A 57,671-nucleotide genomic window follows, 5' to 3' on the forward strand; every position below is an offset into this window, starting at 1 on the left:
AGGTGAAAACGCCATGTGGCGAAGGAGTAGCCGAAGGTGGTTCGCACCACGAGCGATGTGGTGATCACGGCGGCCAGCACAAGCGCGGTGATCTGGAAGTCACCGGTCAGCTCCAGGGCAAGAAACGTCATGGTCAAAGGGCCACCGATGATAGCGGCAGCAAAGGCGCTCATGCCGATAACGGCGTAGACGACCGGTTGCGTGGCGCCATAGCCGATATATGGTGCGCAGATCGCAAAAATCTTGCCCAGTAGCGAGCCCATGAACAGCGACGCGAAAAACAGGCCGCCACGGAAGCTCGATCCGATGGAGACCGCACTGGCCGTCGCCTTGAGCAGAAACAGCCCCACAAGGCCAAACAGTGTAATATTCGCATCGAGATTGAGATGCAGCGCGCCATGGCCGCTGGACAGCACCTGCGGTGAAATCAGTGCCAATGCGCCAACGACGAGACCACCGAGTGTTGGACGAAGCCAAAGTGGAATGGCGCTTTTGCGCGCGGTCTCCTCGATGAAGGATACTGCCTGCATCAGAACGATGCCGATGCCTGCGCACACGACGCCGAGGAAGATGGCTGGCACATAATCCGTCGGCGTCACCGTACTGGAGCCGACAACATCGATATTGATGCCATGGTGTGAAACGAGACCTGCCACGATATTCGCCACCAGCGCTGAGACGATCAGCGGTGCAAGCGTGACGATGGTATAGGTGCCGATAATCAACTCGATGGCGTAGAACGTACCCGTCAACGGCGCGTTGAAGGCGGCAGCAATGGCGCCGGCGGCGCCGCATCCAACAAGGATGCGCATGTCCCCTCGCCTCAGCTTCAAATTAAGACCGAGTTTCGACGCGACGCCACTGGCGACCTGCGTATAGCCAGCCTCAAGGCCGACAGAGGCGCCAAAGCCGTTGGAGACGATGTTCTGCACGCAGACAATGATACTGTCGGTCAAAGACAGACGCCCGCCATGCAGCGCATTGGCCTCGATCGGGTCGACCATCGGCTTTTTGCGGGTTCGGGAGAGAATGAAGAGAATCAAGCCAAGAACCGCACCACCGACGACTGGCCCGGCCAGCACGGTCCAACCAGTGAGATTGCTGCTGCTCAGCCTCTCGACCCCGAAGACGAAAACGTGAAGCGCCGTGCTCAGCGCGCCAATCAAAGCAACGAGAAGCCCTGCGGCGGCACCAACGAGGATCGCGAGAATGACGAGCGCAAGTTCGCCGCGACGGAACAGAGCACGCAGTCGACCGCTGCGGATATTGTCGAAAAAGCTCGCCATGCTGGGGGCGCGGAAGGGCTTGGTCGACATTGCATTCCTCTGTTGCAGCTACAGGCGCTCGTCCGCCAATTCCACCTCGAAACGCATCTGATCATAGCCGGGTTCGACATGGTCCGGCGTTTCCCGCAAGACGGTTTCATAATCCAGTGGCGTGTGCATATGCGTCAGTATCGCGTGCTTGGCGCCAAGCTTCTCGATCCAGGCGAGCGACTGCTCAAGCGAAAGATGGCTGGGGTGATAGCGATACTGCAACGTGTCGATGACAATCGTGTCGAGATTTTGAAGTTTCGCTACGGATTCTGGTGGAAAATCACTGACATCTGTGCAGTAGGCCACATCCCCGATGCGAAATCCAAGCGAGATGATATCGCCATGTTGCTGCAGGTGCGGCGTGATCCGCAGACGACCACCCTCGCCGTCGATGACGATGTCCTGATCCAGATCCTCGATCAGATGGGGTTCGATGATCGGCGGATAGTTGCTGCCGACGGGCGTCTCAAGACAGTAAGGAAAACCGTCGCGAATGCGTTGCATCGTGTCCGGCTCGGCATAGATCGGTATCCGGCTTCCAGAGGTGATGAAGTAGCCGCGCAGATCGTCGATTCCGTGCAGATGATCCGCATGATGATGGGTGTAAATCACGGCATCGATCGTCTTGACCCCGGCAGCAATCATTTGCTCGCGAAAATCCGGACCGGTATCGACAACGACCGTCGTTACACCGCCGTCTGGCGCGATCTGCTCGATCAGGAACGCGGCACGGGTGCGTCTGTTTTTCGGGTTGGTCGGGTCGCAGGCACCCCAGTCTCCATTGATGCGCGGAACGCCAGGAGAAGACGAACAGCCAAGAATGGTGAAGCGACGCCGGTATAATGCCAAGGATCAGACCTTTGTCATTTTCGAAAAACAGCGAAAAGCATTGTCCGTGGTGATCTCGGCCATTTTCTCGTAGGAGAGGCCGTGAACCTCGGCCAGTACCTCAGCCGTGTTGACGACGTAGGATGGCTCGTTGCGCTTCCCACGCCAGCGCTTCGGCGCAAGATACGGCGCATCCGTTTCCACCAGTAGCCGGTCCAGGGGAACTGTCGCGGCGATATCGCGGATGTCCTGCGACTTCGGAAAGGTCAGAATGCCGGAAAAGGACACGTAGCCGCCAAGCTCGACACCAGCCTTTGCAAGATCGGGACCTGCTGAGAAGCAATGGAGAATGAAGGGGAAGGCCCCCTTCCCGCTTTCCTCGCGCAAGATTGCGATCATGTCATCATCGGCGCTGCGGCTGTGAATGACGAGCGGGAGCTTGGTGATGCGTGCCGCTTCGATATGGCGCCGCAGGCCGGTTTTCTGGTCTTCCGGCTTCTGCGTATCATAGAAGTGATCCAGACCCGCCTCACCGATCGCCACGATCTTGTCATGGCTGTTGGCAAGCCGCACGAGGTCGTCCGTTGAAATATCCAACTCTTCGTCGGCATTGTTCGGATGCGTACCGACCGAACAGAAAACGGACGGATATGCGTCTACGATCTTAAGCAGTTCCGGCAGACGCCGAACACGGGTCGAGATCGTCACCATCTGGGCAACGCCCGACGCATGGGCGCGCGCGATGATGTCGTCGCGCTCCGCATCAAAATCGGCAAAGTCCAGATGGCAATGGGTATCGATCAGCATGCTGTGCTTCACGCCTCCGGCGCCACATAACGCGGGAAGACCGGCTTTGGCGCCTCAAGCGGCGTACCGGGCACCAGACGACCAGCTTCTCCAAGCGCCGCAAAATCCCGCTTGTCGGCAGGTGAAGCCACGAGATCGAGAAGCTTCTCGCAGGAGGCCGGCATGAAGGGCTGCAGCAAAATGCCGATCTGGCGCACGACTTCCGCCGTCACATAAAGCACGGTGCCCATCCGCTCCGGATCGGTCTTCTTTAGCGCCCATGGTTCCTGGCTGGCGAAATAGCGGTCCGTTTCGGAAACGACAGCGATGATCGAGGCCAGCGCCTTGTGGATCATCTGCTTGTTCATCTCGTCGCGGCAGCTCGCCAAAAGCGCATCGGCCGCAGCAAGCATGGCCTTGTCTTCATCGGTGTAGGGACCGGGTGTAGGGATTTGCCCATCGCAGTTCTTGACGATCATGGAGAGCGAACGGCTGGCGAGGTTGCCAATACCGTTGGCGAGATCGGCGTTGATACGGGTCGCAATACCCTCCTCGCTGTAGCTGCCATCCTGGCCGAATGAGACTTCGCGCAGGAAGAAATAGCGTACCTGATCAAGCCCGAAATGGTTCACCAGATTGACCGGATCGACCACATTGCCGAGAGACTTCGACATCTTCTCGCCCTTGTTGAGCAGGAAGCCATGAGCATAGACGCGCTTTGGCAGCGGCAGCCCCGCGCTCATCAGGAAAGCTGGCCAGTAGACGGCGTGGAAACGGATAATGTCCTTGCCGATGATATGCACATCAGCCGGCCAGTATTTTGCCCGCGGGCCATTTTTGTCTTCAATATAGCCTGTCGCAGTAATGTAGTTGGTCAGCGCATCTACCCACACATACATCACATGCTTCGGATCGTTCGGCACCTTGATGCCCCAGTCGAAGGTCGTGCGCGAAACGGAAAGATCCTTCAGACCCGATTTGACGAAGGAGATGATTTCATTGCGGCGCTCGGCCGGACCAATGAAATCGGGATTCTCCTCATAGTGCTTCAAAAGCTTGTCTTGATATTCTGAGAGCTTGAAGAAGTAGCTTTCCTCCTCCACCCACTCCACCGGCGTGCCTTGCGGCCCATAGCGAACGCCATCGGCGCGCACCTCGGTTTCGTCCTCGGCGTAATAGGCCTCATCGCGGACCGAGTACCATCCGGCGTAGCTATCCTTGTAGATGTCACCGGCATTTGACATCAGGTTCCAGATGTTGCGCGACGTCTCGTGGTGACGCTCTTCCGTGGTACGGATGAAATCGTCGTTGGAGGCATTCAGCAGCTTGCCCATCTCGCGAAACTGATCGGAATTGCGCTGCGCCAGTTCTTCCGGCGAAATGCCTTCCGCACGCGCCGTCTGCTGCATCTTCTGCCCGTGCTCGTCGGTGCCCGTCAGAAAGAACACATCCCGCCCATCCAGACGCTGAAACCGCGCCATGGCATCCGTCGCGATCAGCTCATAGGCATGGCCGATATGCGGCTTGCCGTTTGGGTAGGAAATCGCGGTGGTGATGTAAAAAGGGGTCTTGTCTGTCATGACGCTCGATCGGCTTTACGGTCTGATTTTTGAGTTAGACCGCTTTAGCCTATTGTTCGCACAAGCGAAAGCAAAAGCCGTACATTTCGTACGATCAAACCGAGCGCATGTCTTCCAGAATGGAAAGCACCATCTGCTTCTTGTCGAGATTATAGGCCTGCGCAATCGTAATACGCTCGGAGAGCGACGATGACAGGCGCGCCTGGCGCTCGGCGCCCCTCAGATCACCGGCGACGGCCGCGGCTTTGGCGCGGTGCATCAGCTCTTCGGTCGCGTGCTCCATGAAAAATCCGAGAATGATATCGCCATCCTTCTGCGCCAAAGCATCGGCCAGCTTGTGCATCTGCTTGCGTGCCGAAGGCCCTTCCGCACTCATCACGGCGTTGAAGACGTCGACGATATCGGAGCCGCCATAATTGACGAGCTTCAGCGCTTGCGCGACGCTGCCTTTGGAGGCTTGTAGCAACGCCTCGCGCTTCTCGCCTGCGACACTCAGCCCCAGATTATCAAGTGCACGCTCCATGGCGCTGTCAGCCAAAGGCTGGAGACGCAGGGGCATGCAGCGCGATCGTATGGTTGGCAGAAGCTTGCCGGGCGCATGGGACAGCACCAGGAACATTGCCCGTTTCGGCGGCTCCTCCAGGATTTTCAGGATCGCATTGGCAGCGTTGCGGTTGAGGTCATCCGCCGGGTCGATGATCACGATCCGCCAGTTGCCAGTGCCCGACGTTTGCGAGAAGAAGTGCCCTGCCCGCCTCACCTCATCCACGGTGATGGCAGACTTCGTCTTTCCGGTTTTTTCATCGACTGGCCGAGTCAGGTGCAGGAGATTGTGCGATGCGCCCGATGAAATCTGGCGGCTGACGAAAGACGATGGCTCAGGATCGGCAATCTGGTCGGGCGCCTCCGTCGGATCGGGATGGGTGAGAACATGATTGGCGAAGCGAAAGGCGAGCGTCGCCTTGCCGATCCCTTCCGGCCCTTCGATCAGAACGGCATGGTGCCCTTTGCCGGAGCGATAGGACTGCGCTAGAAATTGCTCCGCCTCTTCATGACCGAAAAGGCGCGTATTGTCCTGAGGGGCAATGGCACCATCGAGAACGCCTGGCGTCTCACTCATTGCGCCACATCCGGAAGATGATCAAAACGCTCCAGCAACGGCTCGACCATGGACAGAACGTCTTCCGTCACCCTCTCTTGCGGCTGCTTGGCATCCACGATCCGGCAACGCCGTGGCTCGTTCAGCGCAATGTCAAGATAAGCTTCGCGCCGCTTTTCATGCGTTTCCAGCTCTTCCTTCTCGAAACGATCAGGCGTTGCGCCATCATCGGCGCGCTTGCGTGCCCGCGCCAAACCATCCACAGCCGGAATATCGAAGATCAGCGTGAGATCAGGCATGGTGCCGTCCACCGCAATACGTTGCAGCGTCTCGATAAAATCCGGCTCCAGGTTTCCAGTCGTTCCCTGATAAACGCGTGACGAATCGAGAAAGCGATCGCACAGAACCACCGCGCCGCTCTCGAGTGCCGGACGGATCACCTCTTCGACATGGTCGTTTCGTGCTGCGGCAAACAGCATCGCTTCCATGCGCACGCCAAATGCTTCCGCAGCCCCGGAGAGCAGCACGTGACGAATGGCTTCTGCCCCTGGCGAACCGCCGGGCTCCCGTGTCACGACAACTTCCAACCCGCGGCTGCGCAGGGTTTCCGCCAGAATACGGATCTGCGTGGACTTGCCAGCGCCCTCGCCGCCTTCAAAGCTTATGAACAGTCCTTTTTGGGGCAATGTCTTTTCCTGATAGTCTCAGCTTTGCTTCTTATTAGACGATATCGCCGCGGCGCGAAACGGCTTCGGCGACGCTGCGCATCCTTTTCAGGCGTACCGCGGGCTTTTTCAGAGCCAGAAAAACAGCAGTTCTTTCAGGGCGCCTGCCGCATTCTGGGTCAGCGTGCCGGGTGCAACGGCCGCCGTCGTATAAAGCGGCACTTCCCGCAACAATCGCTCACCGGAGAAGATGCGAAGCGTAGCAGCGTTGAAACCCGGCTCAAGCGGCGCGTTGAGCGGCCAGTTGTAGACGATCCGCCCCGATAACCGATCAGGGTTGTTGAGCGGCACGAGCACGCTTACCGTCTCATGCACCGCAAGATCGATGGCCGAAGCCGCGCCGCCATAGACGCTGACGCTGCCAACGGTCTCGTTCTTTTGAAACAGCTCGCGCTTTTGAAACGCCGTCAGTCCCCACTCGACGACGCGACGGGCTTCTTCCTGCCGCGTCTTGTCGTCTTCCATCCCGGCAAGCGTCAGGTAGATACGGCGACCGTCTCGTTCGGCGGAGATGACAGCGGAATAGCCATGGCCCTCGGCAAAGCCGAGCCCAAGACCATCGATGCCGAGATCAGGGGCAAGAAGCGTATTCTTGTTGCGTTGAAAGATGCGGTTCCACTCGAAATCCGGCTTGGTGAACAGGCTGTAGCGATCCGGATAGGTATCGCGCATATGCTTGGCCAGCGTCACCATGTCCTTGGCGGTCGTCTTGTTGGCCGGGTCGGGAAGACCAGTGGAATTGGCAAAGACGCTTCCCGTCAGACCAAGCGCTTTCGCCCGCTCCGTCATCGTCTTGGCGAAGGCCGCGTCGGAGCCAGTCATGCCTTCCGCCAGAATGATGCAGCCATCATTGGCATTTTGAACCACGATGCCTGTCAGAAGATCATTGATGCTGACGGAGGATTTCAGTGCTGCAAACATGGTTGACGTTCGGGACGGAGCACCACCCGTTCGCCAGGCATATTCCGAGACAGGATAAGCCGTCTCCGGCGTGACGCGCTCATTCTTCAGCGCATCCAGAACGGTTTCAACCGTCATCAGCTTGGCAAGAGAGGCAGGTGGAAATTGGGTGTTCTCATTCAGCGATAGCAGGACTGTGCCCGTCTCGGCATCGATCATATAGGCCTGCTGCGCTTTGACCGCGAGACCACCGGATTGGGAAAACGCAGTGCCTATGCTGCAGGCAAGCGCCAGCGCAACGAGGCTGAGACGCCGGAAGATTTTCGGTATCAAAGTCACCATGAAACGCCGGCCCGCCGTCTGTTTTGCTGCTTCACGCCCGCCGGACGATCCATAAAATGGAATCGTCCTCAGACACAGCGATTATGGGCCACAAGGCCGCCGAGGCAAAGCTCAACGGGCCTTGTTCTGCTTGTTCTTTACGTAGTTCAGAATGGACTGTTCCGTCAGCTCGCCACGCTCGACAAGAACGGCGTCGAAAACGTGAGCAGCCTTGGATGCTGGCGCTGCTTCGGAATAGGCGGAAGCGTAGCGCGGCGATGGGCCTGGAACGCGCAGGAAGTTGCCTTCAGGACGCTCGTTGATAAACGGACCGATCTCTGGAAGCGCGATGAACTGAACGTTGCCCTGCCCTCCAAAGGAAGCCGGAGCGGGACCCTCAACCAGCGGCATGGCCTGGAGCGCATTGTTCTTCTTCGTGCCAACCAGCGCGGTCTGCGCCGAGCCACCGTAAGCAGGGTTGGATGGAATCGGAATATTGCTTTTCGATGCAGAGGCAACCATCACACCGCTTGCAATCTGACCTTCAGGATTGACGCCCGGAGAACGCGATCCTTTGGGAATGTAGGACGCCATGAGGAATGGCATGTCGTGACCGTCAAGCGGTGCGCGACCGACATACTGCACGCGAACCTTGGCAGTGCCCGTACCCTTCATGTCGAGCAGATCGGCTGTCTTGCTGGAGACGTCGATCAGGCGACCCTCATGGAACGGGCCGCGATCGTTGACGCGCACGACGACAGAGGAGCCGTTTTCGAGGTTGGTCACGCGGGCGTAGCTTGGAAGCGGGAACGTCGGATGGGCGGCAGAAAGATGTTCTTTGTCGTAGGCTTCGCCATTGGCCGTCATGCGGCCATGAAAGGCGGAACCATACCAGGATGCCAGGCCTGACTTGTCGTAGCCCGGATCTTCCTTCGGGAAGTACCGACGGCCCTTGACCGTGTAGGCGTTACCGACGAGGAACCGGCCACCGCCCTTGGGGACGTTGGCACCTTCTGCGATACGCGGACTTGCCTTCACGCCATATTCCGACTCGGCGAAATATTCCTTGCTGCGCTTCGGCTTCGTTTTTGTTTCCGACGTCGTCGAACATGATGCGGTCGCGGCGCAGAGAACGGCAATGCCGACCCATTTGACGCTGACGCCAAGCTTCGTAACGGTAGACTTCAAATTCTTGCCCCGTGCTGCTTTAGACCGCGCCTGTGCACGGCCCCTCTCACACCTCGATGATCACGCCCATCACATCGAAGCACTTAACGGATGCCTAATCTTGCCCGCAACATGGCGAAAATGCGAACGATATGATCCGGAAAGCTAAAATTGTAATCAACGTGGTTAAGCAATGGTTAAATCTGAACTGATGAGAGCGACTGGTAAATAAGGCTTTTGAGGCAATTGACGCGCTGGCCCAAATGTTTATAAACCCGCGGCAGGCGAGGATGGGTGTCCGAGTGGTTTAAGGAACCGGTCTTGAAAACCGGCGTGCGGGAGACCGTACCGTGGGTTCGAATCCCACCCCATCCGCCATTTTCAGAAAAATCAAATACTTGCTGTATCACCCACGCAACGGGTTTGGCGTCCGCTGTCTTCTGATCGGTGCTTTCGCAGCGGCTAGGCTCCACATCCTGGCGTAGCGACGCCTTGGCTTGTGTTGAAAGTTGGTGATCCGAACCGTTCTTCGTCGTGGTCTCGAATGCCCGCCTTCAAGCGCGGTGGAACCTTGTGCATCGGCATATGTTAATGTCCGGCATTGGGAGAGAAATCATGAAGCTTTTAAGCGCAGCGATCTGCCTCGTTTCCGTCGGAATTCTGAGTGGATGCGTGGATGACCGCGGTTACCGCAGTGGCGGCTACTATTCGGCGGGCGTTTACGACCGATCCTATGAAAGGGATCGATACTACCGCAACTACGACCGCCGCGATTGGCGTGATCGCCGCGGCCCGCGCCGTGACTACCGCTACCGCCCACCGGTCTATGGCGGCACTCAAGAGTATCGCGTCATCGTCAGGTAAACTGTAGAAACTGTTGCGGTTTCAAACGTCTCAGCAGAATAAAAGCCTTTGGACATCGGCGCCGGTAAAGCGTTTCGCTAAGTTGCAAACACCAGACGGCCAGGGACACGATCGCTATTCAACTATTGGAGTAGAGTAGTCCCTTCGTGAGGCGACCAGACTAAGCAGTCGGCGGCATCCGGAGCCTCCTCAAGTGATGGCAAGGACCACATCTCCGGTCGTGCCCCACAAGCTTGGAGCCTACCCGCAATTCGCCCCCAGATTTAGGTGTTTCATCCGTCGCACACCTCGACGTCCGCCGCTAAAGATGAGCGGCAAAATGAGCCGAAAACCGATGACAGTTCCGGCTCATCGAGGTGGCTTACTTCCAGCTTCGATAATCTCCAGCCGTGCAGCCAAATGGTGCGTTTTGATCGCCGAAGCGTTTTTGCAATTGGGCGCATCCCCACTTGTTAATTGGACCCGGCATGAGGTTGTTAATGTCCATGGCCGGTGACGTGAATTGTGACGGCGCGGCGGTAACATACCAGAGCCAGTAGCCTCCGAGTCCGACGATCATCAGCAGGATGATGATACCGAATGCCTTAAGGCCTTGCAGGGCGGAAGCGCCAGCGGATTTTTGAGGCTGGGTTCCTGTCGTCCGCGTGACTTCCGACACCGCTGTATTGGCAGCGACAGCTGACAGCGCCTGTGCCCTCTCCGCGTCGGTCAATTCGATCCGCTCCAGACGATCGTCCAGAAGGACGGGCAGTGGGCTGTTCTTCTGCCAGGCTGCAAGCGCGATATCGTGTTTTTCGGATTGTCCGATGATGAATGGAACCTCATCCCTGCCCATCAGCGAGAAGGACTGCCGCTTCGTCTTGTTGTCGCGGATCGTGTCCGAATAGGTGAGGAAAACGCCACCGCGTTTTTTCGTGACATTCGTGAGAGCGACAGGCAACAGGGTCAGTGGCTGAGCTTCGCTGAGCTTGGCCTTTGCCCGGAAAAATCGAACGAGTGCAAAAAGCAGGGCGATCCCGCCGAAGCCGAGAAGAACAAAAAGGATTGCCAGGGTGATAATCCGGTTCCACAGCATGTCGAGACCGAGCGAGATGGTCGCAAGCTGCGGATCAGAGCCCGAGATGAAAAGACCTGCCTCATAGTCTCCGGAGTGCATATCGATGAACATCACCTCAACGTCGCTGTTATAGTGCTTGCCCTGATAATCGTAGGCGAGCTTGGCGTTGCAGGTGGTGAAGACAGCCTTCCGAGTTTTGCAGCTGCCGTTGAGATCGCCGTCCTCGATCTCCACCGGGTTCTGGCTAATCTTATAGTCCCGGATGATTCCAGGTCCTTCAGCCCACAGCATGAAGACGGCGAGTGCCAGCAGAATCAGCGGAGAGAAGTAGTAGGCGAATGGTACGGACAACACGCCACGCTTTAGTTTCAAAGGGCGCGGAGGAAGCTTGATGTCGGGGATTGTCATGATGGCCTTTGCGCAGTTTCTGATCACAAGCGCGGCATCAATAGTTTATCAGAGATAACTAAACAACCGCGACAAGCCACTTGACCGGTTTCACCTTATCCGGTTGCGCTGGCGGAATCGGCCGGGGCAGTACGCCGCGCGGTCTGAATTGCGCTCATCATAAAAGATGTCACAAGTCTCGCATGGTCATCGGTTCTCGTCGCGATGGCGATCGGTGCGCGCGGTGATTGCCCGGCGATCGGGCGGTAGACGGCGCCTTCATTCCGGATCGAACCAACCGAGCGCGGCACGATCGAAACGCCAAAGCCTGCGGCAACCAGAGGGATGATGGAAACGATCTGCGACGCCTCCTGGCCGAGCTTGGGGCTGACGCCTGCCTCGTTGCAGGCGGAGACGATGCTGTCATAGAGGCCAGGTCCGATGTCTCGGGGAAAGAGAATCAGATTCTCACCGGCAATGGCGTCGAGCGGCACCGCGTCATGGTCACGCAAAGCATGATCGGCGGGCAGCGCGATCACCATGTCTTCATCCAGACAGGCGCGAACGGAGAGCAACCCATCTTCAAGAACCGGCGGGCGGATGAAGGCCACATCCAGCCTCCCTTCCCGCAGGCCCGCAAGAAGAGCGGGCGTATTGCTCTGCTCCGGCGACAGCACAACATCTGGATAGGCTGAACGATAGGCGCGAATGATGAGCGGAATTGCCGGATGAAAATAGGTGGCGCCGGCAAAGCCTAGACGGAGGCGTCCCGTTTGGCCGGCCGCGTGGCGCCGCACCTGAGTGAGTGCGTCCTCGAAGCGCGCGACAATATCCAGCGCAGTCTCCTGAAATACCCTCCCCGCCGCCGTCAACTCCACGCCCTTGGCATGTCGAGTGAAAAGCTGTGCACCCACCGTTTCCTCAAGCTGACGGATCTGCATGCTGAGTGGCGGCTGGCGAATGCCAATCTTCTCTGCGGCTCGGGTGAAATGCTTTTGCTCCGCCACGACAAGGAAATAGCGAAGCCGCCGAATATCGATGTCATCCAATATCATATATGAAAAAGCCTCTGTTTATATATTGGAAATTAGATCGAAATGCTCCCAGCTTTCAAGGCAGACACCGATGCAAAGCAGAGAAGGAGATATCCATGACCATGACCGTCGCTGATCTACTGGCAGAAACCCTCGCCGATATCGGTGTCGAACGCATCTGGGGCGTCACTGGCGATAGCCTCAACGGGCTGAACGACAGCCTGAGGCGGCTTGGAAAAATAGAATGGATGCATGTGCGTCATGAAGAGACCGCTGCCTTTGCAGCGGGCGCCGAAGCGGCAGTCACCGGCAAGTTGGCCGTCTGCGCCGGCAGTTGCGGCCCGGGCAACCTGCATTTGATCAATGGCCTGTTCGACTGCAAGCGCAATCACGTTCCGGTACTGGCGATCGCGGCTCACATCCCCTCCTCCGAAATTGGTCTCGGCTATTTTCAGGAAACCCATCCGCAGGAACTGTTTCGCGAATGCGCGGATTTTGTCGAGCTCGTCTCCAATCCCGCACAGATGCCGGGCGTCCTCAACCGCGCGCTGAATACGGCAATCGGCCAGAACGGCGTTGCCGTGCTTGTCATTCCGGGCGATGTCGCTCTCGCCAATGCGCCCGTTTCGACAGTCCCGCCTCAGGCCGTTCCGGCCCTGCCTCGCATCCTCCCACGCGAGGAGGAAATCAGCCGCCTTGCCAATCTGCTGAATGAGGGCAAGGCCATCACCATTCTCGCGGGCAGTGGCTGCGCTGGCCATCACGATGCCGTTGTGGCTTTGGCAGAGGCACTGAAAGCCCCGGTGGTTCATGCGCTGCGTGGCAAGGAACATGTCGAATGGGACAACCCCTTCGATGTTGGCATGACAGGTCTGATCGGCTTCTCGTCCGGTTATCACGCCATGGAAAATGCCGACACGCTGGTGATGCTCGGCACCGATTTCCCCTATCGCGCCTTCTATCCGACGAAGGCGCGGATCATTCAGATCGACCGCGATGCGGGCGCGCTGGGAAAGCGCGCCACGCTGACGCAAGGCCTGGTCGGCGACGTTGGCGAGACAATCTCAGCTCTTATGCCGCACTTGAAGCCTCGCAGCGACGCGCATTTTCTCGACGCTGCCCGCGCCAATTATCTCAAGGCGCGCGAAGGACTGGATGATCTGGCGAAACCCTCTGGGGCCGGCCAACCGATCCATCCGCAATATCTGGCACAACGAATCAGCGAACTTGCGGCAGAAGACGCGATCTTTACCGCCGATGTCGGTACCCCCACCGTCTGGGCGGCACGCTATCTGGCGATGAATGGCAAGCGGCGTCTGCTGGGCTCCTTCAACCACGGCTCGATGGCAAATGCCATGCTTCAGGCCATCGGCGCCCAGGCTGCAGCCCCCGACCGGCAGGTCGTGTCACTCTCAGGTGACGGCGGCTTCACCATGATGATGGGCGACTTCATCACGCTGGCGCAACTCAATCTACCGGTCAAAATCGTCGTCTTCAACAATGGCTCGCTCGGCTTCGTGGCAATGGAAATGAAAGCGGCCGGCTATATCGATACCGGCACGGACCTCGAAAACCCGAATTTTGCCGCCATGGCCAACGCCATGGGCATCAAGGGCATCCGGGTCGAAGAATCCGTTGATGTCGACTGGGCTTTGAGTTCCGCCTTTGCCCATCCAGGCCCCGTGCTGGTGGATGTCGTGACCGCGAAACAGGAACTCGTCATGCCGCCGAAGATCAAGGCCGAACAGGCCAAGGGCTTCAGCCTCTACATGCTGAAGGCCATCATCAGCGGCCGCGGCGATGAGGTGGTCGAACTCGCACGTACCAATCTGCTGAGGTAAGGGAGACGACGGTGAACGAGACACGCGTCCGCGACCTGGCTTTTGTCCTGCGCTGCTCGGGGGCCGCGACGCTGTCCTATATTCTGGCGGAGGCGGCCGGGCTTCCTCATCCCGTCTGGGCTGCGATGTCCGGTATCATCGTTGGTCAGGAAAAGCTTGGCGATACGCGCCAGGCTACCATCGGGCGGTTTGCCGGCACGCTGCTCGGCGTGATCATTGCCGTTGTCATCGGAACGGCGGCGCAAGGCTTTGGCATCGGTCCTGTAGCGGAAATTGCCATTGCCGTCGCGCTCTCAGCCGTCATCGTCCGACGCTATCCATCCTTGAAGGTTTGCATGTGGACCTGTCCCATCGTTTTTCTGACAACCACGGCGCAGACGCCTCTTTGGGAAGTCGGCATGTATCGAGGCGCGGAGGTTTTGCTGGGGAGCGCTGTCGGTGCAGCGCTGCATGCCATCGCGGAACAGATTATCTGGATGCGTTATGGCCGACGCTGAACAGCAGAGACGCCGCGGTAATATCCGGTTGAAAGGCAGATGGGCGCTACCTCATCTTCGACGGGCCGCCCGCCGGCTGGAATTGCGTGCCGTCGGCCTGCTCCCCGAGCAATTCAGCGGCGAAGAAGGTGCGCGCGCAGCACTCGCCGTCGGAGCGCCGTTGATCATCGCGCTGACAACCGGTCAGCCCGCACTCGGCTGGGCGGTTTTCGCTGCGTTCTGGACATGCCTTTGCGACGGACCAGGTCCTCATGCCATGCGCCGCCGCACCCTTGGACTTTTCGTCCTTATCGGCACCGTCCTCGCCTTTGCCGGATCCTGGGGCGCTGCAGCGGGGATGGAAGCTGCTCTCGCCGTCGGCCCTGCCCTCGTCTTCGTCGCCATATTGGCTGGTGCTGCCTTTTCGCTCGACGGTTTGCTGGGTACACTGCTCGCTGTGGTCGCCGTTGTTGCCGTTGGCTTTCCGCACCCGGCTCCCGCCGCTGCAGCGCAGTCGCTGACATTCCTGGCTGGGGGAAGCTGGGCCTTTCTGCTCATCAATCTGGTCTGGCGCATCGATCCAAGGGCCTCGCTCGACCGCAACGCGGGCGCGGTCATTGCACGGCTGTTCGATATGGCCGCAGATCTGGCCTCGATCGGCGATCGCGGCCATCGAGACGCGCAGTGGCACAGTGAACATGCCGAGCACAGACGCGCCGTGCGCATGTCGATGGAGCGATTGAGAACGGTGCTGGCTCGGCACCCGGCAGACGCGCGTCAATACCACAATGCGCTCCAGGCAACCGAGATCATCTTCGGCGCCCTCGTTGCCTTGGACCATTCCTATATCCAGAGATTGGGGCCAACAATAGAGCGCGCGGCAACAGCGCGCGCGTTCGCCACCGCCCTGCTCGGAGTCCGCATTTCTCTGAGAGACGATGTCCGTAAGAAGGACCTCCTTCGCCGTGGCATCGAGCGGCTGGACAGGACAGCCAAAGATCTGACAGACGATCTGATGATCGGCTGCGTGCTGGCGCTTAAGAACGCGTTGCGCGTGCTTGAGAATCCGGGGCAATCCAACGAGGCCTTGGCAGCACCGCCGCACCAGATCGCTTCAAACTGGAAGGACCGCATAAGGGGTGCGCTGCGGCTGGGCTTACGCCAGGCTGCGGGTGTCATTGGCGTCTACTACATCGCCATCATCTTTCAGTTGGGTTATCCCTACTGGGCAACAATGGCGCTGATCGTCTGCCTTCAGGGCGGCGCTCGCGTGACATGGGCGCGATCGCTCGAACGCATTTTCGGTTCACTGCTTGGTGGCTTTCTGGCTCTGGCGCTGCTCTCCGTCACGCAGCACCCCGTCATCTTGTGCGTGCTGGCAATCCTGCTCGCCAGCGTCACGATTTCGCTGCGGGCGGTCAATTATTCCCTTTTCGTCGTGGTCCTGACCATGCTCTTCATCATCGTCACCGATATGATGCATCCGGGAAGCGGTGTTGCTGCAGCGCGTGTGGTGGACAACCTGCTTGGCAGCATCGCCGCACTGCTGGCCGTGCTCGTTCTCTGGCCGGATTTCGGACCGCCGCTCCACACGTTAATCCTGAAAGGTCGTGAAGCAAATCGCGCCTATCTGGAAAGCGTCACGGCCGCAAGACCTGTGCTGGATGTGCGCACCGCACAGCGTGCCGCAGGATTGGCGAGCATCGATGTCGAAGTTGCGCTGCACGACCTCAGCGGCTTGCGATATCGCCGCCACCGACTGAACGAAGCCGACCAGTCGGCTCTGCGTGAGATGCGCACCCTTGCAGGAGAGGCAGCGGCTGCCTGGCACAGGCGGCTTGTAAAGGACCATGTGACGTGAAGCCATTCCGTCAACCAGAAACGGGGCGGTGGAAATCCCACCGTCCCGCAATTCTGTGATGCGCTAACGCGCTTTTCGGCTTTCTGGCAAACCGGATTAACCGGCAGACTTCAACCGCAGATTAGCGATACCGGCGGCCAGGTTGACGCCCGTGCCAGCCTGGGCGCTCAAGGGCTGCAGCGCGAAGTTCTTGGCGTTACCGCCAATCAGGGCATTGGCGCCGAGACCAACTCCAACAGCGGCAGAGGCGGAAGCACCGACATAATTACCGCTCAGCGCGCCATCGCCGACGCGGGATTCAGCCGTATTGAAGACAATCCAGCTCAAATATTGCTTGCCGGTCACGCCAACGTCGAGGCCGATCTTGCCGATCGTGCCAGTGTAGCGTTCGACGTTGCCCGAGCGCTGACGGAATTCGCAGGATACCGCCTTGCTGGAACCGATCACCAGACCGATACCGCCTTCGATTTCACAAGACAGCGTACCGACGCGCTCCTTTTGTGCGGTTTCCATCTGCTTGTGCGAGCGCTTTGCTTCGGCATGGGCGACGGGTGCAACGGCAAGAGCGGCAATTGCGGTGGCAAGAACGATCTTCTTCATAGTGGACTCCTGTTGTCGTTGATATAGAGGTTTGGTTTGGTCAGGCGCGGAGGCGCCAGGTATTGAATGGTCGGTTTGATCGAGAGATCGGCGATGATCGGGCGCGAGGCAAAGCACTCCGCGATGAAGACCGCGCATTCGAGTGAGGCAAGCGTTTCCACCTCACCCGTCAGCATGACCCTGCCATTCTCCATGGACACCGTGATACGGCTGCCTTCCTGCCCATCCGCATAGGCGATGATTGCCTGAAGTGCGGCGCAGAGGCTGCAGTCCTGGGGGTTGGCGGCGGGCGCAAGTGCCTCGTCGGAAGAAATTATCATCTCGATCAACTCCTGGCCGAAGGCTTTACTTGAAGGTCTTGCGAACGGTGTCCTTGGACTCGCCGTATTTGCTTTGCACTTCGCCTGCGACCTTTTCGGCGCGGCCTTCAGCCTGCATGTGCGTGTTGCCGGCGATCTTGCCGACGGCTTCCTTGATCGAGCCCTTGACTTGGCGAACTGCGCCTTCGATGCGGTTGTTATCCATTTTAGAACTCCTTCCTTCTCATCATGATGTCGCCGTCATTGGCGCCATGGTGAAAAGATAGAGCGAGGAAAGCGTCCGCATCAGAGAGAAAACTACTAGTCCTACTGGTACAAACTGGCCTTTTTTCAATAAAATCAGCAGGAAAATTCAAACCTTGCGCAGTTTGCGCCCGCTGAAGCCTCGCTCGCGGGCCCAGATGACGGCGGCTGCACGGCGGTTGACGCCGATCTTGCCATAGAGAGAGGCAATGTGATTGCGGATGGTGTGTTTGGAGAGGTTGAGCCTGTCGCTCATCTCCTTGTCGCTGCAACCTTCGCAGATCAGCGTCAGAATATCTTCCTCGCGCTCGGTCAGATCGCTGAGCGACGCCGTTGATGCCGTTCCCCTCGATGTCTGTCGCAGGCCCGCCAGCCTTTCGACAACGGTGCGGCTGAACCACGACGTATCCGCCATTACGGTTTCGATCGCCTCGATCAACTCGTCCTCGGAGCGGCGACGTTCCGTTACATCCTGAAGCGCCCAGATGACACATTGCTGGTCGTTGATCTCGACGCGTTCAGCAGAGACAACGCATTCAGCGCTGCCACCATCCTTCAGGTTCATCCTGAGTGGCTCTTCGCGGATCGGCACATTGCCCTTCAGGCGGCGTTCCACGTCTCTGCGTGCATTCACGTCATCCCACAGTTTCAACTCGCTCGCTGTCTTGCCGATAACTTCCTGTTCCTTGCGTCCGCACAACTCCAGAAACGCGTCGTTGACTTCGGTAAAGACAAAGTCTTCGAGCCGGGAAATCGCTGTCGGCGCCGGAGAAAGGCGGAAGGACTTGAAGAAGCGCTCCTCGCTTTGGCGCAAAGCATTCTGCGCTTTTCTGCGTCCGTCGAGATCGGCAAAGGTGAAAAGCATGCAGGGCTCTTCGCCAACAGCGATCACCTCGCCAGCAACGATCACCAGTCGGTCACCCTCCGGGATGGGAATCAACGCTTCCCGGTGGCGAATGATGCGTCCGTCCTCAAGCCGATCAAGCGCGTCCTGTCCTGTTTCGCAATTGGAGAAGAGACCAAGTTCTTCAACACTGCGGCCGATGATCTCTTCTCGGGTAAACCCCGTCATCTCCATAAAACCCTGATTGACGCGAATGAAGCGCTTGTCCTCCATGCGGCATATCAGGCCCGGCGCCGGGTTGGCGTTGAAGGCTCTTTCAAAGCGTTCTTCCGCCTCGTAAAGCGGCGTCTCGTCACGGATGATCAAAACCGTGACATCCGGCTTCGCACCAGAATCCTCGATCGTCAGACCCCGGATGGTGTGAACCCACGTCAAGTCGAGGTCAGAGGCCGGCGAGATTTCAACGGTCACATCGTCAACCTCTTCTCCGGCCACCAGCCGCTCCAGGGGATACTGCCCCTCGTCGAGCAGATGATTGTTGCGATAGCGAAGCGTGAAGTTCTTCCGGTAAGCCGCGATGTCCGTGCCGAGCTGCTCGAGCGTCTCGACCCGGTGCATCTCAAGCGCGGATTTGTTCGCCCACGAGATTGTGCCATCCGGCTCCACCAGAATGAGACCGTCACTCAAGCCCGCAATGACGTGCTGCAGAACGAGACGGTTGATCTTCGGGGACTGCTCGATGTCGCTCATGAGGGGCAATCTCTTTCGTTTATGAATGATGTGAAATGGATCGAAGACGATAGTCCGGTGAAACGCGGGCGAGCGCAAACATGTTGCGCAGGGGCGGAAAAAAGCTCAAATGGGCACCCAAGCGATTGCACGACGAACGATCCAAAAGGACGAGCCTTTTCAATGCCGCAGATTTATGTCGATGCCGATGCGTGCCCGGTAAAGCCGGAAATACTCAAAGTCGCAGAACGGCATGATCTCGACGTTACCTTCGTCGCCAATTCAGGGCTGCGACCCTCCCGCGATCCCAAGGTGAAAAACGTCATCGTCTCAAACGGTTTCGACGCGGCTGACGACTGGATTGCGGAGCGTGCCGGCGAAGGCGATATCGTCATTACCGCGGATATTCCCCTGGCCGGTCGCTGCGTGGCGAATGGCGCCATGGTCACGGGTCCGACTGGCCGCGTTTTCGATCAAGCCAATATCGGCATGGCCACCGCCATGCGTGACCTTGGCGCGCATTTGCGTGAAACGGGTGAAAGCAAGGGCTACAATGCCGCCTTCTCCCCACGTGACCGTTCGCAATTCCTGGAAACCCTTGACCGGCTTTGCCGCCGGATAAAGAAGTAATCGAGCATGGCGATCGCACCCAAGACAAAAGAACAGACAAAGATCAGTCTCTACGCACGTCATCGGCCATTTCTAATTGCTGCCGTCTTAGGGGGCGCGGTGTTGGCAGCAATGCTCATGCTCATACCGAAGCTCGCCATCGAATCTGCCGCCGTTGCGTTTTTTCTGACCTACCTCTTCCTGCTCGCCCTCCGGCTTCCCTATCTGACAGCAGCCCATCTCAAGGCTCATGCCGATCGCGACGATCTTCCAGCGATCGCCATCATCTTCATCACGCTGTTTGCCGTCGTCGTCGCTGTGGTGTCGCTGTTCATGGCGCTCAATCATTCCGGCGAAACCGCGCTGTCTCTGACACTTTCCTTTCTATCGGTCATTCTGGGGTGGCTCACGATCCACACCATGGCCGCGGTCCATTATGCCCACCTGTTCTGGCGCCCATCTGCTGATGGCGGAAAGCGGGAGCCGAAGGGCGGCATGGACTTTCCCGATACCGCCTCGCCCGGTATTTACGAATTCCTCTATTTCTCCGTCGTCATCGGTATGACGGCGCAGACCTCCGACGTTGCCGTCACCACAACGGCCATGCGCAAGGTCACGCTCGTCCACTCGATCGTGTCGTTCTTCTTCAACACTGTGCTGGTGGCAGCGGCGGTCAACGCCGCGGTGTCGCTGGCAGGTTGATACCGCTTTTATAAAGGATGCAGACCATGAAGGTAATTTCTCAGAACACGGCTTTTGGCGGCATGCAGGGTGTCTATGCGCATGAGTCCGAAACATGCAAATGCGAAATGACCTTCGCCGTTTTCGTGCCGCCAAAGGCGATCAACGAGCCCTGCCCCGTTCTTTGGTACCTTTCCGGACTGACCTGCACCCATGCCAACGTCATGGAAAAGGGTGAGTATCGAAGGCTCGCCGCAGAGCTCGGCCTCATCATCGTCTGCCCGGATACCAGCCCGCGCGGCAATGACGTCGCCGACGAATTGACCAACTGGCAGATGGGCAAAGGCGCCGGCTTCTACCTCGATGCCACAGAGGCGCCCTGGGCCGAGCATTATCAGATGTATAGCTACATCACGGAAGAACTCCCGGCGCTGATCGGTGAGCATTTCCGCGCCGATATGAGCCGACAGGGCATTTTCGGCCACTCGATGGGCGGTCATGGCGCCATGACGATTGCGCTGAAAAACCCGGACCGCTTCAAGAGCTGCTCGGCCTTTGCCCCGATCGTCGCGCCCTCGTCCGCGGACTGGTCGCGCCCGGCTCTCGAGAAATATCTCGGCGAAGATCAAGCCGCTTGGCGTGCCTACGATGCCTGCACCCTGGTAGAAGATGGTGCGCGCTTTCCAGAGTTTCTGATCGACCAGGGGAAAGCAGACAGCTTCCTGGAAAACGGCCTGCGCCCATGGCTGTTCGAAGAGGCCATCAAAGGAACAGATATCGGCCTCACGCTACGCCTTCACGACCGTTACGATCACTCTTACTATTTCATCTCCACCTTCATGGACGATCACCTGAAGTGGCACGCGGAACGTCTGGTCTAAGCCATTAGAATTGCGTCGGTCGTGATCGACATCAAGGCATGATTGAGGCCAAGTTTTCGTTATGCGAGTGATCTTTCTCGCGCCTTGCCCTTATCAAAACAAGAAATCTACCTTAATTAGATAAGCAATACATTGAGTTGATGAGATAATGCCGAAGTCACTTGTTCTGCCTCCCCTCCGGGAGTTTTTTGATAACGCAACAGTTGCCCTGGCGCTTGCCGAAGCGAAAGGAGACAACGCCCTTGTTCTCGTCAATCAGCACTTCAAAACCCTGACCGGCTATGACGACGCCGATGTTTTGGGCAAGAATTGCCGCATGCTCCAGCAAGGCGCAAGCGGTGAGCGCGCTTCGAACGAAGAGGCGCGAGCGAAGATTCACTCCTTTTTGTCGCGGCCAACCTCGTCGGTGATACGCACACCAATCGTCAATTTCCGTAAGGATGGCCGCCCGTTCGTCAACTTGCTGTTCATGTCGAAGCTGAGTTCCTCATCCGGCGACGTCCAATACATATTCGCATCGCAGTTCGATATCAGCCGGACGAGACCCGACCTGCTCGACAAATACAACACTGATCTAGGCACGACCCTCACGCGTATTCAGCCCATGCTTGAGGGCCATAATGTCATTATCGAAGGCAGCCTGGCAACGATTGCAAGCTCCGCCACCACGATTGCGCAGGCAAAAGTGACCTTGGCCGAGCTTGATAAGAGCGACCAGAGCCAGTCTGGTCGGACCCTGAGGGATTGAGTTTGGACCAACGTGCAGAAGCCCAGGATGTGCCCGTCGTCGGCATCGGATCATCTGCAGGAGGACTGGAGGCTCTTCGCGAGATGTTCAGCTCTGCTGAAGTCCCGACCGGCCTCGCCTTCGTCGTCGTGCAGCATCTCGATCCGCACCATGAAAGCATGCTGGCAGAACTGATCGGCAGGCATACGGCACTTTCCGTGAAACAATGTCAGGGCGGAGAGCGTATCCAGCCGGACACCGTTTTTATCATTCCGCCGGGACACGGTCTGTCCATTTCCAACGGAACACTCGAGCTGACGAATTTCGCCCAGCCACGCGGATTGCGTCGTCCGATCGACGATTTTTTCGTCTCGCTTGCCAATGACCAGAATGGCAATGCTGCCTGCGTCATTCTGTCCGGGACTGGCGCGGACGGTTCCACAGGTCTTCGCGCCGTCAAGGAAAATGGCGGCCTGTGCGTCGCCCAGGAGCCGGAAACGGCAAAATATGACGGCATGCCGCTCGCTGCCGCTGGCACCGGCCTCGTGGATTTCATCCAGCCGCCCGACAAGATTCTTGCCTGCATCGCCGGCTTCTTCTTCCGGCGCACCAAGGTGCTTGCCGATGAGCAGCCTTCGCTGGTCGAGGATCATATAGACGAGCTGTGCAAGACGCTGAGAAGCTCAGTCGGGCACGATTTTTCCGGCTACAAGAAGACCACCTTCGTTCGCCGCATCGAACGCAGAATGCACGTTCTCGGCATCGAACGCGCGAGGGAATATCTGCACCGGCTGCAGCGCGATCAGGATGAATGCGAAGCGCTGTTTCGCGATCTGCTGATCAACGTCACGCGATTTTTCCGAGACCGGGAGTTTTTCGACGTTCTGCGCGATCGGGCGATCCGGCCCCTCCTCCAAAGCCAGGAAGCGCGCGACGGAGGCGTGCGCGTCTGGGTGCCCGGCTGTTCGAGTGGCGAAGAGGCCTATTCCATCGCCATGCTGTTTGCCGAAGCAGCCCGCGAGTTACAGATTCTATGCGATGTCCAAATCTTCGCGACCGATATCGATGAGAGCATGCTGCAGATCGCCCGGTCGGGCTCCTACCCGAATGCCGCACTGGCCGACATTCCAGCCGCGCTGCACGAACGCTACATTATTCCGCACAAGGACCGCTTCAACTTCGTCGGCCAGATCCGGGACATGATCCGTTTCTCCGGCCACAGCCTTGTGAAGGATCCGCCCTTTTCGAAGATCGACCTGATCTCCTGCCGCAACCTGCTCATTTATTTTGATGACAAGCTGCAGAAGACGATCATGCCGCTCTTCCACTATGCGTTGCGACCGGGCGGGTTTCTCTTCCTTGGTCCCTCCGAAAGCGTTGGTCGGTTCGAGACGGTTTTCGCCAGCATCGACCAGAAGGCGCGGCTTTTCGAAAGACTGCCGGGTCTTCCGACTTATCCCATTCCGCTTCCCGGAGGACGCCAGGATCAGGGTCGCCGACCGGGCGGCTCCGATGTTCAGCATGACGCAGCCAGAAGCGACGACGAAACCGTCGTGTCGCGTCTGCTTGAAAGATACGTGCCTGCCAGCATGCTTCTGGACCAGGAAGGTCAGATCATGGCAGCCTTCGGCAAGCTGAGCCGCTTTTTCGATTTTCCGGTGTCCCGCTCCAACGAGACCAGCGCTGCCTCGCTTGCCCGTCCCGGAGTCAAGGAGCAGATCGGACCTCTGCTGCGTCAAGCCCATTCAGCGAAGAAGCGTGTCATATCCAGCAAGGTCGAGGTCATCACAGAATTTGGCTCGCTGACGACAGACATCATCTGCGATCCGGTGGACGACGACAGGTTCCTCCTGGTGTTTCAGGATGCCGGGCAGTTCACGCCGCTGGAGGAAAGCGACCTTATCAGCCTTGAACCAAGCAACGGGCATGTCGAAGCCCTCGAGCGCGAATTGCGCTCGGCCAAGCACCGCCTTCGCTCCGCGACCGAAGAGCTTGAGACAGCGAATGAGGAGCTGAAGAGCTCCAACGAAGAAATGATGTCGATGAACGAAGAGCTTCAGTCGACGAACGAAGAGCTCACCACGGTCAATGACGAGCTGAAAAACAAGATCGAGCAGCTGACGATCGCCAATACCGATCTTCGCAACTTCTTCGATTCCACCAACCTCGCCATCATCGTTTTGGACCGAAACCTGCGTGTGCGGTCCTTCACCCGCGCGGCAACGGAGATCTTCCCGCTGCAGGCATCTGATCGCGGTCGGCCGATTTCGGATGTCACCACGCGCCTCTTGACCCGGGACTATCTCGATCATGTCCGTCATGTCATGGACGAAGGCGTGGATTACCAGGATACCGTCTGGCACGAAGAAACGCGAAAGACATTTACGCTCAGAATCCTGCCCTACAAAACCACGGATGGCACTATCACCGGCGCAACCATTGTCATGACCGACATCTCGCATGCGGTGAGCGTCGAAACCCAGTTGCAGCGAGAGCAGAACCGGCATGAGCTTGCCGTCGAAGCGGCAGGAATCGGCGTGTGGGAGTATCTGCCGGAACGGCAGGAGTTTCTTCTCGGTGGGTCCACAAGGGAGTTGCTGCAAGCACAGAGCGACCACCTCAGCAAGCAAGATTTCCTTGCGAAAATCCGCCAAGATGATCGGATCCAGGTGCTCGAAGCCCTCCAGCAGGCCGAGAAGGACCATGGCGGTTTCGACCTGACGACCGAACTTGCCTCCGCGCAAGGGTCTCGCTGGATCAAGGTGTTCGGACGTTACGTTGGCGATACGGATTCCCCGCGGATCATCGGTGTCACCGTCGATGTGACGGCCGAGTATCGGCTTGCCGAAACGCGCGAGTTGATGCTGAACGAGATGAACCACCGGGTGAAGAACCTCTTCGCCATGATCGGCGGCATCCTGCGCATGGCAGCACGCAAGCATGACACGGTGCAGAGCCTGGTTGCAGATGTCGAAGGCCGCATTCTGGCGCTGGGCAACGCCCATTCGCTTGCATCGAACCAGAAGCGCACTGGTCCGGTCGAGATTGCCGAACTGGTCAAGACAATCCTTGCACCCTACGAGCAGAAGGGCGGCATAAAAATCTCGCAAGGGTCCCTACCCATTCCTGCAAAATGCATCACACCGCTGACCCTCATCCTGCATGAATGGTCGACGAACGCGCTGAAATACGGAGCCCTTGGCCAGAGCCAGGGCAAGCTGAATGTGAGCTGGAACGAAGATAACGAAAATATTTATCTGCTATGGAACGAAACAATAGGAAAGCCCGTTGTAGCATTCGGGGAAAAAGGATTTGGGACTCTTCTGCTGTCAAGCGCCGCACGGCAATTGGGTGGCGCTATTGACACCAAGCTCGAAGGCTCCGAACTCCACCATATTCTGACTCTGCCACGCTCGGTATTAAATGACACGCAAATCGGTACTCATCGTTGAAGACGAAATCTTCGTTGCTCTTGACCTCCAAATGACCTTTGAAGAGGCTGGATGGGACGTCGCAGGGCCTTTTGCAAGCATCGAGCAATCATCGCTCTATCTCAAGGATCACACGCCAACCTGCGCAGTCCTCGATGTGCGCCTGATCGATGGCGAAGTGTTCCCAGTCGCAGACGTCTTGTCCGAACGCAACATTCCTTTCGTTTTCCATTCCGGCCATGCTGATGGCCGGCAATTGGCGCAACGTTACGAGGCTTCTGCTTTTTGCCAGAAACCATGCCTGCCTGGAAAACTGTTGAACGAGTTGGAAAAACTGTCGGACCGCGCTGATTCAAAGAGTTCTGAGGAAGTTCGAGCGAGCGCGTAAACCGTTCCCCTCCTGTCAGATCGACGCAAAAAAGCCGGCGTTTCAGCCGGCTTTTTCGTTGATAAACTCAAGGATTGTCGCGATCTTTCAGATTTGCTTCCTGCGCTTAGCTCTTCGCTTTATCGCAGGTCATTATCAAAAACCGCAGCACAGTTTTGCGTGGACCATGCTTCAGGTCACTGGCAGACCCGGAAACTCTCCATATGCCAACCACCATCATAAGAGTTCGGCACCCGGCGATCTTCCAACCAGCAGCGGGGTGGCGGTGGTGGCGGAGGCTCGACGTAGCGCGGACCGCTGTCATTGGCGATAGCGCCGCTGATGATGCCACCGAGAAGACCGGCTGCAATGCCGCCGGCAATGACGGCGCCCGTGTCGTTATGGCGATGCCTGCGTGGAGGGTCGCGATATGGCGGAGGCGGAGGGCCGCGGCGTTCGTAGCGATAAGGCCCGTCGTAATATTGCGCGGAAGCCGTCTGAACGCTGGCGAACAGAGTGCCAGTCGTCAGCACGGCGGCAAGGATCGAAAGCATAACTTTCTTCATGGCAGAAATCTCCAGGTGAACTGGCACAGAAGCTTGCCAGTCAACGCAGGATCAATCTGCCATAGAAGCTCTGAACACGCGATGAATGCTGAAGCCCATCGCAAGACCTCGACCGACGCCGACAAAACATGCCCCGTCAATTCTTTTGAGGCAGCGTACCGATCTCCAGCGCATTGACCTTTCGCAGCGACTGCCGCCGCGCTAATCCAGTCATCGTTCCTCTTATTTCAGAGGAGCTCCCAAGTCCTGAGAGCCAATCAGGTAACACCTCGCCCCGCCTAGAAGGTGGGGCTTTTTTCTTCGCTGCTTCAAGCGAGGCGCCTGCCCGGATGGAAGCGCGCCATATTCTATGCGACGTGATCGTTTGAATGAAAATCTGTTTTCCATCGCAACTTTTCTGGCGGCCCTCCGTTATTTGGCTGAGACTCCCAGTCTCTAGTTCCCCTCTCGACTGACAACCCGCCTCGCGCGGGTTTCTTTTTGGGAAATAGGTCGCGCTTACTGACATTTTTTGGGCAAGCGTACCGATGAGCCGCGATATGACCTCGCAGGCGCCCTCTTTCAGCGTTAGCTTTCCACCATCGCTCCCGGGCATTGCCCAACTTTCCCCGAGCGAACAACCTGCCCCGCCAATTTGCGGGGCTTTTTTGTGCCCTTATTAGGGTGACGGTGAGACAACTCGCCAGTTTTGGTCCGGCGAGGAACGCTCGCGACGGGACTCCTCGCCAAGGAGCTGGTCCAGCAGTTCGACAATGGCCGTCGGCATGTTGACGATCAACTCATCAACCATCTGGGTGAACCAATGATACCAATAGATGGCAAGCAGCGTCAGGACGAGCAGTAGAAGCCATGGCCAGAGCGGCTTGCGCGGCGGCTCCCTTTTCTCAGTCTGCGCGTCGAGACTCACATCGAACTCCTTGGGCAACGTCCTCTAGAAAGATGAAGATCAACTCAGGCCCTCCTGTTGCGAGGCTCGCCTCCGGGCGCGTAAGCTGTCTTCTGCTGAAAGCGAAAAATATTGCCGCACTGAGCACAACGGATCATGTAATCCGCCGGGTTCGTCGAAGGACGCTCCGCTCTGAAACCACGTGGCATTTCATCAATACGAAAATCCACGTGAGCAGAATCTTTTTCATCTATCTCAGACGCTTCGGCAAATCCGCTATGCCCGCAGCGCGAGCATTCGAGTTTCCGGGAGTATCGATCGCGAGAGGCCATTCTTCGTCCTTTGATTTCAGCATCAGGTAGCAGCGGCACGCGGGCGATTCAATAGTGACTCACACACCTGACATTTTCCTTGGCGCTCGAGAGCGATCGCACGTGGCGCTAAGATTCTGAAAAGATTCACTCTGTTCGAAAAAGGCGAATGCCGGAAATGCCGCATTTTATGGTTCGCGAATACGATTCATAAACCACTTGGTAACGTCATTCACCTAAATTTCGAAACGTGAAATTGTCTGGCGGGGCGTGTCGGACGGATCTGTGGCATGCGATTGAAGAGTTCAACAGTGTTGAAAAAACTATCTGAGGCGCTTGGTCGCGCAGTAGGCGCGACCTCTTTTGTGAAGGCTCTGCTGTTCGCAGCAGCCGTGGCGACAACCACCGTTTCCGCTACGCAAGTGGCGAAGGCGGACCCGAAATATGCTGGCATCGTCATCGATGCCAAAACGGGTAAGGTGCTCTACGGTGAAGATCCTGATGGTCTGCGCTATCCCGCTTCGTTGACGAAGATGATGACGCTTTACCTCACTTTCGAAGCGTTGAGCGCTGGGCGCATCACCCTTGACTCCAAGGTTCCAGTTTCGGCAAACGCCGCCAAGGAACCTCCGTCCAAGCTTGGCGTGCGCGCCGGTGGTTCGGTCACCGTCGAACAGGCCATTCTCGCCCTCGTCACCCGTTCCGCCAACGATATGGCAACGGCGCTCGGTGAGCATCTTGGCGGCTCGGAAGAGCGTTTCGCACGGATGATGACGGCAAAGGCTCGTGCGCTTGGCATGACACGCACCACCTATCGCAATGCCAACGGCCTTCCCAATACCGCGCAGATGACGACGGCGCGCGATCAGGCTCGTCTTGGTGTCGCGCTACGCCAGCACTTCCCGCAATATTATGGGTACTTCAATACCCGCACCTTCACCTTCGGTAAGCAGGTGATCGGCAACCACAATCGTCTCGTCGGTACGGTTCGCGGCGTTGACGGCATCAAGACCGGTTACACCCGTGCGGCCGGTAGCAACCTTGCAACATCAGCGCAGCTCGATGGCCGCTCTATCGTTGCTGTTGTCCTCGGTGGTCGTTCAAGCGCCGCCCGTGACGCCACCATGCGCAAGCTGGTTGCGGAATATCTGCCGAAAGCCTCGCGTGGCGGAAACAGCAACCTGATTGCTGCAACGCCTTCGGCTCCGATCGAAGAACCCGTCGCTGTCGTGGCCGCTACCACACCCACCTCCGGTCTTCCGAATGCTGGTCCTGTTCCGCAGCAGCGTTACGGCGACGAGGCCCCGGTCTCCGCATTCGCGCCGGCGCAGGCCAATGCAGCTGTTGCTGCCATGGATGTCGCAACACGTCCTCGCGCTCCGGTAAAGCCTATTCCTCCCGTCAGCATGAAGCCGGATCGTTCCGTGGTGACCAACTCCACGAAGGTCGACAACATCGTGACAGCCTCCACATCGCCGTCCAGCGCAGCCGCACCGTCTGCCGGCGCAGGTTGGGTGATCCAGATCGGCGCATCTCCAGACGAGAATTCCGCGCGCAACCTGCTTCAGGCTGCGCAGGATAAGGGCGGCAATGCACTGCGTACCGCCAAGCCATTTACGGTCGCCTTCACCAAAGACGGCGCCCAGATGTACCGCGCCCGTTTCGGCGGCTTCAACGGTCAGAATGATGCAGTCAATGCATGCAATGCTCTGAAGAAGAAAGGTGTCAGCTGCTGGGCTTCGCTCCAGTAGGCCAACAGACTGTTCCAGGACAGGCCGTGGTGTTTTGTAAAACACGGCCTGCCCACTCCTCGAATTGTATTGAGTAACGAGGCTTTACAGATGGCAATCAATGAAAACTACTTGGACATCGCCCCCAAAGGCAGAAGCCAGTCGGCGTCGGTGCTTCATCCAATCCACGAAGCAGCAATGAAAATTGCCGATATTGGGCTCAACAGATCTCGGCATAAGACCCGCGACCTGGTCAATCTCCTGCTTTGCCATGGCGCACGTGCCTGGCGCAGCAACCAGCCTGAGGCGAAGATCCATCTCCATATCGATGGACCATCCGGCCGGGCGCCTGTGCATCTCCGTCTTCGTTGAGAAACGGCGGCTCAAAAAGAAACCCTGCGAAACCTTCGTTTCGCAGGGTTTTTTCATTTCCGGGTTCGATCCTAGAGCGACCGTTTGAAAAAGGATGTGGCGGCTGGCGCCACACCCCACAGCTTACTCGGCAGAACCGTCCGTGTCGGGCGCGGGAGCCGCGTCGCCACTGGTCAGATCCTCAGCGCCTTCGATCAACGCCTCGACCTCTTCTTCGCCTTCCGGCTCGTTGATGCGCTCGACGGAGACAACCTTCTCATCCTTGGCGGTGGAGAAGATGGTGACGCCCTTGGTCGCGCGGCTGGCGATACGGATACCGTTGACGGGCACGCGGATCAGCTGACCACCATCGGATACCAGCATGATCTGGTCGGTATCTTCGACCGGGAAGGCCGCAACAAGTGCACCGATTTCCGTGGTCTTCGACGTGTCGGTGGCGCGGATACCCTTGCCCCCACGTCCCGAAGTGCGGAAATCGTAGGACGACGAACGCTTGCCGTAACCCTTCTCGGAGACAGTCAGAACGAACTGCTCGCGGCTCTTGAGTTCCTGATAGCGGGCTTCGCTCAGTTCGCCCTCTTCCGTTACCTCTTCACCCACAAGGGCGATGTCTTCTTCATCGACACCGGCGGCACGGCGCTCTGCTGCGGAGCGCTTCAGATAGGCTGCGCGCTCCCAAGGCTCGGCGTCGCTGCTTCCGACAATCGTCATCGAAATGATCCGGTCGCCCTCACCCATATTGATGCCACGCACGCCGACGGAGTTGCGGCCTGCAAAGACGCGCACGTCGTCGACCGGGAAGCGGATGCACTGGCCAAGCGCTGTTGTCAGCAGCACGTCGTCACGATCGGTACAGGTCTCGACGGAGAGGATTTCATCGCCCTCCTCGTCCAGCTTCATCGCGATCTTGCCGTTGCGGTTGACCTGAACGAAGTCGGAAAGCTTGTTGCGACGAACCGTTCCACGTGTGGTGGAGAACATCACGTCGAGCTTTTCCCACGTCGTCTCGTCTTCGGGCAGCGGCATGATCGTGGTGATACGCTCACCGGCTTCCAGCGGCAGCATGTTGATCAGCGCCTTGCCCTTGGACTGCGGCGTTCCGATCGGCAGACGCCAGACCTTCTCCTTGTAGACGATGCCACGCGAGGAGAAGAACAGAACCGGCGTGTGGGTATTGGCAACGAAGAGACGATTGACGAAGTCCTCGTCACGCGTTGCCATGCCGGAGCGACCCTTGCCACCGCGACGCTGCGCCTTGTAGGTCGTCAACGGCACGCGCTTGATGTAGCCCAGATGCGACACGGTCACGACCATGTCTTCGCGGGCGATGAGGTCCTCATCATCCATGTCCGGGCCGCCCTCAATGATCTCCGAGCGGCGCGGCGTGCCGAATTCCTCACGGATGGCCGCAAGCTCGTCCTTGACGATCTGCTGGATGCGGATGCGCGAGGACAGGATATCGAGATATTCGCTGATTTCGGCACCGATCTTGTTCAGCTCGTCACCGATTTCATCGCGTCCGAGAGCAGTCAGGCGTGCCAGACGCAGTTCAAGGATGGCGCGGGCCTGCTCTTCCGACAGATTATAGGTGCCATCCTCGTTGATGCGGTGACGCGGATCGTCGATCAGCAGGATCAGGCTTTCCACTTCGGTCGCAGGCCAACGACGCGTCATCAGCTCTTCACGGGCAGAGGCCGGGTCCGGCGCCTGACGGATAACGCGAATGACTTCATCGATGTTGGCGACGGCGATGGCAAGACCCACCAACACATGGGCACGATCGCGTGCCTTGCGAAGCAGGTACTTGGTGCGGCGGCTGACGACATCTTCACGGAAGGAGACGAAGGCGCGCAGCATGTCGAGCAGCGTCATCTGCTCCGGCTTACCGCCGTTCAGCGCCACCATGTTGCAGCCAAACGAGGTCTGCAGCGGCGTATAGCGATAAAGCTGGTTGAGGATCACTTCCGCATTGGCATCCCGCTTCAGCTCAACGACGACGCGGTAGCCCTGACGGTCGGATTCGTCACGCAGGTCGGAAATGCCTTCGATGCGCTTTTCCTTGACGAGCTCGGCCATCTTCTCGATCATCGAGGCCTTGTTCACCTGGAAGGGAACTTCGGTGATGATGATCTGCTCGCGGTCGCCACGCATCGGCTCGATAGTGGCGCGCCCGCGCATGATGACGGAGCCACGACCGGTCTCGTAAGCCGAGCGAATGCCGGAGCGGCCCATGATGAATGCGCCGGTCGGGAAGTCCGGACCTGGAATGATCTGCATCAGTTCCGGCAGCTCGATTTCCGGCCTGTCGATCAGCGCGATGCAGCCCTCGATCACCTCGGAAAGGTTATGTGGCGGAATGTTCGTCGCCATGCCGACAGCAATGCCGCCTGCCCCGTTGACCAGAAGGTTCGGGAACTTCGCAGGCACCACGACCGGCTCATGCAAGGTGCCGTCATAGTTCTCGCGGAAATCGACGGTTTCCTTGTCCAGATCGTCGAGCAGGGAATGCGCGGCCTTCTGCAGGCGGCATTCGGTGTAGCGTTCGGCTGCCGGCGGATCGCCATCGATCGAGCCGAAGTTACCCTGACCGTCGATCAGCGGCAGGCGCAAGGACCAATCCTGCGCCATACGGGCCAAGGCATCATAAATCGCAGCGTTACCGTGCGGATGGTATTTACCCATCACGTCACCGGTGACACGGGCGCATTTGACGTATTTTTTATTCCAGTCGATGCCGAGTTCGGACATGCCATAAAGAATACGGCGATGAACTGGCTTCAACCCGTCACGGACATCCGGCAGCGCGCGCGAAACGATAACGCTCATGGCGTAATCGAGATACGACCGCTGCATTTCCTCCATGATGGAAATTGGTTCAATGCCTGGCGGAAGCTTTCCGCCGCCTGGGGGGCTCTGGTCAGTCAAAACGGATCACATTCTCTGTTAAGAATCGGATGGATTTTTATAGCGGAAACGGCGTCCGCACGCCAATTTCTGCGCCGGTTTTGAACAGTCTTTTACGTCATTTACAAGACGATACACAGTTTTCTGCAGGCGTCAGGGCAAAAGCCGGAGCACGGGGTTCCAATAGCGCTGCCTCTTGCCTAACATCATCGCTAAACAGGTCGCCAGATACCTGTGAACGCCACCAACGGGGGCGGCATAAGAGCGGGGGACGGCATGGCAAGCGCAGAAATCTTTATCAATGCCCTGACGACGATGCTCGTCACGCTCGACCCTCCTGGACTGGCGCCGGTCTTTCTGGCGCTGACCATCGGCATGACCCGCGCTCAGCGCGGCCAGGTCGCCTTGCGCGGCTCGCTGATCGGTTTTGGCATTCTCGCGATGTTTGCGCTTTTCGGCGCGTCGATCCTCGAACTGCTCGGCATATCGCTTGGCGCGTTCCGGATATCCGGTGGCCTTCTGCTTTTCTGGATTTCCTTCGAGATGATTTTCGAGAAGCGTCAGGAGCGCAAGGAGAAGACGTCCGAAGTCGCGGTCACCCAGGATCACATCCAGAACATCGCCGTGTTTCCATTGGCATTGCCTCTCGTCGCCGGGCCAGGCGCGATTTCTGCGACTGTGCTGATCTCCGGCACGATGGAGACGGGCTTCGATAAAGCCCTCTTCATATTGCTGCTCGCCTTCAGCATGCTGATCGTCTTCGCAGCACTGCTTGCAGCCGATCGGCTGGACCGCTTCCTCGGCAATACCGGCCGCGCCATTCTCACACGCCTGCTTGGCGTGCTGCTCGCAGCGCTCTCCGTGCAGTTCGTGGTCGACGGAATAAAGTCTGTCATGAACATGTGAGTCCTGAACACATCGACCCATGACAGGATTTTTCAGTCCCGCATAGAAGCCGCCTCTAAAGGACATCTGTATTTGGAAAGACTATGAAAAACCTGTTGCGGTTCGTCGTGCCAGAGGCAACGCCCGTCAGCTACAAGGAGCGCTTACGCGCAGCCGCAGGCGCATGGATCGGCATTCTGGTCACAGGCCTGGTCGGATACATCGCCATCGGCGCGGGTCTGGCACTGCCCGCCCTGATCGCACCCATGGGCGCCTCAGCCGTCTTGCTCTTCGCCGTTCCCTCCAGCCCACTTGCGCAGCCTTGGTCGATCCTTGGCGGAAACACCGTTGCCGCAGTGATCGGCGTCACCATCGGCCTTCTCGTGCCACAGCCTTTCCTTGCTGGCGCTTTGGCAATTGCCGTTTCGATCGCTGCGATGATCACCCTGCGATGCCTCCACCCGCCGAGCGGGGCCGTCGCGCTTACCGCCGTTCTGGGTGGTCCAGCGATCCACGACCTCGGCTATGGGTTCGTTGTCTGGCCAGTGCTGGGCAACTCGGTGGCGCTCCTGGCGCTTGCGGTGGTCTATAACAATTTCACTGGGCGGCCCTACCCCCACGCCATCCGTCCGCAAGCAGCAGGTCATGGAACGAAGGATCCAGCGCCCGTCGAGCGAATTGGCTTTTCCTCTGCCGACCTGGATGACGTGCTGAAGGAATTTGACCAGGTTCTCGACATCGACCGTGACGATCTCGAAACGATTCTGCGCCGCACTGAACTCCGCTCCTATCGTCGGCGCGCCACCCATCTCGACTGCGCCAATATCATGTCGCGCGACGTCATCGGTGTAGCGCCGGACGATTCGCTGAAGAACGCCTATAGCCTGATGCGCAACCACCATATCAAAGCGTTGCCGGTGACGAATGATGTGGCGGAAGTCGTGGGCATCGTCACGCAGACGGACTTTCTCGACAAGGCCACGTGGACCCATGGCCGTCCGCGCATCGGCTTCCTCCAAAGGCTGCGTCTGATTGCAACAGGCAAACAGGCACCCAACGATACGGTCAAGGATATCATGACGTCTCCGGTACAGACGATCTCGCCGACGACGGCAATCGAGGATGCCATCATTATCTTCGCCGAGCAGGGTCTGCACTACTTACCGGTCGTAGATGCCAATCAGAAGCTGACGGGGATTATTTCGCAATCGGATGTGCTGGTGGGAATGCTGGCCGACAAGGTAGCGTCGGAACAGTGATACCGGTGCCTCTGACACAATTCGTTGACAGGGTCAGCTGCTGGTACCCGTCTTGCGGCACGGCCAGTTCCAGTCGCGGCTCTCACCAATGTCCATATGAACCGATTCCGTGTGGCAGTAGGTGCCGACGCCGCCTCTTCCGGGCAGAGATCGCAGATAGTCTGCAAGATCCCACTTGGACACACCCTTGATCTGTATGTCCACGGCCTCACAGGTGAAGTGCTTGGAGCCATGCGTCACGCCCTTTGGCGGGCGGTAGCCGGAGGTGATGATTGCTGGCTTGCGATAATGGGATTCGAGCTCCTTGATGCGATGCACCAACTCAGGCTTCAGGCAGCCCACATTCACCTGGTTCGTCTGCAAGACGAGCCCATTAGGCGCGATGCGCGTCAATCCTGGCATGGACACGAGTTTCATCAAGCCCGTCGGTTTATCGTCCTCGTCGTCCAGATGACTTTCATCAAAAGACTGGGCCGCCTTGCCGAGGGAGGCCACACCGGGTTGCGCCATGCCACCCAGAGCCGTTGCAGCATCCTGTCCGGTCGCCCCGCGCTTTTTGGGAACGCCGGCAAACAAGGCTGCGGCCATCGGGATGTTCTGCGGACCCTGCGACGGCTCTTCGTTGGTTGATGCCTTGCCACTCGCAAGCGCGGTCGTGGGCGCAGGACTGGAAGCGCCTGGCACCGCGTTGGACGATTGATCTTGGGAGGGCTGGGGCGTGGGTTCCGCAGGCGCGTGGCCTTGGGTAGAATAGACACTCTTCAACGCGGGCACGATCCGTCGCGTTGGAGCATAGGCCGGAACGCTGTCCATATCCGCTTGGCCAGTCGACGTCGTGCCGCTGGAGAAAATGCTGTGAGATCCGGCGGCAACTCCGGTCGCCTGCATGGCATAGCCGCCATTCGGCTGGTCCGCACCATTCCCGGCTGCCGGCACTTGCGGGGCCTGTGGCGCCCCGCTTGGCATGGTGTTGGCTGCCGACTTGCCGTTGGCCGCCGACACCATTCTCGGGTCGACGTAGCCCGGCTGAGTGGGTTTCACGCCATTAGGCGCCGAGGCCTGGGTTTCCCTATCGGCGCCCTCTCCATCCGAAAGCGCTGCGGGATCAAGAACGGCTGCCACATCCTTGCCCTCAGGCTTTGCTGAAACGCAGCCAGAAAGCATCAGGAGCGCCAAAACGATTGATGACGCGGCCGCTGCTGCGTCGCGCGATCGTCGTCGCTGCTGACCCATCTCCATCTTCAAAAGGAAAAACCTCCGCGTCTTGCGCTTCGACTGCACCAGGAACCGTGAGTTCGAGCAAAGCATAGCGCCGAGCCCGAAACATGCGCGGCTCTTGGGGCGATCAAGACGAAGCGCGGAGAATGCGCTTAAGCCTAAGGCCTTACCAGGAGCCGGTATTTTCCATAGATATCCACGGCTCGGCTGGTGCCAGGCTTGCGCCCTTCTGCAATATCTCGATGGAGATGCCATCGGGCGAGCGAACGAACGCCATATGCCCGTCACGCGGCGGACGATTGATGGTCACGCCAGCGGCCTGGAGCTTAGCGCAGATCTCGTAGATATCGTCCACCTCATAAGCCAGATGGCCGAAGTTGCGTCCGCCCGTGTAATCTTCGGTATCCCAGTTATAGGTCAGCTCAAGAGCAGGCGCCTTGTTTTCCGTCGCCGCCTTGACGTCGTCGCGCGCAGCGAGGAACACGAGCGTAAACCGCCCCTTCTCGTTTTCGATACGGCGAATCTCCTGCAAGCCGAAAATATCAGAGTAGAATTCGAGCGACGCCTTCAGGTCTTTGACCCGAACCATGGTGTGCAGATAACGCATTATGTATTCCTCTCATGTGTAGCATTCGGCTTGAGCGCAGACTCTAAAGCCTTTGGCCCGAAGACGGAAACGTTTTAGACGATGCCCGTCAGCCTTGAGCAAGCCCTGATCATTAAAAACCGGTCTGGAAACTGAAAACTAAGACTTGCGTACAACCGTTACTGCAATGTTAATCTCTTAGTAGGGAATCAGTTGACCGGTAGTGGTGCGTATTGAGGGGCTGGGCAAAATGGCTGATAGAATGTCGTCGAAGAGCATCGCCGAATTCGAAGATTTTTCTGGCGATGCCGTTGACCTGATCGAGATCACCGGCGTCGTTAAATGGTTCGACGTGGCAAAAGGTTTCGGGTTCATCGTACCGGATAACGGCATGCAGGACGTTCTTCTGCACGTCTCCTGCCTGCGCCGCGACGGCTACCAGACCATTCTGGAAGGCACGCGGATCGTTGCACTCATTCAGCGTCGCGACCGGGGCTATCAGGCCTTCCGCATTCTGTCGATGGATCAGTCGACAGCCGTTCACCCATCGCAGATGCCGCCGGTGCGTACCCATGTTCAAGTAACGCCTCACAGTGGCCTGGAGCGCGCCATCGTCAAGTGGTTCAACCGCACCAAGGGCTTCGGCTTCCTGACGCGCGGCGAAGGCACGGAAGACATCTTCATTCACATGGAAACGCTGCGCCGCTTCGGCCTTGCGGAACTCCGCCCGGGTCAGGTCGTTCTGGTTCGCTATGGTGATGGCGACAAGGGCCTGATGGCCGCTGAGGTGCATCCCGACAATCCAGCCAGAATTGGAATGGCGCACTGATGAACCGCTTTGACATTAGTACCGTCGCAAGCGCCTTCGTGGCGCTTCTCTTTTTTGTGGCGTCTTACGCAGGCGCTGTGGCCCAGGAAACGTTTCCCAGCGAGAAGCTCGAGATCGTTAGCACCTCAGGCAAAACACACGCATTCACTGTGGAAGTGGCAAGTAGCGACAGTCAACGTCAGCAGGGGTTGATGTTTCGCAAATCCATGGGCGAAGACCAGGGGATGCTGTTCGATTTCAAAGAGGACAGAGATGTGATGATGTGGATGAAGAACACCTTCATCCCTCTCGATATGCTCTTTATTTCCAAGGCTGGAAAAATCACGCACATTCACCCGAATGCGGTGCCTCATTCTGAAGACATCATCAGTTCAAACGGACAGGTACGCTATGTCCTGGAACTGAATGGCGGCGCTGCGAAAAAGCTGGGGTTGGCCGTCGGCGACTCGGTGAAGGCAGCGCAGATAAAATAGATCCTTCGGATCATCGCGCTGAGCGTTGTCACTCACAGTAGACAAGCTAGATTAGCCGAGAACATGCAGTCAGCCCGCATGAGCAGACATCGGCAAGATCAAGCCGGGCGCTTGTGGCCCGGCTCTTGATTCTCAGTAGACTGGCTCTACATGGCTAAGGATGCGGCAGTTCGAAATAGACGATGCCAGACTGATTGCGGTTTCGATCGCCTCGACGGAATCAGCAGTCCCCTGCAAGTAGATCACGTCGTTTTCAGCCGTTGCTGAGATGTTTGATTTCTCGAGGCCCGATTCGAAGGCCAGAGCAGATGTAATGGCCTGGCAAACGCCAGCCATGCGGTCGCCGAAAAAGCTTTCCTGAATTCCAGACAGATTGAACATAATCGGGCCTCCTTCATTTAGAGCAGTGTTAACGCGCGAACAGATTGTTTGTTCATCTCCGGTTCATGTGTTTGTTCATTTTCCATTCATCTTGCAAAAAAGATACCCCTAATGTGTTCACTTTTTTCGTGATCAGGAACCGAAGCGTGAGGCTGGGGTTATTCGTGCGCGGTGAGAAAGGAGAATGCGATGCTTATTCACAACTCAGAACCTTGCCATCACGCACAGTGGTGCAAGCCTGTCGCAGTCCATCTGCCCATGTGCCCGGCCGTGGAAATATACAGCCCGCTCGTAGCGCTGGAGATGCTCACATATCGCTGGCCCAAGGAACACGGTCCGGAATACGAAGCAGCCAAAAAGCAATGCCTGGACGCGGTCGCAGGACGTTGCGATCTCGAGGCGGCCCGGGAAGCCTTCATGCTCGCGAGCAGCCGCGCGCACATCCTGACCGTCCACTAACGTTCAAAAACCACCCTGACATTGGCCGCGATAAGCGGCCTTTTTTATTTCTCCGGGAACGACCAGAAGCTCCGTACCAACACGTTGGAGCGGCCAGACGGGCTCTCACCCGCGCGAAACGTTAGCATGTTCGCCAGACGAATCGATAATGGACAGACGATAGCAAAGAGCAGTACGCCTCCAAAAACGTCTGATAGATGGTGAGCCCCTTGAATTAGCACAGCCGGCAACATCACGAGGTTCAACGTCACGATGACCAAGATAACCGCGCGATAACGTGGAACAAAATAGACTGACATTGCCGCCATGAAGATATGAAAAGAAGGAAAACCAATCAGCCCCTCTACGTTTCGTGGCGTTAGGTATCGCACGCCTTCTTGACCCAGACGAACGAGTTCACGTCCATATTCAGGTCCCAGAGCCAGCGGCATTGCTTGAGGGACCCACGCGGGCAGCTCTTGAAATGCGCTGGGACTATAGGTTGGGAAGAATACCCAAAAGATTATACTTATGAGCGCGCCTAAAACTCCCGTAAGAAGAAACTGGTGAAGCTGCCGAATCTTACCTGTGAAACCGAGAACTATAATGATGAAGAGAAGTTGAGGCAGCGACGTGGCGTATACGAAGAATAGCAACGTCCCGACAAACGGATAGCTCGCGACCCATGTCACGCTGCGTGCCCAGTCATAGCCGATCCAGCCATCGATCCGCATCAGCATCTCGTCGATCAGCGGAAAACGCACTGGCAGGAACATGTAGTTAAAGATCGAGCCGCAGATAGAAAACAAAATAAAAAGGCCTGCCGCTATAAGAGCTGCCGCCATTTTTTCTTCCCGTTTTCTTGCGCGATAGATCTGCCCTAAGAAAACAAGCCCACTGCCGATACCAATGGAAAGGCAGTAGCCCACGACATCAATTTGTATGTCCTTGAATCCGACCAACGCGATATCGATGACGAATAACGCAGCTATGATCGAAGCCACGAAGCGTTCAACGGGGAGGAAATGCAACAGAAGTCACCATGTCACAGATTGTCTTGCGACATGATATCCAACAGGCATTAACAAGCTCTATTATCCGAAAATCACCAATCCCAAGCCCAGCAGTACAATTGGCACGACCACCCCGACAATGACGCGCTGACCGCTTGCCAGAAACGCAATGAAGCCGATGACGGCAGCACCGATTCTAAGCTCCATTGGCGAGTGCGACAGCGCCCCCGTTGGGAAGACGATGAGTTTCGCTGTCACTGCCATCACCAGCGCTGTGGCGACTGCCCTCACCCAATGCAATGCCTCCGATTCTTCCTTCAGCTTGTTTCCTGCCACAACACCAAGCCATCGCCAGATATCGGTAGCGATCCAGCCAGCAAGCGCGATGAAAAGGTAAGGTGCCCACCAGGCATCGATCATGGCTCGCCCTCCGTCGACGATGGGACGATTTTGCGACGAAACCAGAAGCGGTCGATCAGATAGGCGAGTGTTCCTCCACCGATCCCGGCATAGAGAATATCGAACTCGGGCTCGATCAAGGCGAACAAGGGTCCGCCGATCACCCCAATGATGAAGGCCACCTTGACGACCGAGTGTCGCGCAGAGGCCCATATGGAAGAGATGAAGTAAACCGGCGTCAGGAAGAACAGGACGCCAGCGACAAGCGGCGGAAAGGCAGCAACCACGCCGTAGCAGATTGCGACGATTGCTGTATTGATGAGCGTGAGAGTGATGCCGAAACCCGCAAACCATGCGACACGCGCTTCGCGAGGCACCTTCGTTAGGTTCTGGGTTGCGTAGACCCACGCCGTTATCGCAACGAAGTGGGAGAGAAACAGCAGCAGCCATGTGGGGGTCTTCGCTGTCCGCATATCCGGCACGATAGATGCCACCATCGGCATCATTCGGATCGATGACAATGTCACCGCCAGAAAACAGGCGGCCATCCCTGCCCCGCTCACCATGGAGCCGATCAATATCATCTTGGCCGGCAAGGCCCAGATGGTCAGCGTCATGAACACGGCCTCGCCGCGCGTGACGCCGGATTCCAAAGCAAAGGCGCTGAACCCGACGAAAGACGTCATCAGAATGAGAGAAGGAAGCGAGAATATTCCCATCATTCCCCTGGCAAACCAGAGAGGAAGAGAATGGGTGTCACCATGTGCAGACATCGGTCGTTCCGGAAGAATAGACAAATCGCTGGGGCCTGACCGAAGTACCAGACGCTTCGGCACAAGCCGAGGCTTGTCTAGCACGCTTTTCGAAATCTGCGCGTCTAAAATGACGCAAAGGGATACCGCGCAAAAGCGTGCAGCCGCTTTATGATCACGACACGCTTAGAGCACCGGCCCAAAAGTCAAATCGATACATCCTCGCAATTAAGCGCTTGGACACGCAGAGGTGGACAAAAGAAAAGGCGGCGAAGAGTGATCTCCGCCGCCATGTATTCGGGTGTCCAAGCGAACACCTTTTACTTTTTCTTCGGGACCTTCGGAACGGTGTTGCCCTTGCGACGTGGCTTGGCATCCTCGTCCTTTTTATCGGTCTCTGCCACCAAAACCTCAGCCTGTTCTTCAGCCTTTGAAGTCTTGGCTTTCGATTTGCCAGGAGACTTCGCAGCCTTCAATTCGGCTTCCGGCTTTGGCTTGACGGGCGCCGTCTCAGGCAACACATCGAGCTTGAGGCCATCCGTGCCGTCTTCCTTCTTGTCGAGGCTGACACTGACGACGCCACCCTTCTTCAGCTTGCCGAAGAGGATTTCGTTGGCCAGTGGCTTCTTGATGTGCTCCTGGATAACACGACCAAGCGGACGAGCACCCATCTTTTCATCATAGCCCTTCTCAGCCAGCCAAGCGACCGCATCGTCGTGCAGATCGAAGGTAACGTTACGCTCGGATAGCTGTGTTTCAAGCTGCATGACGAACTTCTGGACCACCTTGTGGATGACCGCAGTCGGCAGTGGCGAGAACGGAATGATCGCATCCAGACGGTTGCGGAATTCCGGGGTGAACAGGCGGTTCAATGCCTCTTCGTCTTCACCAGACCGCTTGGACGAACCAAAGCCGATCGCAGACTTCGCCATTTCAGAAGCGCCCGCATTGGTCGTCATGATCAAAATGACGTTGCGGAAATCGATCTTCTTGCCGTTATGGTCGGTCAGCGAGCCATGATCCATGACCTGCAACAGAATGTTGTAGATGTCCGGATGGGCCTTCTCGATTTCGTCCAGCAGAACCACGGAATGCGGATGCTGATCGACTCCGTCTGTCAGAAGCCCGCCCTGGTCGAAACCGACATAGCCGGGAGGTGCACCGAGCAGGCGCGAGACCGTATGACGCTCCATATACTCAGACATATCGAAGCGCAGCATTTCCACGCCGAGAGACGACGCAAGCTGCTTGGCCACCTCGGTCTTGCCGACGCCGGTTGGACCGGAGAAGACGTAAGAACCGATGGGCTTGTTGGGTTCGCGAAGACCCGCACGCGCCAGTTTGATGGCCGTGGAGAGTGCCTCGATCGCTGTATCCTGACCGTAGACGACCGAGCGGAGTTCCTGCTCGAGATTGGCAAGAACCATCTCGTCGTCCTTCGACACCGTTTTCGGCGGAATGCGTGCCATGGTCGCGATCGTGACTTCGATTTCCTTCTCAGTGATCAGCTTGCGGCGCTTCGATGCCGGAAGAAGCATTTGAGCAGCACCGGTCTCGTCGATCACGTCGATCGCCTTATCGGGAAGCTTGCGGTCGGAAATGTAGCGTGCCGACAGTTCCACGGCAGCCTTGATGGCGTCGTTGGTGTAGCGAAGGTGATGATACTCTTCGAAATAGGGCTTGAGGCCCTTCATGATCTCGATAGCGTCATCGATGGATGGCTCGTTGACGTCGATCTTCTGGAAGCGACGAACAAGCGCGCGGTCCTTCTCGAAGAACTGCCGATATTCCTTATAGGTTGTCGATCCGATGCAACGGATGGCGCCGGAAGACAAAGCAGGCTTCAGAAGGTTGGACGCATCCATTGCGCCGCCGGACGTTGCGCCTGCGCCGATCACCGTATGGATTTCGTCGATGAACAGCACGGCACCCGGATATTCTTCCAGCTCCTTAACGACCTGCTTCAGACGTTCTTCAAAGTCACCGCGATAGCGCGTACCGGCCAGCAGCGTACCCATGTCGAGCGAGAAGATCGTGTCGTTGATCAGCGCTTCGGGCACCTTGCCCTCGACGATGCGCTTTGCCAAACCTTCGGCAATCGCCGTCTTGCCGACGCCGGGATCGCCCACGTAAAGCGGGTTGTTCTTCGAGCGGCGGCAAAGAACCTGAATGGTACGATTGACCTCTTCATGACGACCGATCAACGGATCGATACGACCGGTTCTGGCCTTGTCATTGAGGTTGACGCAATAGGCTTTGAGCGCGTCCGGCTGCTTCTTCGCGCCAGCCGCATCCTCTTCCGCGCCACCATTGCGGGCAGCCTTGGGTTCGTTGTCGCCTTCGTCAGCACCGCGCGGCGTGCGGGTCTGGGAGGAGCCAGGACGTTTGCCGATACCATGAGAAATGTAGTTCACCGCGTCGTAACGCGTCATCTCCTGCTCCTGCAGGAAGTAGGCGGCGTGGCTCTCGCGCTCGGCGAAGATCGCGACCAGCACGTTGGCACCGGTCACCTCTTCGCGGCCGGAAGACTGGACATGAATGACGGCGCGCTGAATGACGCGCTGAAAGCCGGAAGTCGGCTTGGAATCCTCGTCATATCCTGTCACGAGATTGGAAAGTTCGTTGTCGACATAGTCGATCACCGTCTTGCGCAACGTGTCGAGATCGACATTGCACGCGCCCATGACGGCCGCTGCATCAACGTCGTCGAGCAGAGCGAGAAGCAGATGTTCGAGCGTCGCATATTCGTGGTGACGCTCATTGGCAAAGGTCAGTGCCTGGTGCAGCGCCTTCTCGAGACTTGGGGAAAAAGTTGGCACGTTGCGATCCTCATTTCTTTTCCATGACGCACTGTAGCGGATGCTGGTGCTGTCGGGCGAAATCCATGACCTGGCTTACTTTTGTCTCTGCGACCTCATAAGTAAAGACCCCACATTCACCGACACCATGCTGATGGACATGCAGCATGATGCGAGTGGCGGCATCCCTGTCCTTCTGGAAAAAACGCTCCAGAATATGAATGACGAACTCCATGGGAGTGTAATCGTCGTTCAGGAGAAGAACACGGTACAAATTCGGTCGTTTTGTCTTAGGCTTGGTGCGGGTGATAACAGACGTTCCGCGGTTCGTTCCGCCGTCCTCCCCTTCGCTGTCGCCTTGCATGTAGATCGACTTAACGATCATTTTTCATCATTCTCCAAAATCAAACTCGCAAGCAATGAAGGGTGCGAGCAAGAATTTCGCCTCTTCTTATTTAGGTCTGTCTCAGTCGATTTTAAGCCCCTCGCGCGGCACTGCAATCAATAATCTGTTGGCGTCCGGCGAAAAGTAGAAGGACGACAGAAAGCGTAAGGCTCAAAGCTGAGCCTTTCTCCCATGTTTCACGCTACAGCGGGGAAGTTGTGCGAAAGTTACGCGGCATTCTGTCGCCGCGCGGTCACAAGAAGATGGTTAAGCCACAGATTGAAGGCCGCAAAAGCGGCGCTTCAATCCTCACTATCGAGCATTTCGCGCACGGCAACAGCCAGTTGCTTCAGCGAAAATGGCTTGGGCAGGAAGCCGAATTTGGCCTCCGCCGGCAGGTTCTTGGCGAAAGCATCTTCGGCATAACCGGACACGAAGATGAACTTGAGATCGGGGTAGGACTTGCGCAATTCACGCAGCAAGGACGGGCCGTCCATTTCAGGCATGACGACGTCGGAGACGACGATATCAACCTTTCCTTCCAGCTCTTCCATCACCTCCAGGGCTTCCGTGCCGGAGCCGGCCTCGTGAACAGTATACCCGCGCGTTTCCAGCATACGCTTGCCGCCGCGCCGCACCGCCTCTTCATCTTCTACCAGCAGCACCACGGCAGACTTCCCGGTCAGATCAAGCGGCTCATCCTTGGCTTCCGGTTTGGCAGTGACGGCTGCTGCAGCCGTAGCCTGACCCTCTTCGCCAGGAACGACGGGTACAGGCTGTACCGGCTCGACGATATGGCGCGGCAACAGAATGCGAAACGCCGTTCCCTTGCCCACTTCCGATTCCGGGTAGATGAAGCCGCCGGACTGTTTGACGATGCCATAGACCATGGAAAGTCCAAGTCCCGTACCCTTGCCCACCTCCTTGGTGGTGAAGAAGGGTTCGAAGATCTTGTCCATGATCTCCGGCGGAATGCCTGTACCGTTATCGGCGACTTCGACCATCACCATGTCTTCAGCCGGAAGCTCCGACTTGCCGAATGCGGCGACCTCGGCAGCTGGCAAGTTGCGGGTCGTCACCTTGATCTTGCCGCCCTGCGGCATGGCATCGCGTGCGTTGACGCAGAGATTGATCATCACCTGCTCGAACTGGGACAGGTCGGTTTTCACCGGCCAGAGATCGCGGCCATAGTCCACTTCCAACTTGACGTTGGTGCCGGAAATCAGCCGGTCGACCAGCATGCGCAGATCGCCGATCACGTCGGTCAGATTGAGAACAGCAGGACGCATCGTCTGCTTGCGCGAAAACGCCAGCAATTGCCGCACCAGAACAGCGGCACGGTTCGCATTGCGCTTGATTTCCATCAGGTCTGCAAAGCTTGCATCCGCCGGCCGCGCCTGCAGCAGCAGATGGTCTGACGACAGCAGAATAGCGGTGAGCACATTGTTGAAGTCATGCGCGATGCCGCCTGCAAGCGTGCCGACGGCATTCATCTTCTGCGTTTGCGCCATCTGGGTTTCAAGCGCCTTCTGCTCGGTCACCTCGATGGCATAGACGATCGCCACCTCTTCAGGCGCCTCGTCATTCTGGTCGATGACGGCATTGACGTAAAAACGGAAGTGGCGCGTCTCGTCCTTCGGATGGCGGGAATCGAAAGGCGGAATATCGCCCTGGCGATCTTTCGCGGCACTCATGGCCTGCGCGAGTTTGGCTTTCTCATTGTCGTGCAGCACGGTTTCGAACGCGACGGCGCTGTCGATGTCATCGCGGCTGACGACACCAGAAAACAGCTTCAGGAACGGCGCATTGGTGCGCAGGATGCGTCCCTCGCCATCCAGCGAGGCGATCGCCATCGGCGTATTGTTGAAGAAGCGGGTGAACCGCATCGCGGACGAGGATTCCGCGTTTTCCTGCCCCTTGGGACGCATGAGAACGAGTGTCCGGGTTTCACCCGGCGCACCGTCACGCGCCGCGGTTACCTGATGAACGAGGCGAGCCGGCATGCTCTGGCCGTTGACCCGGCGCATGTCGAGATCGAGCATTTCCGTGCGGTTGCTGCCCGCGTGCGGCTGAACCGATTCGATCAGCGCCATCCCCTCGCCTGCGACGATATCGGAAACATTCAGAGAGCCCGGCGAAAACTGCGCGAGATCGATGCCAAGCCATTCGGACAGCGTCGCGTTGAGATAAACGATATCGCCCTTGCGTCCTGCGGCGAAGAAGCCAGCAGGGGCGTGGTCGAGATAATCGATGGCATTCTGCAATTCGCGGAAGAAACGCTCCTGGTCCTCGCGCTCGGCGGTAATGTCGGCGATCTGGAAAACGTGCAGATCCTGCCCGTTCACCTCCTTCAGCAAACGCGCCTTAAGCCGGAACCAGCGGGGACCGGGCTGACTGACGGCCGACTGGCTGAGAGGTTTGAGAAGACGAAATTCCTCGTAACCATCCCGTCCCTCTCGCAGTCCGTTGATCAGGCGGTAGAGTGCCTCGGTCGATTCCCGGTCTCGCGACAGAAGCTGTTCGAGGCTTTGAATTTCCGTCGCACGGGTCGCGCCGGTCATCTGGCAATAGGTAGCGTTGGCATAAACCAGCCGCCCCTTGGTGTCGGTGATCAACGTGCCTTCAGGATGGGACGAGAGAAACCGCCGCGCCATCCCGTCGGATTGAGACTGCGGCATGACCTCGATGAAACCGATCACGGACGAGACGAGGAAGAAAATCCCGAGCATGGCAAGAACGCCGAGTATCCCGAGCACGATCTCGTTTTCGAGCGAGTCCTTGAAGTAAACGAAAGCAATGGCAGCGGCGACGAGCACAAGTGCCAGCAATAGAATACGAAGCACGGTGGCGGAGCGCCCACGCCTGTCCACCAAGGGGAAGTCGTTATCAGTGGATTGACGCACCTTGGTCATCGAGGTTTTACCCTTGCAGTTCTGCTAGTGGAATGACTTTGACATTTGATGCCCACATGCGGAAATCTCGAGAATCAAATGTCAAATTCGTAAATTCCACTAGAAACAAAAACTTACTAGTGGTCTTGAAGATTTTGACATTTGCTCTCGAGTCCTCTGCCAGCGGTAGCAAATGTCAAAATCAGACCACTAACTGTTGCGGCATGCCGAAAAACAGCCGCGTCGAACGGAATCGCTTCTATTTCCTTGTAGCAATTTGCATAAATATCAAAAAGCTCCGTCCATCTATAAGCACCACCCATGCACAACCAATAACGATTTCGGCCATCTACGCGCTTTGAGACAAGCTCTATAGTCGGGTGCTTTCGTCAAACTTGCAGCAAATTCGTGGACGAACGGGATAAATTCTTGTGCGAGGCGAAAAAAAATCGTCTTTTCCCGTCACGTTCTGTGAACAAATGTAATGCGGGTACATTTCCGCTGCACGAAATGGCTGAAGGGACCGGCTCCGTTATGGAAGATTTCATTGGCACATATGGCAATCGCCTGATCATTGCAGTGGTTGGCGTGGGTGCGGCACTCCTGCTGCTTGCCATCGTCCTGTGGTTCATCCGCAGACGCAGTGGCTCTGCCCCGTTCATCCGTGGCGGCCGAAACCGCCAGCCGCGCCTGCAGGTGCTGGACGCGACAGCCGTCGATGCAAGGCGGCGTCTCGTTCTCGTGCGCCGTGACAATGTCGAGCATCTGGTGATGATTGGCGGGCCAACGGACATCGTCATCGAAAGCGGTATTGGCGCCATCCCGTTCATGAAGGATGTGCGCGATCCGCAGGAAGACGCCCTGATCGCACGTGATGCCGACCGCAGCGTATCCGCCGACCGACAGCGTACGCTCGCCCAGGCACCACAAGAGGATGTTCGCCCTGCAGGCGCATTTACCGCTCCCGAACTGAAGAGCGAGGCTCCCGAAGAACCCAGGAAGCAAACCGCGAGCACCGCGCCCGTGAAGCCTCAGCCAGCCGCCTCGCCTTTGCCAGCACCCGCCGTTGCGTCCAGGCCCATTCCTGCTGCGCCACCAGTTCCGCCGCAGCCCGCAGTCCGAAAGCCACAGCCTACGCCGGCGACACCTCCCGTTTCGACGGTCGCACCCTCGGCGTCGACTCCAAGCCGGGAGGCGCCTGAAGCGGTCGTACCACCAGCACCCAGAACGTTGGCCCGCGAGCCCGTCGCTCCGTCCATTCCAGTCGTACCGCCGTTGGTTGCCGCCGCCATTATGCAGCAGGAGGAGGACATGAACCGGTCTGCTGCACCGGCTTCTCAAGCTCCCGTGGCCTCCGAAGCCCCTGTCGCTCCACAATCGCCTCTTCCTTCACAGGTCCCTAGCGTTCCTCCGGTTGTCGCACCGGCCGTATCCACGACCTACGACCGAAGATTCGCAGAGCCTAAGCTCACGGCAGAGCCTACATTGGAAGAAAAGTCAGAGCCGGTTGGGCATAGCGAGCCAGCGATAGCGGAGCGAAATGCAGTCGATTTTCTCGACGCTGCCCGCGACCGCGTGCTTCCCGCCTACAGCGCTACACCGTCCGTTACCACCGCATCCGCAACGCCTGTGGCGCCGCTTGTCGCAAAACCGGAACCGCTTGCCCCAAGTGACAATGGTCCCGTCTTCGGCGACCAGTTGACCAGTGATTTCGAAAGCTTCCTTGAAGCCGAGATCGCTAAGAGCGCCAATGCCAATATCGATCTGCCGCGCCCGCTTGCCGTGGCGCCGCCGGTGAACTTGGACACAACGACACCTGACCCGCAACCCGATCCAAAGTTTTCGGAAGCGCCTGCGGATGCCGAACGAGACGTCCAAAAGGAAATGGCTCGCATCTTCGGTGAGATGTCGGTCACCCGCGACCGATAGTGACGATTTAAAGCAACGCCCGCGCGACACAGGAAGCCTCAGAGCTATCGTGTCGCGGCGGGCGTATCCATCTTCATCGCCCTTCCTGACGTCCTTGTGGCTCCTGATTGCGCCTCATTCTTCGACCGGCACAGGATTCTATTGCGGTTTTCCCCGCGCCTAATCTTGGTCATCATACGGCCGCCACCTCACCCCGAGCGGGCATATCCTTTCCGCGCCGAAGCTTGTCGAGCAAAAGGTAGATGACGGGGGTCGTATAAAGTGTGAGGACTTGGCTGACCATGAGTCCGCCGACGATCGCATAGCCCAAAGGTTGACGCAGTTCAGCACCGGACCCGTGACCAAGCGCCAGTGGTATTCCACCCAAAAGAGCGGCCATCGTCGTCATCAGGATCGGTCTGAAACGCATCTGAGCGGCTTTGACGATCGCCTCCTCGCTCGACAATCCCTCCTCCCGCTCTGCCTGGATGGCGAAATCGACGAGCATGATGCCATTCTTCTTGACGATACCGATCAACAGAATGACCCCGATCATTGCCACAAGCCCGAAGTCGAAGCCGGCCACCTGCAGAGCCAGAAGCGCGCCAAGGCCCGCCGAAGGCAACGTCGACAGGATCGTTAGCGGATGGATAAGGCTTTCGTAGAGCACGCCGAGAATGATGTACACGACGACAAGCGATGCCAGGATGAGCAGAGGGATGGTCCCAAGCGAGTCCTTGAAAGCCTTCGCGCTGCCGGAAAACGATGTCTGCAGCGACCCCGGAGGATGCATGTTGGACGCGGCATTTTCGATGACGGCAGTGGCGTTCCCCAGAGCGACATTGGGCGCCAGGTTGAACGAGATGGTCACAGCCGGCGATTGGCCCTGATGCGCAATCGATACCGGCGAGGTGCCATCCGTCGTCCACTTCGCCACGACCGAAAGCGGCACAAGCGTTCCATTGCTTGCTCTGACCGAGAGACGGTCAAGCGTGGCGATATCTCGCTGCAGATCCGGCAAGACCTCAAGAATGACACGGAAGGTGTCGGTCTGACTGGAGAAGGAGGCTACCTGGCGCTGACCAAAGGCGTCGTAAAGCGTCTCGTCGATGGTGGAAGGAAGGACGCCATAGAGCGTCGCTGCGGCGCGGTCGATCTTGATCGTCAGATTGGGCGCTTCAGCTTGCTGATCGCTCCCGACATCGCGCAGTTCCGGCAGCCCGGAAAGCTTGCTGGTGATCTTATCCGACCAGTCGCTGAGTTCCGCGATATCGGCATCCTGAAGTGTGAACTGATATTGCGTTTTCGCCGGCCGCGCACCGATATTGATATCCTGTGCCGACTGCATGAAGAGCTTGATGCCCTGCTGCGCATTCAGCGCCGTGCCCAACCGGTCGATCACCTGCTTGGCACTGACATCGCGTTCCTCCAGAGGCTTCAGCGTGATGTTGACATGGCCCTGATTGAGCGCATTGCCGCCGTTACCGCCGCCGATATCCATGAAGACGCTATAGACAGCGGGATCTTTCATGATGATCTCGCTGACGCGTTCCTGAAGCTTCGCCATCTCGGTAAAGGAAATGTCGGGAGAAGCCTGCGAAAGGCCAGCAATGAACCCGGTATCCTGCTCCGGAAAAAAGCCCTTGGGCGCGACGACGAACAGATAGCCGGTTGCCGCAATGGTCGCGAGAAAAACGAAGAGCGTCAAAAAGCGATGCCGAATGACGGGCTTGAGGCTGCGGATATAGAGTGCTGTCAATCCGTCGAAGAATGCCTCTCCCGCCAGATAGAAACGGCTGCGCTGATCCTTCTCGATGGGGCGGATGAATTTCGATGCCAGCATCGGCGTCAACGTCAGCGACACGATGGCGGAAATGACGATCGCGACAGTCAGCGTCACGGCAAATTCCCGAAACAGGCGCCCGATGATGCCACCCATCAACAGGATCGGAATGAGGACTGCAATAAGCGAGAGACTGATGGAAACGATCGTGAAACCGATCTCCCGCGTGCCTTGGAGCGCCGCCTGTCTCGGCTCGACCCCGTCTTCGATATGGCGGGTGATGTTCTCCAGCATGACGATGGCGTCGTCGACGACGAAGCCGACGGCGACGACCAGCGCCATGAGCGACAGATTGTCCAGACTGAAGCCCAGAAGCCACATGGGTGCCAGCGATCCGGCCAGAGCAATCGGAAGCGTCACCACGGGGATGAGTGTTGCGCGCAGGTTTCGCAGGAAAAGGAAGATCACGACAACGACGAGGCCGATGGTCAGCATCAGGGTAAACTGAATATCCGTCACGGACGCTCTGATCGTCGTCGTCCGGTCGGTGACGAGTTCCAGCTTGACCGAACGCGGCAGCGAGGCCTGGAGTGCGGGCAATTGCTCTTTCACCGCATTGACGACCGCAATCACATTGGCACCGGGCTGACGAAAAACGTCGAGCGCGATGCCTCGCTCTCCATTTGTCCAGTGCGCCATCTTTCTGTCTTCCGCACCATCCGTCGCCTGCCCGATATCGCGAATGCGCACCGGCCCGCCGTTTCGATAGGCGATGACGGCGTCGTTCCATTCCGCGCTGCTGGAAATCTGGTCGTTCGTATAGATCGGAAAGGTGCGTGTCGGGTCGTCGATGTTCCCCTTCGGCGCACTGAGACTGAGATTGCCGATGGCGGTGCGCACGTCCTCCATCGTCACGTCGGCCTGGGCCAGGCGACCTGGATCGACGGCGATGCGGATGGCCGGTTTCTGCTTCCCGCCAATGTTAACGAAGGCCACGCCTGAGACCTGACCGATTTTCGAAGCGACGTTGCGTTCGATGTATTCATCGAGTTGCGGCAGTGTCAGCGTATCGGAGGTCGCCGAAAGCTGCATGATCGGCGCATCGGCAGGGTTTGCCTTATGCACTGTGGGAAGCGAGGTCATATCCTTCGGAAGTTCACCCGCCGCTTCGCTGATTGCCGTCTGTACATCGCTTGCAGCAGTCTCGATGTTCTTGTCCAGATCGAACTGCACCGTGATCGAGGTGGTGCCAAGCGAACTGTTTGACGTCATTTCGGTAATGCCGCTGACGCGTGAGAGCGCCTGTTCAATGGGTTGCGCGACACTGGAGGCCATCGTCTCCGGCGAAGCACCGGGGAGATTGGCCGCGATCTGGATCGTCGGAAAATCAATTTGCGGAAGTGCCGAAACCGGCATGAATGGATAGCAGATGGCGCCGACCAGAAAGATGCCGGTCATCAGCAGCCCGGTCGCCACCGGATGCAGAATAAAGAAATCGAAGAAGCTGGACGTACGGTTTTGGTCCTGATCGTTTTTCATGGTCAGTTCGCCTTCTCGGCAAGTTCGCCTGTTGGCGACCCTGTCCAGGGGGTAGCGGTGACAGTCGCGCCATTGCCGATCCGCGACTGGCCGTCCATGACGACCTCCTCGCCCTCCTTTATTCCCTCCGTCACCAGCGCTCTTGCGCCGGTCACGAAGGCGGTCTTGACGTTTCGCTGTTCCACCTTGTTGTTTTTAGAGACCACATAGGCGTAAAGCCCGTTACGCCCTCTCGCCAACGCCTTGTCGGGAACGACCACCCCGCTCTTGTGCTCGACTGTCAGTGTGGTTGCGACCGGCAGGCCAGGCCAAAGAGCGCCGTTGCCATTGTCGAAGATCGCCTTGAGATGAATGGAGCCGTTGGAGGCATCGACCGAGTTGTCCATTGTCGTCAACTGGCCCTTCGCCAGGACGCGGCTTCCATCGGTCGTGATCAGGGTCACTGCCGCGATCTTCTCGCTCAGCGCTTGGCGGATCTCGCCGAACCTGTCGCCAGGCGCGACAAAGGACACGGCAATTGGATCCATCTGGGTGATTGTCACGATGCCATCGGTCGAGCTTGCGCTGACCACGCTACCCACATCGACCTGCTTGAAACCCGTGCGTCCGGAGATCGGGGCAATCACGGTTGCGAAGCCGAGTTGCGTTTCCGCACTCTTGATCATGGCATCATCATACTGGACGGCTGCAGCATATTGCTCGCTCAGCGCGTTCTTCTGTTCAAGCGTGGAGGCGGACGCCACTCCCTTTTCGGCGAGCGAGGCATAGCGCTGCGCTTCAGTTTTGGCACTGTTCCATTGGGCTTCATCCTGAGCCCTCTTCGCCTTGGCGGAGGTGAGCGCGGACGAAAGCTCACGGTTATCCAGCGTCAGCAAGACGCTTCCTTTTTCTATCATCTGGCCTTCAGTGAAGCGGATACCGGTCACCTGCCCGTCAATCCGCGGTCTGACCGTGACGCTCTGTAACGGGTCCACGGTACCGATACCGTTGATCACCTTGTCGATCTCCTCGACCTTTGCCTTATAGACCGTGACAGGAACGGCAGGCGCGTCTTGCGCGCGGACGATGTCAGGCTGCAACGCCAGCGCTACTCCCCCCAGACAAATCGCAGGGAGCACATAAAAACGGAAGGCTTTGACGAACATGCTGCTGATCTCGCGCGCTGGAGTTCAAATTCAGCAGTAAACTCGGATCACGAATTTTTGTTCTGATGTGATACTAATATTAGGAACTACTTTTCCGACGTTGCGCATTGTTGAGCGCCAAGATCACAGAGAAGTCTCACCCTAACTGATGAGCGCGACGCCACGGGGCGTTTCTATCTCCGCGATGTAACGGAAACTCTTGGCTTTGATCACCGTCGGCGGGTCGATAATCTCAAGATCAGCATAGAGTTCTCGAACCCGATCCGCCTCGGGATGTTCGATCTGGAAGCTCTTTAGCCGAAAGCCAAAATCCGGCATGGATGGCGCGGGGGGTTCCCCGCGCTCCCCAGTCCATCACGGAAGGTGCAACGCCGCCGCACGGCAGAGATCCATCGTCGGCGACCGCGAACAGCCACTCACGATCTCCACGTGACACCGTCTCTTGACGTCCCAGCAGATCGCCATGCCGCGCGAGCACGCTGGCAAAGTCGCTGGTCCGCGCCACCCAGGCGCGCAGCCGTCGCCCCTCGTCCCACGCCGCCTGAACGACCTCAAGATCATCGAGCCCGAACCAGCGTCGTCTCTTAGGCGGCTCTGCCTCTGGATCGACGGCAATAACTTCCAGAAAGACATCCGCGCCGAGCCGTAGCAGCAGATTGTGGGTGCCCATCTGTGGATGCTTGCCGCCTTTCGGCATGTCGATGCCGAGCGCGTCGCGCACATAGTCGGCGCCAACCTCAAGCGACGGCGCAATAATCGCCAGGTGATCCAGTTTCAACATCACGCACTCCATCGCTTGAAAAGCAAAAGGCCGCATTGCTGCGGCCTTTCAATCTCTAGTCCTGTGGTAGCCAGCCGATCAAACCAGACGGCTCCGAACCAATGCTGCCTCGATGAAGCTTGCAAAGAGCGGATGCGGATCGAGCGGGCGGCTCTTGAGTTCGGGGTGATACTGCACGCCGATGAACCAAGGATGATCCGGATACTCCACCGTTTCCGGCAGAAGACCATCCGGCGACATGCCGGAGAACACCAGACCGCAGCTCTCCAGACGATCCTTGTACTCCACATTCACCTCGTAGCGGTGACGGTGGCGCTCAGAAATGTCCGTTGAGCCATAGATGTCGGCGACCTTGGTATCCTTCTTCAGCGCCGCCTTGTAGGCGCCAAGACGCATGGTACCGCCGAGATCACCCTTCGAATTGCGCTTCTCAAGCTCGTTGCCCTTGACCCACTCGGTCATGAGACCAACGACGGGCTCCTGTGTGGGACCGAATTCGGTGGAGGATGCCTTTTCGATACCAGCCAGATGACGCGCCGCTTCCACGACAGCCATTTGCATGCCAAAGCAGATACCGAAATACGGAACCTGACGTTCGCGGGCAAACTGAGCTGCACGGATCTTGCCTTCAGAACCGCGCTCACCAAAACCGCCAGGAACGAGGATCGCATTGACCTTCTCGAGATAGGGAGCCGGATCTTCCTTTTCGAAGACTTCGGACTCGATCCACTCGAGCTTCACCTTCACCCGGTTGGCAATACCGCCGTGATGCAGCGCTTCGATGAGCGACTTGTAGGCGTCCTTGAGGCCGGTATATTTGCCAACGATGGCGATCGTGACTTCGCCTTCCGGCGTATGAATGCGGTTGCAGACTTCTTCCCACTGCTCAAGACGGGGCTTGGGAGCAGGCTCGATGCCAAAGGCGGCCAGCACTTCATTGTCGAGGCCTTCCTTGTGGTAGGCTGTCGGCACGTCATAGATGTTCGCGACATCCAGCGCCTGGATAACGGCAGACTGGCGCACGTTGCAGAACAGCGAAAGCTTGCGGCGTTCCGCTTCCGGAATTTCGCGATCCGCGCGAACCAGCAGGATATCCGGGTGGATACCCAACGCCTGAAGCTCCTTGACGGAGTGCTGTGTGGGCTTCGTCTTCAACTCGCCAGCCGCTGGAATGTAAGGCATCAGCGTCAGGTGAAGATAGATCGCCGTCCCGCGTGGGAGGTCGTTGCCGAGCTGACGGATGGCTTCCATGAAAGGCATTGCCTCGATGTCGCCGACCGTGCCGCCAATTTCGCAGATGACGAAATCATAGTCGTCATTGCCTTCGGTAACGAAATCCTTGATCTCGTTGGTCACATGCGGAATGACCTGAACCGTCGCGCCGAGATAATCGCCGCGGCGTTCCTTATCGATGATGTTCTTGTAGATACGACCCGTGGTGATGTTGTCGGTCTTGGTTGCGGAACGCCCGGTAAAGCGTTCATAGTGACCAAGATCGAGATCCGTCTCCGCGCCGTCATCGGTCACGAAAACCTCACCGTGCTGGGTGGGGCTCATGGTGCCGGGGTCGACATTGAGGTAGGGGTCGAGTTTGCGAAGCCGCACCCGATATCCACGGGACTGCAACAACGCTCCGAGTGCCGCGGCCGCAATGCCCTTCCCAAGGGAGGATACCACGCCGCCTGTGATGAATACATATCGCGCCATGGGAGTCACCGCTTACCTTTTAATAGATGATTCCGCCAGCCCCAAATTCATTGATCGCGAAATCATCTGTTGATGACGCGTGGAAGCTCAGCCGGAATGTAAACAAAAGAAAACCGGCAGGCTTTTGGCCTGCCGGAGTGTTAGTCGTCACCTGCGCCTTATTGGCCGGTGGGAACACCATTGGTGTTGGCGGGAGCCTGCTGCGGAGCAGGTGCGGCCGGAGCGGCAGCGCCACCTTCAGCCGGTGCCGCTGGCGTCGTCGTCGCAGGCGCCTGGTTGGTCGCACCATTCGTGGTGGACGGAACGCCATTGGTCGCTGGAGCCTGCGAAGGCGTCGTCGAGGACGGGCCGAGCGTATCGAGGATGCCGTTACCCTGCCCCTGCTGTGCCGGAATGCGGTCCAGGATGTCCGTTGGACGCGATTCGTAGCGGGTCAGGAGACCAAGGCCAAGGGACGTCGCAAAGAACAGAGCCGCGAGGATCGCTGTCGTGCGGGTCAGGGCATTTGCGGTGCCGCGTGCGGACATGAAGCCAGAGCCGCCGCCAATACCGAGGCCGCCGCCTTCGGAACGCTGGATCAGGACCACGCCGACAAGCGCCAGCACGATCATGAGGTGAATAACAATCAGTACGTTCTGCATGACAATCCATTCCATGCCCCATCAGGAGCACAATGAAGAAGTTTGCGGCTCTTTACATGAGGCGAAAGCGTATTCCAAGCCCCCAAGGATCGAAAGCCCGGCTGCTTTTCCTAAAAAATCAGGCCGTCAATTTCTCGTAAGCTGCATAGATGGACAGGAAGTCGGAGGCTTTCAAGCTCGCGCCGCCGATGAGGGCACCGTCGACATTCTCGATCGCCATGAGCTCTGTGGCGTTGGACGGCTTGACCGAGCCACCATAGAGAATGCGCATCCCCCTGCCCTCGCCGCCAAATCGCTTGACCAGCTCTTCGCGCATGAAGGCATGGGCTTCCCGCACGTCCTCAACGGTCGGTGTCAGGCCTGTGCCGATCGCCCATACGGGCTCATAAGCGATAACCGTGTTGGCGGCGGTCGCCTCATCGGGCAAGGATCCATCGAGCTGGCGCTTGAGCACGTCAAGCGTCTGGCCGGACTCGCGCTGCTCCGCCGTCTCACCGATGCAGATAATGGCGATGAGATCGGCCGCATAGGCAGCACTCGCCTTCGCGCGCACGAGGTGATCCGTTTCCGCATGATCGGTGCGGCGCTCGGAGTGTCCGACAATCACATGCGTGCCGAAGCAGTTGGCAATCATCTCGGCGGAAATATCGCCCGTATGCGCGCCCGATGCATTCTGGTGGCAATCCTGCGCGCCGATCTTGAGCGGGCTGTCGTCACAAAGCGCGGTCGCAACATAGAGAAGCGTCGAAGGCGGGCAGATCAGCGACTCGACCTTTTCTGCAAGCGGTCCCTTGACGCCCTCAGCCATCGCCTTGATCTGATCGAGCGAGGCGCGCGTTCCGTTCATCTTCCAGTTTCCAGCGACGAGCGGGCGAATATCAGGGGTCATTGAGCGATCATTCCTCTTTATTGTTGGCAGTGTCTTCTCAAAGAGACAGCGACAGGAATTCGGACGAAAAAGCAAGGTTTTGGTTCGAAATTTGGTGAATTTCGTACAAAACCTCTCGTGAATGACATGGTTTTCCGAGCTAGCGGGTCAAAATCCAATTAAGAACCGCGCGCCAGTCGGTCATGCGAACCGGCGTCCCGTGCGTGCCGGTTTCAAAGAGCGTGAAGCGGGTGGTAACACCGGCCTTCAAAAGCCCTCGGAATGTCGCGGCCTGCTGATCGGCCGAGTAGACCTTATCCACACTTCCATGGGTAAAATAGACGGGCTTCTTCGCCTTGATAAATGCACTCTTTGGAAAATCGGGATCGACCGCACCACCGAGAATGGCCATCCCCTTGAGATTGGCGACCGCAGCGGCATCGCGGCTTATGCCGTAACAGATGAAGCTGCCCATGGACGCACAGGTTAGAATGACAGGCTTGCCACCGGATTTCGCCTTGGCGTCCGCGATCAGCGCGGCAATATCCG

General features: G+C 57.9%; 52 protein-coding genes and 1 tRNA gene (2 of these 53 cut by a window edge). 19 read left to right on the plus strand and 34 right to left on the minus strand.

Going from position 1 to position 57,671, the window contains the following annotated elements; genetic code table 11:
* The 8 genes from ACTJKV_RS10670 to ACTJKV_RS10705 all read right to left on the minus strand — a co-directional run.
* On the minus strand, positions 1–1,316 hold the 5' portion of the coding sequence (locus ACTJKV_RS10670; RefSeq protein WP_274102389.1) for a chloride channel protein. Its footprint begins 466 nt before the window's first position; 1,316 of the gene's 1,782 nt are visible here — the first part of the coding sequence; its start codon is at positions 1,314–1,316; its stop codon lies beyond the left edge, outside the window.
* An 18-nt stretch (positions 1,317–1,334) separates the two neighbouring features.
* The gene (locus ACTJKV_RS10675) at positions 1,335–2,165 is read right to left on the minus strand and encodes an MBL fold metallo-hydrolase (protein WP_274102391.1); all 831 of its coding nucleotides are present in this window, start codon (positions 2,163–2,165) and stop codon (positions 1,335–1,337) included.
* A gap of 3 nt (positions 2,166–2,168) precedes the next feature.
* Entirely contained in the window at positions 2,169–2,951 is a 783-nt protein-coding gene (locus ACTJKV_RS10680; protein WP_274102392.1) for a TatD family hydrolase, read from the minus strand.
* A gap of 8 nt (positions 2,952–2,959) precedes the next feature.
* Positions 2,960–4,510 (minus strand): methionine--tRNA ligase, encoded by a 1,551-nt coding sequence (gene metG, locus ACTJKV_RS10685; protein ID WP_274102394.1) that lies wholly within the window; start codon positions 4,508–4,510, stop codon positions 2,960–2,962.
* Positions 4,511–4,604: 94 nt separating this feature from the next.
* A complete protein-coding gene (locus ACTJKV_RS10690; RefSeq protein WP_274102395.1) occupies positions 4,605–5,630 on the minus strand; it encodes a DNA polymerase III subunit delta' in 1,026 nt (341 codons plus the stop codon).
* Positions 5,627–6,295 carry a dTMP kinase gene (gene tmk, locus ACTJKV_RS10695; protein WP_113227480.1) on the minus strand — a complete coding sequence of 223 codons (669 nt, stop codon included), beginning with the start codon at positions 6,293–6,295 and terminating at the stop codon, positions 5,627–5,629. The genes ACTJKV_RS10690 and tmk overlap by 4 nt, the downstream gene beginning before the upstream one ends.
* Positions 6,296–6,403: 108 nt before the next feature.
* Positions 6,404–7,576 carry a D-alanyl-D-alanine carboxypeptidase family protein gene (locus ACTJKV_RS10700; protein WP_274102396.1) on the minus strand — a complete coding sequence of 391 codons (1,173 nt, stop codon included), beginning with the start codon at positions 7,574–7,576 and terminating at the stop codon, positions 6,404–6,406.
* Between the two features lie 111 nt (positions 7,577–7,687).
* On the minus strand, positions 7,688–8,743 hold the full coding sequence (locus ACTJKV_RS10705; RefSeq protein ID WP_113265787.1) for a septal ring lytic transglycosylase RlpA family protein: 1,056 nt from the start codon (positions 8,741–8,743) through the stop codon (positions 7,688–7,690).
* 267 nt (positions 8,744–9,010) lie between these two features.
* Between ACTJKV_RS10705 and ACTJKV_RS10710 the strand changes: the two genes are divergently transcribed.
* A tRNA-Ser gene (locus ACTJKV_RS10710) sits at positions 9,011–9,100 on the plus strand.
* Positions 9,101–9,337: 237 nt separating this feature from the next.
* The gene (locus tag ACTJKV_RS10715) at positions 9,338–9,586 is read left to right on the plus strand and encodes a hypothetical protein (RefSeq protein ID WP_062425214.1); all 249 of its coding nucleotides are present in this window, start codon (positions 9,338–9,340) and stop codon (positions 9,584–9,586) included.
* Between the two features lie 361 nt (positions 9,587–9,947).
* On the opposite strand, the gene ACTJKV_RS10720 is transcribed toward ACTJKV_RS10715, so the two are convergent.
* Positions 9,948–11,051: a hypothetical protein gene (locus tag ACTJKV_RS10720; RefSeq protein ID WP_274102398.1), complete on the minus strand. Its 1,104-nt coding sequence runs from the start codon at positions 11,049–11,051 to the stop codon at positions 9,948–9,950.
* Between the two features lie 95 nt (positions 11,052–11,146).
* Positions 11,147–12,085, minus strand: a complete 939-nt coding sequence (locus tag ACTJKV_RS10725; protein WP_274102399.1) for a LysR family transcriptional regulator — start codon at positions 12,083–12,085, stop codon at positions 11,147–11,149.
* 95 nt (positions 12,086–12,180) lie between these two features.
* On the opposite strand from ACTJKV_RS10725, the gene poxB reads away from it, so the two are divergent.
* The 3 genes from poxB to ACTJKV_RS10740 are packed head-to-tail and all read left to right on the plus strand — an operon-like array spanning position 12,181 to position 16,242.
* Positions 12,181–13,905, plus strand: a complete 1,725-nt coding sequence (poxB, locus tag ACTJKV_RS10730) for a ubiquinone-dependent pyruvate dehydrogenase (protein ID WP_274102400.1) — start codon at positions 12,181–12,183, stop codon at positions 13,903–13,905.
* Positions 13,906–13,916: 11 nt separating this feature from the next.
* Complete coding sequence (locus tag ACTJKV_RS10735) at positions 13,917–14,402, plus strand: FUSC family protein (protein ID WP_440598642.1); 486 nt, start codon at positions 13,917–13,919, stop codon at positions 14,400–14,402.
* Positions 14,389–16,242, plus strand: a complete 1,854-nt coding sequence (locus ACTJKV_RS10740) for an FUSC family protein (RefSeq protein ID WP_440598643.1) — start codon at positions 14,389–14,391, stop codon at positions 16,240–16,242. The genes ACTJKV_RS10735 and ACTJKV_RS10740 overlap by 14 nt, the downstream gene beginning before the upstream one ends.
* A 96-nt stretch (positions 16,243–16,338) precedes the next feature.
* On the opposite strand, the gene ACTJKV_RS10745 is transcribed toward ACTJKV_RS10740, so the two are convergent.
* From ACTJKV_RS10745 to ACTJKV_RS10760, 4 genes are all read right to left on the minus strand, one after another.
* Positions 16,339–16,842 (minus strand): DUF992 domain-containing protein, encoded by a 504-nt coding sequence (locus ACTJKV_RS10745; RefSeq protein WP_116493749.1) that lies wholly within the window; start codon positions 16,840–16,842, stop codon positions 16,339–16,341.
* Complete coding sequence (locus ACTJKV_RS10750) at positions 16,839–17,162, minus strand: BON domain-containing protein (protein WP_440598644.1); 324 nt, start codon at positions 17,160–17,162, stop codon at positions 16,839–16,841. Before ACTJKV_RS10750 ends, ACTJKV_RS10745 begins: the two co-directional genes overlap by 4 nt.
* Before the next feature lie 25 nt (positions 17,163–17,187).
* A complete protein-coding gene (locus ACTJKV_RS10755; protein ID WP_062427339.1) occupies positions 17,188–17,367 on the minus strand; it encodes a CsbD family protein in 180 nt (59 codons plus the stop codon).
* 147 nt (positions 17,368–17,514) lie between these two features.
* The gene (locus tag ACTJKV_RS10760) at positions 17,515–18,999 is read right to left on the minus strand and encodes a helix-turn-helix transcriptional regulator (RefSeq protein ID WP_062427340.1); all 1,485 of its coding nucleotides are present in this window, start codon (positions 18,997–18,999) and stop codon (positions 17,515–17,517) included.
* A 162-nt stretch (positions 19,000–19,161) separates the two neighbouring features.
* Here ACTJKV_RS10760 and ACTJKV_RS10765 point away from each other — a divergent pair, with 162 nt between their 5' ends.
* The 6 genes from ACTJKV_RS10765 to ACTJKV_RS10790 all read left to right on the plus strand — a co-directional run bounded on the left by ACTJKV_RS10765 (position 19,162) and on the right by ACTJKV_RS10790 (position 25,695).
* Positions 19,162–19,608, plus strand: a complete 447-nt coding sequence (locus ACTJKV_RS10765; protein ID WP_112358323.1) for a YaiI/YqxD family protein — start codon at positions 19,162–19,164, stop codon at positions 19,606–19,608.
* Positions 19,609–19,614: 6 nt separating this feature from the next.
* Positions 19,615–20,289 carry a DUF1345 domain-containing protein gene (locus tag ACTJKV_RS10770; protein ID WP_111850739.1) on the plus strand — a complete coding sequence of 225 codons (675 nt, stop codon included), beginning with the start codon at positions 19,615–19,617 and terminating at the stop codon, positions 20,287–20,289.
* A gap of 26 nt (positions 20,290–20,315) precedes the next feature.
* Entirely contained in the window at positions 20,316–21,149 is an 834-nt protein-coding gene (gene fghA / locus ACTJKV_RS10775; RefSeq protein ID WP_113274022.1) for an S-formylglutathione hydrolase, read from the plus strand.
* 148 nt (positions 21,150–21,297) lie between these two features.
* Positions 21,298–21,897, plus strand: a complete 600-nt coding sequence (locus tag ACTJKV_RS10780) for a PAS domain-containing protein (protein ID WP_112358322.1) — start codon at positions 21,298–21,300, stop codon at positions 21,895–21,897.
* Between the two features lie 2 nt (positions 21,898–21,899).
* The gene (locus ACTJKV_RS10785; protein ID WP_274102406.1) at positions 21,900–25,328 is read left to right on the plus strand and encodes a CheR family methyltransferase; all 3,429 of its coding nucleotides are present in this window, start codon (positions 21,900–21,902) and stop codon (positions 25,326–25,328) included.
* Positions 25,300–25,695, plus strand: a complete 396-nt coding sequence (locus ACTJKV_RS10790) for a response regulator (protein ID WP_062427345.1) — start codon at positions 25,300–25,302, stop codon at positions 25,693–25,695. Before ACTJKV_RS10785 ends, ACTJKV_RS10790 begins: the two co-directional genes overlap by 29 nt.
* 176 nt (positions 25,696–25,871) lie before the next feature.
* Here ACTJKV_RS10790 and ACTJKV_RS10795 read toward each other — a convergent pair whose 3' ends face one another.
* The 3 genes from ACTJKV_RS10795 to ACTJKV_RS10805 form a co-directional block, all read right to left on the minus strand.
* A complete protein-coding gene (locus tag ACTJKV_RS10795) occupies positions 25,872–26,240 on the minus strand; it encodes a hypothetical protein (RefSeq protein WP_062427346.1) in 369 nt (122 codons plus the stop codon).
* Between the two features lie 658 nt (positions 26,241–26,898).
* Positions 26,899–27,147 (minus strand): hypothetical protein, encoded by a 249-nt coding sequence (locus tag ACTJKV_RS10800; protein WP_162744256.1) that lies wholly within the window; start codon positions 27,145–27,147, stop codon positions 26,899–26,901.
* 44 nt (positions 27,148–27,191) lie between these two features.
* Positions 27,192–27,458 (minus strand): hypothetical protein, encoded by a 267-nt coding sequence (locus ACTJKV_RS10805; RefSeq protein WP_082546508.1) that lies wholly within the window; start codon positions 27,456–27,458, stop codon positions 27,192–27,194.
* Positions 27,459–27,727: 269 nt separating this feature from the next.
* Here ACTJKV_RS10805 and ACTJKV_RS10810 point away from each other — a divergent pair, with 269 nt between their 5' ends.
* Both ACTJKV_RS10810 and ACTJKV_RS10815 read left to right on the plus strand, forming a co-directional pair.
* Complete coding sequence (locus ACTJKV_RS10810; RefSeq protein ID WP_113265775.1) at positions 27,728–29,188, plus strand: D-alanyl-D-alanine carboxypeptidase; 1,461 nt, start codon at positions 27,728–27,730, stop codon at positions 29,186–29,188.
* 90 nt (positions 29,189–29,278) lie between these two features.
* On the plus strand, positions 29,279–29,539 hold the full coding sequence (locus ACTJKV_RS10815; protein ID WP_062427349.1) for a hypothetical protein: 261 nt from the start codon (positions 29,279–29,281) through the stop codon (positions 29,537–29,539).
* 123 nt (positions 29,540–29,662) lie between these two features.
* Here ACTJKV_RS10815 and gyrA read toward each other — a convergent pair whose 3' ends face one another.
* On the minus strand, positions 29,663–32,464 hold the full coding sequence (gyrA, locus tag ACTJKV_RS10820; protein WP_274102407.1) for a DNA gyrase subunit A: 2,802 nt from the start codon (positions 32,462–32,464) through the stop codon (positions 29,663–29,665).
* Between the two features lie 255 nt (positions 32,465–32,719).
* Here gyrA and ACTJKV_RS10825 point away from each other — a divergent pair, with 255 nt between their 5' ends.
* The gene (locus ACTJKV_RS10825; protein ID WP_062427351.1) at positions 32,720–33,349 is read left to right on the plus strand and encodes a MarC family protein; all 630 of its coding nucleotides are present in this window, start codon (positions 32,720–32,722) and stop codon (positions 33,347–33,349) included.
* 83 nt (positions 33,350–33,432) lie between these two features.
* Positions 33,433–34,587: an HPP family protein gene (locus ACTJKV_RS10830; RefSeq protein ID WP_440598645.1), complete on the plus strand. Its 1,155-nt coding sequence runs from the start codon at positions 33,433–33,435 to the stop codon at positions 34,585–34,587.
* A gap of 33 nt (positions 34,588–34,620) precedes the next feature.
* Here ACTJKV_RS10830 and ACTJKV_RS10835 read toward each other — a convergent pair whose 3' ends face one another.
* Both ACTJKV_RS10835 and gloA read right to left on the minus strand, forming a co-directional pair.
* On the minus strand, positions 34,621–35,751 hold the full coding sequence (locus ACTJKV_RS10835) for a D-Ala-D-Ala carboxypeptidase family metallohydrolase (RefSeq protein WP_274102410.1): 1,131 nt from the start codon (positions 35,749–35,751) through the stop codon (positions 34,621–34,623).
* A 220-nt stretch (positions 35,752–35,971) separates the two neighbouring features.
* On the minus strand, positions 35,972–36,412 hold the full coding sequence (gloA, locus tag ACTJKV_RS10840; protein WP_062427355.1) for a lactoylglutathione lyase: 441 nt from the start codon (positions 36,410–36,412) through the stop codon (positions 35,972–35,974).
* Between the two features lie 229 nt (positions 36,413–36,641).
* Between gloA and ACTJKV_RS10845 the strand changes: the two genes are divergently transcribed.
* Positions 36,642–37,220: a cold-shock protein gene (locus ACTJKV_RS10845; RefSeq protein ID WP_112954869.1), complete on the plus strand. Its 579-nt coding sequence runs from the start codon at positions 36,642–36,644 to the stop codon at positions 37,218–37,220.
* Complete coding sequence (locus tag ACTJKV_RS10850; protein WP_274102412.1) at positions 37,220–37,693, plus strand: DUF192 domain-containing protein; 474 nt, start codon at positions 37,220–37,222, stop codon at positions 37,691–37,693. The genes ACTJKV_RS10845 and ACTJKV_RS10850 overlap by 1 nt, the downstream gene beginning before the upstream one ends.
* Before the next feature lie 132 nt (positions 37,694–37,825).
* Here ACTJKV_RS10850 and ACTJKV_RS10855 read toward each other — a convergent pair whose 3' ends face one another.
* Positions 37,826–38,074 carry a BON domain-containing protein gene (locus ACTJKV_RS10855; RefSeq protein ID WP_062427358.1) on the minus strand — a complete coding sequence of 83 codons (249 nt, stop codon included), beginning with the start codon at positions 38,072–38,074 and terminating at the stop codon, positions 37,826–37,828.
* Between the two features lie 189 nt (positions 38,075–38,263).
* Between ACTJKV_RS10855 and ACTJKV_RS10860 the strand changes: the two genes are divergently transcribed.
* Positions 38,264–38,533, plus strand: a complete 270-nt coding sequence (locus tag ACTJKV_RS10860; protein WP_062427359.1) for a DUF982 domain-containing protein — start codon at positions 38,264–38,266, stop codon at positions 38,531–38,533.
* Between the two features lie 44 nt (positions 38,534–38,577).
* On the opposite strand, the gene ACTJKV_RS10865 is transcribed toward ACTJKV_RS10860, so the two are convergent.
* The 6 genes from ACTJKV_RS10865 to cckA all read right to left on the minus strand — a co-directional run bounded on the left by ACTJKV_RS10865 (position 38,578) and on the right by cckA (position 46,771).
* Positions 38,578–39,543, minus strand: a complete 966-nt coding sequence (locus ACTJKV_RS10865) for a phosphatase PAP2 family protein (RefSeq protein ID WP_062427360.1) — start codon at positions 39,541–39,543, stop codon at positions 38,578–38,580.
* A gap of 63 nt (positions 39,544–39,606) precedes the next feature.
* Positions 39,607–39,945, minus strand: coding sequence for an AzlD domain-containing protein (locus ACTJKV_RS10870; protein ID WP_113179680.1), 339 nt, complete (start codon positions 39,943–39,945; stop codon positions 39,607–39,609).
* A complete protein-coding gene (locus ACTJKV_RS10875) occupies positions 39,942–40,697 on the minus strand; it encodes an AzlC family ABC transporter permease (RefSeq protein WP_062427362.1) in 756 nt (251 codons plus the stop codon). Before ACTJKV_RS10875 ends, ACTJKV_RS10870 begins: the two co-directional genes overlap by 4 nt.
* A gap of 299 nt (positions 40,698–40,996) precedes the next feature.
* A complete protein-coding gene (gene clpA, locus ACTJKV_RS10880; RefSeq protein ID WP_062427363.1) occupies positions 40,997–43,495 on the minus strand; it encodes an ATP-dependent Clp protease ATP-binding subunit ClpA in 2,499 nt (832 codons plus the stop codon).
* Positions 43,496–43,505: 10 nt separating this feature from the next.
* On the minus strand, positions 43,506–43,859 hold the full coding sequence (gene clpS / locus ACTJKV_RS10885) for an ATP-dependent Clp protease adapter ClpS (protein WP_062427364.1): 354 nt from the start codon (positions 43,857–43,859) through the stop codon (positions 43,506–43,508).
* A gap of 302 nt (positions 43,860–44,161) precedes the next feature.
* Positions 44,162–46,771 carry a cell cycle histidine kinase CckA gene (cckA, locus tag ACTJKV_RS10890; RefSeq protein WP_274102414.1) on the minus strand — a complete coding sequence of 870 codons (2,610 nt, stop codon included), beginning with the start codon at positions 46,769–46,771 and terminating at the stop codon, positions 44,162–44,164.
* Between the two features lie 513 nt (positions 46,772–47,284).
* On the opposite strand from cckA, the gene ACTJKV_RS10895 reads away from it, so the two are divergent.
* Complete coding sequence (locus ACTJKV_RS10895; RefSeq protein ID WP_440598646.1) at positions 47,285–48,679, plus strand: flagellar biosynthetic protein FliO; 1,395 nt, start codon at positions 47,285–47,287, stop codon at positions 48,677–48,679.
* A 172-nt stretch (positions 48,680–48,851) separates the two neighbouring features.
* Here ACTJKV_RS10895 and ACTJKV_RS10900 read toward each other — a convergent pair whose 3' ends face one another.
* The 7 genes from ACTJKV_RS10900 to ACTJKV_RS10930 form a co-directional block, all read right to left on the minus strand.
* On the minus strand, positions 48,852–51,980 hold the full coding sequence (locus ACTJKV_RS10900; RefSeq protein WP_274102416.1) for an efflux RND transporter permease subunit: 3,129 nt from the start codon (positions 51,978–51,980) through the stop codon (positions 48,852–48,854).
* 2 nt (positions 51,981–51,982) lie between these two features.
* Positions 51,983–53,125 (minus strand): efflux RND transporter periplasmic adaptor subunit, encoded by a 1,143-nt coding sequence (locus ACTJKV_RS10905; protein ID WP_274102417.1) that lies wholly within the window; start codon positions 53,123–53,125, stop codon positions 51,983–51,985.
* A gap of 238 nt (positions 53,126–53,363) precedes the next feature.
* Positions 53,364–53,906, minus strand: a complete 543-nt coding sequence (locus ACTJKV_RS10910; protein WP_274102418.1) for a VOC family protein — start codon at positions 53,904–53,906, stop codon at positions 53,364–53,366.
* Positions 53,907–53,984: 78 nt separating this feature from the next.
* Positions 53,985–55,613 (minus strand): CTP synthase, encoded by a 1,629-nt coding sequence (locus ACTJKV_RS10915; RefSeq protein ID WP_274102419.1) that lies wholly within the window; start codon positions 55,611–55,613, stop codon positions 53,985–53,987.
* Positions 55,614–55,771: 158 nt separating this feature from the next.
* On the minus strand, positions 55,772–56,254 hold the full coding sequence (gene secG / locus ACTJKV_RS10920) for a preprotein translocase subunit SecG (protein ID WP_062438844.1): 483 nt from the start codon (positions 56,252–56,254) through the stop codon (positions 55,772–55,774).
* A 118-nt stretch (positions 56,255–56,372) separates the two neighbouring features.
* Positions 56,373–57,143, minus strand: a complete 771-nt coding sequence (tpiA, locus tag ACTJKV_RS10925; protein ID WP_274102421.1) for a triose-phosphate isomerase — start codon at positions 57,141–57,143, stop codon at positions 56,373–56,375.
* A gap of 139 nt (positions 57,144–57,282) precedes the next feature.
* Positions 57,283–57,671 carry the 3' portion of a dienelactone hydrolase family protein gene (locus tag ACTJKV_RS10930; protein WP_274102422.1) on the minus strand. The gene runs 493 nt beyond the window's last position, so only the last 389 of its 882 coding nucleotides appear in the window; the start codon falls outside the window, past its right edge — the gene reads right to left on this strand; its stop codon occupies positions 57,283–57,285.

The organism is Agrobacterium sp. 22117 (assembly GCF_052045735.1).
Lineage (GTDB): Bacteria > Pseudomonadota > Alphaproteobacteria > Rhizobiales > Rhizobiaceae > Agrobacterium > Agrobacterium cavarae.

What these genes read in the sequence shown, in the direction of transcription:
- ACTJKV_RS10780 (WP_112358322.1), top strand. Translation starts at nt 21,298, where the DNA reads ATGCCGAAGTCACTTGTTCTGCCTCCCCTCCGGGAGTTTTTTGATAAC.
- ACTJKV_RS10690 (WP_274102395.1), bottom strand. Translation starts at nt 5,630, where the DNA reads ATGAGTGAGACGCCAGGCGTTCTCGATGGTGCCATTGCCCCTCAGGAC.
- ACTJKV_RS10795 (WP_062427346.1), bottom strand. Translation starts at nt 26,240, where the DNA reads ATGAAGAAAGTTATGCTTTCGATCCTTGCCGCCGTGCTGACGACTGGC.
- ACTJKV_RS10895 (WP_440598646.1), top strand. Translation starts at nt 47,285, where the DNA reads ATGGAAGATTTCATTGGCACATATGGCAATCGCCTGATCATTGCAGTG.
- ACTJKV_RS10720 (WP_274102398.1), bottom strand. Translation starts at nt 11,051, where the DNA reads ATGACAATCCCCGACATCAAGCTTCCTCCGCGCCCTTTGAAACTAAAG.
- ACTJKV_RS10760 (WP_062427340.1), bottom strand. Translation starts at nt 18,999, where the DNA reads ATGAGCGACATCGAGCAGTCCCCGAAGATCAACCGTCTCGTTCTGCAG.
- fghA (WP_113274022.1), top strand. Translation starts at nt 20,316, where the DNA reads ATGAAGGTAATTTCTCAGAACACGGCTTTTGGCGGCATGCAGGGTGTC.
- poxB (WP_274102400.1), top strand. Translation starts at nt 12,181, where the DNA reads ATGACCATGACCGTCGCTGATCTACTGGCAGAAACCCTCGCCGATATC.
- ACTJKV_RS10900 (WP_274102416.1), bottom strand. Translation starts at nt 51,980, where the DNA reads ATGAAAAACGATCAGGACCAAAACCGTACGTCCAGCTTCTTCGATTTC.
- clpS (WP_062427364.1), bottom strand. Translation starts at nt 43,859, where the DNA reads ATGATCGTTAAGTCGATCTACATGCAAGGCGACAGCGAAGGGGAGGAC.
- ACTJKV_RS10855 (WP_062427358.1), bottom strand. Translation starts at nt 38,074, where the DNA reads ATGTTCAATCTGTCTGGAATTCAGGAAAGCTTTTTCGGCGACCGCATG.
- ACTJKV_RS10745 (WP_116493749.1), bottom strand. Translation starts at nt 16,842, where the DNA reads ATGAAGAAGATCGTTCTTGCCACCGCAATTGCCGCTCTTGCCGTTGCA.
- ACTJKV_RS10845 (WP_112954869.1), top strand. Translation starts at nt 36,642, where the DNA reads ATGGCTGATAGAATGTCGTCGAAGAGCATCGCCGAATTCGAAGATTTT.
- ACTJKV_RS10825 (WP_062427351.1), top strand. Translation starts at nt 32,720, where the DNA reads ATGGCAAGCGCAGAAATCTTTATCAATGCCCTGACGACGATGCTCGTC.
- ACTJKV_RS10860 (WP_062427359.1), top strand. Translation starts at nt 38,264, where the DNA reads ATGCTTATTCACAACTCAGAACCTTGCCATCACGCACAGTGGTGCAAG.
- tpiA (WP_274102421.1), bottom strand. Translation starts at nt 57,143, where the DNA reads ATGACCCCTGATATTCGCCCGCTCGTCGCTGGAAACTGGAAGATGAAC.
- ACTJKV_RS10755 (WP_062427339.1), bottom strand. Translation starts at nt 17,367, where the DNA reads ATGGATAACAACCGCATCGAAGGCGCAGTTCGCCAAGTCAAGGGCTCG.
- ACTJKV_RS10700 (WP_274102396.1), bottom strand. Translation starts at nt 7,576, where the DNA reads ATGGTGACTTTGATACCGAAAATCTTCCGGCGTCTCAGCCTCGTTGCG.
- ACTJKV_RS10830 (WP_440598645.1), top strand. Translation starts at nt 33,433, where the DNA reads ATGAAAAACCTGTTGCGGTTCGTCGTGCCAGAGGCAACGCCCGTCAGC.
- ACTJKV_RS10740 (WP_440598643.1), top strand. Translation starts at nt 14,389, where the DNA reads ATGGCCGACGCTGAACAGCAGAGACGCCGCGGTAATATCCGGTTGAAA.
- ACTJKV_RS10715 (WP_062425214.1), top strand. Translation starts at nt 9,338, where the DNA reads ATGAAGCTTTTAAGCGCAGCGATCTGCCTCGTTTCCGTCGGAATTCTG.
- ACTJKV_RS10875 (WP_062427362.1), bottom strand. Translation starts at nt 40,697, where the DNA reads ATGTCTGCACATGGTGACACCCATTCTCTTCCTCTCTGGTTTGCCAGG.
- ACTJKV_RS10910 (WP_274102418.1), bottom strand. Translation starts at nt 53,906, where the DNA reads ATGTTGAAACTGGATCACCTGGCGATTATTGCGCCGTCGCTTGAGGTT.
- ACTJKV_RS10810 (WP_113265775.1), top strand. Translation starts at nt 27,728, where the DNA reads ATGCGATTGAAGAGTTCAACAGTGTTGAAAAAACTATCTGAGGCGCTT.
- ACTJKV_RS10790 (WP_062427345.1), top strand. Translation starts at nt 25,300, where the DNA reads ATGACACGCAAATCGGTACTCATCGTTGAAGACGAAATCTTCGTTGCT.
- cckA (WP_274102414.1), bottom strand. Translation starts at nt 46,771, where the DNA reads ATGACCAAGGTGCGTCAATCCACTGATAACGACTTCCCCTTGGTGGAC.
- ACTJKV_RS10815 (WP_062427349.1), top strand. Translation starts at nt 29,279, where the DNA reads ATGGCAATCAATGAAAACTACTTGGACATCGCCCCCAAAGGCAGAAGC.
- ACTJKV_RS10805 (WP_082546508.1), bottom strand. Translation starts at nt 27,458, where the DNA reads ATGGCCTCTCGCGATCGATACTCCCGGAAACTCGAATGCTCGCGCTGC.
- ACTJKV_RS10680 (WP_274102392.1), bottom strand. Translation starts at nt 2,951, where the DNA reads ATGCTGATCGATACCCATTGCCATCTGGACTTTGCCGATTTTGATGCG.
- ACTJKV_RS10850 (WP_274102412.1), top strand. Translation starts at nt 37,220, where the DNA reads ATGAACCGCTTTGACATTAGTACCGTCGCAAGCGCCTTCGTGGCGCTT.
- ACTJKV_RS10770 (WP_111850739.1), top strand. Translation starts at nt 19,615, where the DNA reads ATGGCGATCGCACCCAAGACAAAAGAACAGACAAAGATCAGTCTCTAC.
- ACTJKV_RS10905 (WP_274102417.1), bottom strand. Translation starts at nt 53,125, where the DNA reads ATGTTCGTCAAAGCCTTCCGTTTTTATGTGCTCCCTGCGATTTGTCTG.
- ACTJKV_RS10870 (WP_113179680.1), bottom strand. Translation starts at nt 39,945, where the DNA reads ATGATCGATGCCTGGTGGGCACCTTACCTTTTCATCGCGCTTGCTGGC.
- ACTJKV_RS10750 (WP_440598644.1), bottom strand. Translation starts at nt 17,162, where the DNA reads ATGATAATTTCTTCCGACGAGGCACTTGCGCCCGCCGCCAACCCCCAG.
- secG (WP_062438844.1), bottom strand. Translation starts at nt 56,254, where the DNA reads ATGCAGAACGTACTGATTGTTATTCACCTCATGATCGTGCTGGCGCTT.
- ACTJKV_RS10835 (WP_274102410.1), bottom strand. Translation starts at nt 35,751, where the DNA reads ATGCTTTCTGGCTGCGTTTCAGCAAAGCCTGAGGGCAAGGATGTGGCA.
- ACTJKV_RS10765 (WP_112358323.1), top strand. Translation starts at nt 19,162, where the DNA reads ATGCCGCAGATTTATGTCGATGCCGATGCGTGCCCGGTAAAGCCGGAA.
- ACTJKV_RS10725 (WP_274102399.1), bottom strand. Translation starts at nt 12,085, where the DNA reads ATGATATTGGATGACATCGATATTCGGCGGCTTCGCTATTTCCTTGTC.
- metG (WP_274102394.1), bottom strand. Translation starts at nt 4,510, where the DNA reads ATGACAGACAAGACCCCTTTTTACATCACCACCGCGATTTCCTACCCA.
- gloA (WP_062427355.1), bottom strand. Translation starts at nt 36,412, where the DNA reads ATGCGTTATCTGCACACCATGGTTCGGGTCAAAGACCTGAAGGCGTCG.
- ACTJKV_RS10915 (WP_274102419.1), bottom strand. Translation starts at nt 55,613, where the DNA reads ATGGCGCGATATGTATTCATCACAGGCGGCGTGGTATCCTCCCTTGGG.